Here is a 57671-nt window from a genome sequence, read left to right on the forward strand (position 1 = left end):
GCGCGACGCCATGTCGCAGGCGGGAAAGAGGCCCTGCGTGGCGAACTGCGCGACGGCCCGCGAGATGGCCTGCTGGGTCTGGGCGATAGCGCTCATGGTCCGGTAGCGCCCGCGGCGAGATAGGAGTCCGACCCCGGGGCGCGCCGCGCTCGAGGCCGTTGGGAGGCCATTCCAGTTCCTTTTTCTGGGCAGCGGGGGACCGCCACGCCCGCCACGAGACTGCGATGAAGCCGGAGGCCCCCAGCCGTAGCAACGAAATGCGGTTCCGACCCGCGGATATTAGAGTGCCGAACGTGCGTCGAGCAGACACGCCCTCAAGCGGCGCGTCCCCCGGGTGAAGATAGGTCGTCCCCGCCCCCCGCGGTAGCTCCCCGGGGGCGGGGACGTTTTGCCACTTGACAATGTTCAACTCATATTAAAAAGGCCCCGGGATGTGCCCCGAGGCCTTGGCAGATGCATATAAGGGAGGCTTTACTCCTCAAAGGAGAGCGTTTCCAAGCGCTTGAACACCACGTCGATGCGGGTGAGGAAATCCCAGGGATCGAAAATCTCATCCAGCTTCTCGGAAGAAACAGTGCATTCGGGGTCTGCTTCCAGGCGCTCGCGCAGGTTGGGGCCGTCGACCGCGGCGTGGACATCGTCCCAGACCGCCATGGAGTTGCGCTGGACGATCTTGTAGGCGTCCTCGCGGGTGATGCCGGTGTCGACCAGGGCCAGCAGGACCTTGGAAGAGAAGATGAGGCCGCGGGTGAGGTTGAGGTTCGCCTGCATGCGCGCGGGGTACAGGATGAGTCCGTCGACGATGCGGATAAGGCAGTTGAGCATGTGGTCAAGGGCGATAAAGCTGTCTGCCTGGGCCACGCGCTCGGCGGAGCTGTGCGAGATGTCGCGCTCGTGCCACAGGGCGACGTTGTCAAAGGCGACCTGGGCGTTCGCCTTCACCACGCGAGACAGGCCGCAGACCTTCTCCAGGGTGATGGGGTTGCGCTTGTGGGGCATGGCAGAGCTGCCCTTTTGACCCTTCTTGAATGGCTCTTCGGCCTCAAGGGTATCGGTCTTCTGCAGGTTGCGAATTTCCGTGGCGATACGGTCGCAGGTTGCAGCGGTGGTTGCCAGAACGCCGGCCAGATAGGCGTGGTGGTCGCGCGAGATGACCTGGGTGGACAGCGGGTCGTGGGCCAGGCCCAGGCGCTCGCAGACGTACTCCTCAACAAACGGGTCGATGGAGCTGTACGTGCCCACCGCACCGGAGATCGCACCGAAGGCGACGTTCTTGCGTGCATCGAGCAGGCGATCCAGGTCGCGCTTGAGCTCCCATGCCCAGCTGCCAAACTTCATGCCAAAGGTCATGGGCTCGGCGTGGATGCCGTGGGTGCGGCCAACGCACAGGGTCTCGCGCTCTTCAAAGGCGCGGCGGCGGCAGATCTCGCCCAGCTTGCGAACGTCTTCGATAATGATATCGGTAGCCTGGACCAGCTGATAGCACAGGGCGGTGTCGCCCAGATCGGAGCTGGTCATGCCGTAGTGCACCCAGCGGCTTGGCTTGGGCTCGCCCTCGGGCACCTCGGCGTCGATATACTCGCCCATATTGGTGAGGAATGCGATGACGTCATGGTTGGTGACGGCCTCGATGGCGTCAACCTCTTCTTTGCTGAACTTGGCGTGCTCGCGAATCCACGCGGCCTCTTCGCGCGTGATGCCAATCTTGCCCATCTCGGCGTGGGCCTCGCAGGCGAGCACTTCGATCTCCTGCCAGATGGCGTACTTGTTCTCAAGGGAGAAGATGTGTCCCATTTCGGGGCGAGTGTAGCGGTCGATCACCGGCGACTCCTTCTGTACAAGCGGCGCGCGCCGCGCAGGTCAGATACATCCATTGTAGCGTGACGGGGTGTTGGCAACCCTTGCGCTACTCGATTTCGCCCAGCTCGTGCATCTCTTGGTCAACGCGCTCGTCGCGCAGGGAGCAGTTTTCCGTGAGCAGGCAGTTGACGCACATATAATCGCAGGGAATCTCCTGGGTGAGCTGCGCCAGGGAGTAGCCCTTGATGCGCAGGCAGTAGTCGCCAATGAGCGCGCGAACCGCCTCGATGCCAAATACCAGCGTGTAGATGCGGCTCTTGGGAAGCCCTCCCAGCTCCTCATCAAGTTCTTCCTTGGTGATGGCGAGCGCTTGCTCAAAGGTTTTACCGGGCAGCTTGTTTGCCAGCAGGGCCGCGCAGCCAATGGCGGCTAGGCATCCGTGGCTGCGAAAGCCCACCTCTTCAAAAGTCTCGGTATCCGGATCAATGCGGGCGAAGAGCTGCATTTGAACCGTGCCGCGCTTCTCCTTGCCCACGCTGCAAAAGGCGTTGGCGCCATCGGGGATACCGCAGTTGGCAGCATCCGCAATAAGGTCAAGGGTGGCGTCGGCGTACTCGGTGATGGGGGCGTCGTTCTCAATTTGGTACATGTCCGGCGTGCGCAGGAACGGGGTGTCTTGGGTAAGGCGCTGTTTGGCCATGGTATTCCTTCCGGGTGGGTGGTGCGTAGGTGTTTCGGTACGCGAGACGTTACGGCAAGCTCGGGCGGTAAGAGCGGTGTGGATAAGGCGGGCTGGGCAAGTAATCGCCGCGCGCCCGGTCTTTAGGGGTTGCGGCCCTTCTCAACGCCATAGAATTCCGCCAGTGCCTTGCCTTGGGCGTCGCTGAGGAATCTGGTGGAGTAGAAGAAGGTCTCATCCAAGCTGGTCTTACAGGAATGGATGTCTGCAAAAGCCTCCTCGTCCCCAATGCTCTCAAAAAGGCTGCGGGTTTTCTCGATAGACCACAGGTAGGGTGGGTTCATGAAGTCGAGGATGGATACAGGGCGGGGGTACACGCGCGACTCGGTGCGCACTACGTCGATAAACGTCGAGAAGTCGTCGTTTTCCGTGGTGATGAACAGTGCGTGGGCAAAGCTGCTAGAGAGAAGCGGCTTGGAATAGAGGTAGACGGATTTCTTGCCGTAGAGCAGCACCACATCGGACACGTCCGGATTGGGCAGGGGCGTGTCCTCGTCCACATCCTGTCCTTCTAGCAGCACGTCCAAGGGCTTGGGAGCCTCCATGTGGCCGATAGCGGGGGAATCATCGGCATGGGGGTTGCTCTCGATGTAGTCCATAAGGCCCGCCTCGAACGCCGCGGCATCCATCTCCTGCGGGGCGATGGCAAGGCGCTTCCAGCGCGCGGGTGTGGTGAGCTTGCCCTCATAAGAGCGCTGTCGCATGTCGGTAAGGGCTTTATCCCATGCGCGAACAAGGGCGTTGTGCTGGTGAATTTCCGCCCGCTGCTCATCCGTGAGCTGGGGGGCGTCTTTTTCCGCATCCTCGGCGGGCGAGATATCGCTTTCCAGCGCGGCGGGTGGAATTGTTGGCTGCTGATCGGTAGTGTCGGTCATTGCGCGCCTTTCAATGTGTGGCTCATATGTTGTTAGGTCCATGCAAACCAGTGTAGTACAAGGTATACTAAACCATCGCCAGAGATGGTTTTGGAGCAAACGTTATGGCAGCGTAGAAGCGTAGTCGCGTCAACGGCTCCAAAGGAACAAAAAGGGGAGAGAGCGTGTCGCAGGAAAAAGCGGACCAGACGGTTATGCCGCCATTGGGCTTTGATGCCTACAAGGTGCTGCTGCCTTCGATATTCGGCCTTGCGCTGAGCTCGACCGTGGTCAATATCTGCATCCAGGTTGCGCACGCCACCACGGGCACCTCTACGTTCTCCGGCTTCACCATGTTTATCTCCGCTGTGATAATCTCGCTGCTCTTTTTGTCGACGTTGGTGGTCAAGCGCTTTGATAAGCGTTTTATCTCGTCCACCACGGCCGGTGCGGTGGTGCTCGCCGGTGCGTGCTCGCTGGCGTCTGCGGTGCTCGAGGTGCTTGGTGCGGCGCCTTTGCCCTGGATGGTTCTGCTGCTGGGCGTTGGTATCACTGTGGGCAGCACCTACCTTGAGTTTTACTGGTTGCGAAAGCTGCGCGGGGTTTCCGCCCAGGCCGCGGTGGTTGTAGTGTTTGCCGCTTTGGCCCTTTCCGAGACCGCCACGTTTATGCTGAGCTTCTCCAGCGAGCTTGTGTGGTATGCCGCGGGCGCCCTGTTTACGGCGGCCCAAATGATCGCCATCAAGATCTCGCGCACCATGGATGCGCCTAGCGACTCGTTTCCCGCTGTGTCCGAATCGTATTTTGGTACGGACGAGAATCGCTTTTCTAACCGCAGCTTTCTTGTGGTGGCCGCCGTGGGCATATGGTTCATCTCCATCCCCATTGGCATGGGACGAGGATTTCCCGCTGGCGACCCTATCTACATGAGCACGGTGCCGCGCTTTCTCATCATGATCTTTGTATGGGTGGTCGCCGCCCTGTGGGTGCGAAACGGCCTTAAGTCGCGCATGCGCGCGCTGACCACCAGCATTTGGGTTGTTATGGAGATCCTCATCGCGCTGGGCGCCATCTTTTTTGCGATCTGGCCCAAGACCATCAGCATCGGCGCCTCGTTTGTCATGGCCGCCTCGCTGGTGCTCAACGCGTTTATCTGGTACTTGACCATTGCGTTCATTAGCTTTGGCTGGCGAGATTCGTTCTATTACGCATCTGCGGCGTGGGTGGCGAGCAATATGCTGGCCGTCGCCGGTATGAAATTCGATACGGCTATCACTCGCGTGATGCCCAGCAACGCGCCGGTCATCATATCGATCATGAGCTTTTTTGTGCTGGTGGCCACGCAGGTGGTGTTTACCAAGTTGCTGGCAGCGCCGTCCGAGCAAACGGAGAGCAGCCGCGCCGAGGGGCCCATTACAGAGGCGGACGTGCGTCGCATCCCCCTGATGGGCGTGCTTGCCATCTCCCCGCAGGCTCAGGCTCCCATGGTGAACCAAAAGCCCAGCGTGCACATTGCGACGTCGGTCATGGAGATGGCACAGACCTTTGGGCTTACGGGCCGCGAGGTAGAGGTGCTCACGCTCTACGCCCTGGGTCACACCCAAGCGCGCGTAAGCGAGGAGCTTAAGTTGTCGCCCAACACGGTGCATACGCATATCAAGCGCATCTACGACAAGACGGACCTGCATTCTCGCCAAGAGATTCTGGACTATATTGCCGAATACGGCACGCACGGAGCGTAAAGAAACAAAAACGGAGGCAGACCGCGCTTGTCTGTCTCCGTTTTTTAGTCACCTAGAATGGGCTGCCCTGTAGGCTGACGGCCGCTTATTGGTCCGCGCCCGCCGCTTCGTCGGCAGCCTTCGCCGCCGCGATCTGCTTAGCGGCGGAGTCGGCGAACATCTTGCGCTCGCACTCGGGCAGCAAGGTGCGCAGGCGATCGCGTTCCGTATTCATGCCAATAAAGATCTGGCGCATCATAACCAAGACAAGGTAGCGGCCCTTGCGGGTAAGGGTCAGCTCGTCCGCATTATTCTTATCAAAGGCGCCGTTGGCGGCCAGGTAACCGTATTCGACGGGCATGTCGTACTGAATGTACTTGCCAAAGTCGCGCCTCCAAGCGCGGTTGTCCAGGCGCAAGCCAAACAGCTCGCGACCCATGCGATAGCGCTTGCCGTTGGCGTGGCCCATGGAGATATGGGAGGCAACGCTCATGGTTCCCTCTTCGATACGGCGGCAGTATCCATCCAGCGAGGAGTCGTTGGTGTAGATGTCATCGCCCAAAAAGGAGTAGCCGCCGCAGCCTGCCGCCACGTACTCGCCGTAATCGACCACGTACTCGTCGATCATGGCGTCGCGGTCCTTGGCGAAGGTGTAGACGTCCGTAGCGTAGAAGCCCACGCCGCCCTTCTCAACCGGTGCGGTCATCTTGTCAAACAGCGTGTTGTACAGATCCTTTTCCAGGTTGTAATCGACCTGTCCGTGGAAGCAAGTTTGCATGAGCTTCTCGGACCCCGGCGAGGCCATCAGCGGATAGTAGGTGATCTGGTTGGCGCCGGTGGTGCGGAACACGTCGATATCGCGCGAGACCATCTCGGGGGTTTGGCCCGGGAAGTTGAAGATCATGTCCACATTGAAGGTGTCGAACATGTCGTGCACGCTTTGGATACGCTCGACAATCTCCTCGGCGCTGCCGTACTTGTTGTAGCGGTCCATTCGCTTGAGCAAGGTGTTGTCAAAGCTCTGCACGCCAACGGAGAATCGCTGGACCATATTGCTCAGTCGCTTGAGGCGCTCGCGGTCAAGGTGCGGCGGATTGGTTTCGCTGGAAACCTCTTTAATGGTGGGGAACAGCTCGCGCATGTAATCGATGGTGCGCTCGAGCTCGTCCATCATAATGGTAGGCGTGCCGCCGCCAATGTAGGCGCTGGGCGGTTGATAGCCAAGGTCATGGATCATCTTGAGCTCGCGCCTCAGCGCTTCGAAGTAGCGGCGCGCCGCCTCCTCGCGGAAGGGGAAGCGTGTGAAGGAGCAATACGGGCACAGCACGTCGCAGAATGGGATGTGAACGTAGAGCAGGTACTCGTGCCCCGCCTCTGGCGCGGGCAGCGTGCGGGCACACTCGCCCTTAGAGCGGAAGAGCTGACGGGCTCCTATGCCAACGGTTTTGGAAAGTAGGCGTTCGGATAGCATGGACGACCTCCGTGGGTGTCGCGTTTCTTGAGTGACTGTTGAACCAGTCTATTGTGCATCGATTGGCGCCTCGCTGCCACAAGGTTTGTTTGCAACACAAGCAAAACGTTATGAAGAGCGCTCCCATATGAATATAGTGGACGAGAAAATCAACCTATAAATACAATGGGGAATATAGAAACTCTAGCAAAATAAAGCGTTTGCAGTGGTTCAACGCCACTGGTTATCAAATGTAAACCCGCAGGTACAGCGTGTACCCTATAACAGGTGACAAGGTTTTAGGCCAATCGCGGACTATTTTTCAAAGATACCCATAACAAGGTGAATCGAAGATCGCGCCTTGACCCACAATGCATACTAACGGCGGAGACTGTATCGCCAACGGTCCCGCCAAAGTAAAGGTGCGATGCGCCGTCCCTTGGGCGTATCGCGTAATGCAGTAAGGGGAGGGAACTATGAAAGAGAACACCGCTTTGGAGCAGGTTGGCTCCGGCGCGGATCGCCTCGACTCCTTCTTCACCCGTCGCGGGTTTGTGAAGGTATCTGGCGCGTTCGTCGCGAGCATGGTGGCCCTGGGTCTTCTGCCGGACACCGCCGCAGCGGCTCCCACGAGCTCGAAGGGTAAGGTCGACTACTATGCGACCCCGTCCCACGTGCTCAAGGTCAACCGCGCCCGTTGCACCGGTTGCCAGCGCTGCGAGATGAGCTGCACGCTTCAGAACGATGGCGTGTCCCAGCCCGCAGCCGCCCGCATCCACGTGCACGACGGCTACCAGTTTGGTAAGGAGCTTGGGTCCGGCGACGGTATCTACTACTCTTGCGAGTGGAATGTCCGCGCCTGCCACATGTGCAAGACGGCCCTGTGCCAGACCGCATGCCCGCAGGGCGCCATCCTCACTGACGACAACGGCATCCGCTACGTCGACGCCGAGAAGTGCGTTGGTTGCGGTACCTGCGTCGCCGCGTGCCCCTATCACATGCCCGTGGTGAACACCGTCACCGGCAAGTCCTCTAAGTGCATCGCGTGCGGCCGCTGCGCCGAGCAGTGCCCCAACGGCGCGATTGAGCTTATCGAGTGGGAGGACGTGAGCCACTCCTCCGGCCCAACCAAGCAGGAGAACCCCTGGCCGCTCGTCTCCGAGAAGCAGGACTTCGTCGCAGGCGGCAAGATCGGTTAAGGATAGGAGAAGTAAATGGCTGATACCTCTTACGGTTGGGCTGGCTGGATCGCCCGCGTCAACCTTACGAGCGGTGCTATCACCGAAGAGTCCGATGTCGAGATGCAGAAGGACTACATCGGCGGCATGGGTTTTGCTAACAAGATCATGTACGACGAGGTCCCCGCAGGTGTCGACTGGATGGACGAGGAGAACAAGGCCGTTCTCGCTGTTGGCCCCCTCACCGGTGCCGGCGTTCCCCTGGCCGGTCGTTCTACGTGGGCTACTCTGTCCACCTATACCCAGGACCACCTGGTTGTCGACTGCCACTGCGGCGGTCAGCTGGGCGCCATGCTCAAGTACTCCGGCCACGACGGCCTGATTATCGAGGGCAAGGCCGATACCCCGGTCTACATCTTCATTAACGATGACAAGATCAGCATCGAGGATGCTTCCGCTCTCTGGGGCAAGGGCACTCGCGAGACCACCGAGGCCCTGTGCAAGAAGCACGGCCTTGAGTGCTGTGTCGCCGCCATCGGTCCCGCAGGCGAGAACCTGCTCCCTTACGCGTGCGTCATGAACAGCCGCTCCCACTCCGCGGGCGCTGGCCTGGGCGCCGTTTTGGGCTCCAAGAAGGTCAAGGCAGTCGTCGTCAAGGGCACCAAGGCCGTTAACGTTGCCGACCCGCAGATGGTTGCCGACCTGTCCGACTACATGATCGCCCAGGTCCTTGGCTCCAACAACAACCATGTCGTCCCCTCCACCCAGCAGTCCTGGGCCGAGTACTACGACAAGGGTTCTCGTTGGACCGCCAAGAAGGGCCTCTACTGGGCAGCTGCCGAGGGCGGCCCCATCGAGACCGGCGAGCCCAAGCCCTTCGAGCCCAACACCATGGGTTATCGCTGCATGAAGTCCACCAAGGACCTTGGCCCCGCAGCTGAGAAGTACACCGTGAAGATGGCCGGCTGCCACGGCTGCCCCGTGCGTTGCTACGCCCAGGTGAAGGTCCCTCAGGTTCAGGAAGCCACCGGCTACGAGTCCTCGGGCAACACCTGCGTTCCCAACTTCCCGTTCTCCGCGTACATGCAGCCCATCATGCAGGTTCCGGGCATCCAGGAGGGCGAGAACAAGACGCTCACCGACCTGTCCGTCTTCTACAACCAGCTGATCTCCGTCACGGTCGACGACCTTGGCCTGTGGTGCAACTATGCTCAGCTCTATCGCGACCTTGCCTGGACCTACAAGGAGGGCATCCTCGCCGAGCACTGCACTCCCGAGCAGATGGCTGAGTACAACTTCGAGGGCATCATGTCCGGCGATCCCACGTCGTTCATCAAGATTCTCCTCGATATCGCATCCAACGACACCAAGAACAAGCCCATTTCCTGGCTTGGTCACGGTCCGTACGTTTGGGCCGACAAGGACCACTGGAACCGTCCCGACTGGTTCGAGAACAAGACCTCCGCGCTGATCAACTACCGCGGCTGGCCGGTTCACCACGCCATCGAGTGCTTTGCCCAGGTTGGCGGCCTGTACAACATGGTCTTCAACCGCGATGACATGATCCACTCCGCCGTTAACCTCCAGGGCTGCGGTCTTCCCATCGAGCTCAAGAAGGAAATGGCAAAGGAGATGTTCGGCGGCGAGGACGCCATGGATCCGGACAAGAACTACACCCCCATCAACGAGCACAAGGTCGAGTTCGCTTGGTGGAGCATCGTCACCGACGTCCTGCATGACTCCCTGACGCTGTGCAACTGGGTGTGGCCCATGGCCATGGCTCCCGCTAAGGAGCGCAGCTACCGCGGCGACCTGGACCTCGAGGCCCAGTTCTACACCGCCGTCACCGGCCAGGAGGTCACCATCGACGACCTGTACAAGGCCGGCGAGCGTATCATGACCCTCCAGCGCGTCAACACCGTCCGCGGCATGAAGGACAAGGACGGCAAGATGGGCTGCAACGACATGCGCAACATCCATGACGTCATCACCGAGTGGGTCTTCACCAAGGATCCCGACATCAAGCCCTTCACCGCTGGTACCGACAAGATGGATCGAGAGGACTGGAAGAAGTCCCTCACCATGTTCTACAAGCGCTTTGGTTGGGACGAGGAGCTGGGCTGCCCCACTAAGCAGTGCCTGGCAGACCTGGGTCTTGAGCAGGAGTCCAAGGATCTTGAGGAGCTTGGCTTGCTGGTCGACGGCGGAGTCGCCTATGACGAGCGTACGCGCAAGTACGACGGCCTGCTGAAGAAGTACTGCGGCGATAACCCCGCGAACGCCTAGTGGTCTCGAGAGGAGAAAACAATGGCTGACGAGATCAAGGAGAGCACCGAGGGTACGCCCGAGGCAACTCCTAAGAAGAAGTTTGATTGGAAGGGCAAGCGCCTCCCGATCATCATCGCCGCTGTGGTCGTTGTGACCGTCATCGGCGTTGCCGGTTGGGCCTGGCATGCAACGCCTGAGTGCTGCGACGTTATCTGCCACAGCACCATGGGCAAGTACTACCAGACCTACACCCAGGACACCACCACCCTGGCTTACAAGCACCGCGCTGCTACCAACAACCAGTGCCTGGGCTGCCATGAGGCAACCCTGCCCCAGATGGTGCACGAGGTCCAGATCCAGCTGTCCGGCGACTACACCCAGCCGTTCGACAAGGTCACCTTCTCGAACGACTTCTGCCTGCAGAGCGGTTGCCACCTGGGCGCTGGCGTGATGCCGGGCGCTACCGAGTCCTCCACCAAGGACTTCAGCTTTGACCCGCATAGCGATTACCATGGCGTGCAGCAGTGCAACTCCTGCCACCTCATGCATGATCAGTCCGTCTTCACCTGCGCTTCCTGCCACCAGGTTGGCGCTTGGGAAGGCGAGGGCGGCGTGCCCGAGGGCTGGGTTGTCCAGGATCTGGGCAACGGCAAGACCGGCGCTGTCCCCGAGGGTTGGGCAACCCCCTTCACCTTCGAGGCCAGCAGCTCCAAGTAGTTCGCGCTTGCGCGCATAGCAAACTTGCTTGCAAAGAGGTCTCCGGCGGCGCCGGGGGCCTCTTTTGCTATGGGTTGCGCATGGTTAGATGGTAAAGGCGTGGGCGATAACCTTGGCCGCATCCTCGTCCACAGCATTCGCTGCCAGGTCCATTTCTTATTTCTAACTCTTATATATATGTGTACTCTGCTTAAGAAGGTTCGCCTTTGGGCGCGCGAGCGGGGATAATAGGCAAAACAAATTGGAATACCTTTACAAGGAGACCATCATGATTTCCCATGACTTCACGCCGCGCGGCGTCTGCGCTCGCTCCATTCACGTTGATCTTTCCGATGACGGCAAGGTTGTTGAGAGCGTGTCTTTTGTTGGCGGTTGCAACGGCAACCTTAAGGCTATCGGCAAGCTTGTCGCCGGCATGCCGGTTAACAGGGTTGTCGAGCTGCTGCAGGGCAATACCTGCGGACCTCGTTCCACGTCCTGCGCGGACCAGCTGACCCTGGCGCTGCGCGAAGCCGCTGCGGAGGCGTAGGTCCATGGGCCTGCTCAACGGGGAGTATAAGGGGTTTAGTCGCAGGCGTTTTGCATTGGGTAGCGTAGCCGCCGCGGGCGCGGTCGCCGCCGCAACGGGCCTTTCTGCCTGCGGTGGCGATGAGGATAAGAAAAAGTCTACGGGCGAGCCCCAGGAGATCGATGACGAGTCGATCGTCTCTGTTTTGGATGATTACAAGGCGCAAGACTTTGGCCTTGCCGCTGCCCAAACATGGACCCTACCCTTGGGAACCGTGCTGTTCCACTGCGAGGGCTCTTGGGCCGCGGCCATGCTCACGCCGGAAAGCGCCCTGCATCCCAATACCCTGGGCGTTCTTTCGCTGGCATCCGGAGCGCTCACCACGGTCCGAGAGGGCGCAATCAACGGTAGGCTTTACACCTTTTTCGATGTGCGCTGCGGTAGCTCGGCGTTTGCATGGGTAGAGATCGACTACAACACGCGCGACTGGAAGCTGTACGGCCAGGGCTTCTCCGAGGGCACGATGACCGGGGAGCCTGCAGAGCTCGATTCCGGTAACGCGGACTGGGAGCCTCCCATGTTTACGGTTACGGGCGATTCCGTGATTTGGCAAAAGATGCCCTTGGCGTCCGGTTCAAAATCATCGTCCGCCTCCCATTGCCTGCGGTGGCACGTGGGGGATAAGGAGGGCTCGGAGATCTGGGAGTCCATTGGTAGGTTCGCCACGCACCCGCGCGTTTCCGACAACATGCTCACCATTGTTCCGCGCGTGCTCAATGAAGAGGGCACGTATTACGGAATGACGGCCATAGAGTTGGACGATGACAAGCACAAGCAGATGGACCAGCTGGTGCTGCCCGCCTCTATCAGGCCGTTTGACGCGGTGTACACGGGCGAGCAGTTTGTCTTCTCTATTGAGGCAAGCTACAACTACGGTGGCAGCCTGGGCAACATGGGCACCTATATTGGACGAGAAGGCGAGCCGTACGTTTACTTTAGCCGCGAGCCCGCCGCGTGGACGTCGTTTAACGGAAATCGCTTCTACATCAAGACACAGTCCGCGCACTACATTGTCGATACGGCTGAGAACACGTATGACGCGATCTCGAGTCCGGACCATTCCCTGAGCTTTGGCGATTACCCGGCGAGCGAGGGTCATACCACGCAGTTTTTGGTGTACTCAACGGTGCGCGACACCCAGGGCATACCCCAGAGCGTGACGGCGCGCCTGTTTGCTATCTAGATGGAATTAGCTCTTGCTCGCCAGGCGCGCGTTGACCGCGGCAAGGATGCGCTCGCAGTCTTGGGGTGTGGGCGCATGGGGCGGCTGGGGGTTTGCGGGATGCGGGGCCAGGTGCTTTTCGAGCCACTGTATGCCCAGCCATCGTCCAAATTTAGATGCGCAATCGGTAAATTCGGCGCAGGTTCGGTAGCCGTGGCGGCGGTGGAACTCAATTGACCCGGTGTTTTCGCTGCAAATGCAAGACTCGCTATTGGTGATGCCCGCGCTCGCCATAATCTTCTCGAGGGCGTCTAGCAAATGGGCGCCCAGTCCGTTTCCGGTGAGACCCTGCTTAAGGTAGATGGATATTTCTGCCGACCATTGGTATGCCACGCGGTGGCCAAAGGGTCCGTACGAGGCGAACCCAACAATGTCTGCGCCGGCTGGCGCCGCTTCGCCTGCGGTGCCCAGGCCCTCATCGTCCTCATTGTCCATGCGCTCCAATACCAAGAACGTGTAGCGATCAAGGGCGGACTGAATGAGATCGGCATATTCGTCCACGGAAGGGGGCTCGACCTCAAAGCTCACGGTGGTCGAGGTCACATAGGGCGCGTACAAATCAAGAACGGCTGCAGCGTCTTTACGGCTTGCCAATCGAATCCTATACAACGCAGAATGCCCCCTCATGTTATGCGCGACTGATACGCAACTGGTAAAGTTGGGCATAATAATACGCTAGAGACGCTTCATGGGTTTTGGAGCGCATATTGAAACAGTCGGCAGGGGCTTTGGCGCCGCAACGCGCAAAAGGCCGCTTGGCGATGCGATGTGCAACCGGGCAACCCGTGCGCCGCTCTCTACGATAAAATGTGTAGGGTTCGCATCTTATGAGATAAGGAGGCCTCAATATGGCTTCGGACGCAAGGAAAATTCTGCTCGTTGAAGACGAGAAGGCGATTCGCGATGCCGTTGCGGCCTACCTCGAGCGCGAGGGATATTGGGTTGTTGGCGTAGGTGACGGCCAATCTGCCGTTGAGGAATTTGAAAAGCATCAGTTTGACCTCATTGTTCTCGATCTCATGCTTCCCAAGCTTTCCGGCGAGCGCGTGTGCCGTGCCATTCGCGATACCTCGGACGTGCCCATCATCATGCTGACCGCCAAGGGCGAGGTCGAGGACCGCATTATCGGCCTGGAGCTTGGTGCGGACGATTACCTGATCAAGCCGTTCTCTCCCCGCGAGCTGGTTGCCCGCGTCCGCGCGCTGTTCCGCCGTACCCATTTGGCAGATGAGCCGCAGGTCGAGGTTCTGGACTTTGGAGATCTGGTTATCGACATCTCTGGCCACAAGATTTTGGTCGATGGCAAAGAGGTCGACCTCACCGCTTCCGAGTTTAAGCTGCTGACCACCCTGGCGCGCCATCCCGGGCGTGTGTACAACCGTATGGAGCTGGTCGAGAAGGTACTTGGTTACGATTTTGAGGGCTACGAGCGCACCATCGATAGCCACGTGAAGAACCTGCGCGCCAAGCTGGGTGATGACCCCAAGCACCCCAAGTGGCTCTACACGGTACACGGTGTGGGCTACCGCTTCGAGGCTCCGGCCAAGCCCGCGGACGATAAGCAAGACGGCGCGAAGTAATGCTGCCGGCTCGACTCGTCCTCGATCAAAAACATAAACAGTCCGACGAGGCGGGTTCCCGCGCAAGCTGGAACACGCCTCGTTCCGATTCTCGCACCGTGATGAGCTACGGTATGCGCATGGCCCTGTCTTTTGCGCTGACGTCGTTCATGACGGTGCTTGTGTTGGTATGCGTTGTCACCGTGGTGTGGGGTGGCGCGTTTTCGGACTACACGCGCGCTAACGTTGTTGAGATCGCTCAGATAACCGCGCAGAAAATCGCCGCTGTATACGAGGAGAGCGGCGGATGGTTTACCGGTGACTTGGCGTCGATCACCGAGTCCAATCTTGTTTCAGACGATATTGGCATGCAGGTGGTGGACGCTGCTGGAAACGTGGTGTATGACGACACCTGGCCTGCGGCTTCGCTGGCGGCCGAGATAAAGCGCGAGCAAGAGCGCGAGGCCGCAGAGCAGGCGCAGGCCGCCGCCCAGAACCAGGCCTCCGCTCAGGGCGACGCGAGCGCTGCCGACGCTTCCGCGGCGAATGCGCAACAGGTTTCCGCAAACGCGGGGTCATCGTCCGAAAAACCGCATAGTTTGGTTTCAACCGCTCCCACCGATCAAGAGGGCGCGGTGTCCGAACCCGTGGTTACCGGCGATGGCGTCAAGATCGGCACCGTGCGCCTATGGGTTCTGGGCAGTGACGCTTTGCTTACCAAGGCGGATACGGCGTTTAGGGAGAAGACGTTTAACGCTATGGGCTTGGCGTCGTTTATCGCTATCGCCATCGCCCTGCTTATTGGCTTCTTTGTATCCAGCATGCTCACCAACCCCATCCGCCGCATCACGTCGACGGCAAAGCAGATTCGCGACGGCGACTTGTCCGCCCGCACCAACATGCGCGGGGACGATGAGATCGACCAGTTGGGTGAGACGTTTGATGAGATGGCGACCTCGCTTGAGAAGGACCTTAAGCATGAGCGGCGCCTAGCCAGCGACGTTGCCCACGAGCTGCGCACGCCCTTGATGGCGATGCTCGCTACGGTCGAGGCCATGCAGGACGGCGTACTGCCCACCGATGACGAGCACCTTGAGACCGTGGCGTCCGAAACCCGCCGTCTGTCTCGCCTGGTGCAGCAGATGCTGGACCTGTCGCGTATGGAGAACCGTACGGCCCCCATGAACCTGCGGCCCGTGGATATCTCTAACCTGGTGCGCAACGTTGTGGACGCGCAGCATCCGCTGTTTCACGAGCGCGACCTGCACCTGCGCTTTGCGGATGAGACCGCTGGCAAGCAGGTGACCATAGAGGTGGATTCCGACATGATCACGCAGGCCGTCATCAACATCATGAGTAACGCCATGCGCTACACGCCGGAGGACGGTTGGGTAGTGGTGACGGTGCGCGCAGATCGCCGTCACGTGATGATCTCGGTTTCGGACACCGGCATCGGCATTGCAAAAGAGGACCTGTCGCGTATCTTCGGTCGCTTCTGGCGCGCAGACGCCAGCCGCGCGCGCGAAGCCGGGGGCCTGGGCGTAGGCTTGGCGGTCACCAAGCAGATTGTCGAGCGCCACCATGGATTCATCTCCGTGGAGTCTGAACTTGGAAAGGGTACAACTTTTACGATTCATCTGCCGCGCGAGCACACAGGTGATAGCGCATCAACTACAATGGTGGATTAGCTGCGAAGGGCCAGCCCGCACGGGCTGGGGCCGCGGCAGCGTTACGTGGCAACATATATAAAGGAGTTGATCTCTGTGTCGACAATGGAGCGTCGTCCCGATTCCCGCGGCAAGGTTCGCGATATCTACGATACCGGCGACAACCTGTTGATGGTTGCAACCGACCGCATCTCCGCGTTTGACTACATCCTTCCGGACGAGATTCCGTTCAAGGGCGAGATCCTGAACCGTATCTCCGAGTTCTGGTTCAAGAAGTTTGCGGACATTGTCCCCAATCACCTGGTTTCCATCGACACGGCAGATTTCCCCGCGGAGTATGCCGAGTACGCCGACTACCTGGCGGGCCGTTCCATGCTGGTCAAGAAGGCCGAGCCCATTATGGTCGAGTGCATCGTCCGCGGGTACCTGACCGGTTCTGGCAAGAAGACCTATGACGAGGACGGCACCGTGTGCGGCATCAAGCTGCCCGAGGGCCTGGTCGAGGCTTCCAAGCTGCCCGAGCCGCTGTTCACTCCTTCCACCAAGGCTGCTATTGGCGACCATGATGAGAATATCTCCTATGAGCGCTGCGTTGAGCTTGTGGGCGAGGACATCGCGAGCCAGCTGCGTGACCTGTCGCTGAAGATCTACACGGCTGCCGCCGAGTATGCCGCAACCCGTGGCATCATCATCGCGGACACCAAGTTTGAGTTTGGCATCATCGACGGTAAGGTGACCCTGATCGACGAGTGCCTCACCCCGGACTCCAGCCGCTTCTGGCCTGCCGACACCTATGAAGAGGGCAAGGTCCAGCCCAGCTATGATAAGCAGTATGTCCGCAATTGGCTGAAGGCCAACTGGGACATGACCGGCGATGCGCCGCATCTGCCCGCAGAGGTTATCGAGGGAACGTCCGCCCGTTACCGCGAGGCATATGAGATCATCACCGGCGAGAAGTTCGAATCCATGAAGGAGCAAGCGTAAGTGAGCACCCGTAGTCCCATGAACAAGCGTAACCAGGAGCACGCTGGCAGCGGTATGACCCGCAAGTCGGCAGGTTCCGCCAAGCCCGCCCGCGCCGCCGCGGCTTCCGTCCGCGTGGTTCCGGCGAGCGCCAAGGACAAGCGCAAGCAGCTTGAGCGCGGCGAGGACCTCTCCGGTTTGTCTCGCGAGGAGAAGAAGGCCCGCAAGGCAGAGCTCCGTCGCCAGGAAGATCTTATCTACAGCGCATCCAACGTGCTGATGAAAGAAGATCCCGAGTACAAGCCGCGTCGCACCAAGTTTTGGATCGTGATGGCCCTTGGTTTGGTGTTCATCCTTATTGGCTGGGCGCTTCTCATGGTATACGGCGAGGATAGCGGCGGTATATACCAGAAGATCGAGTTTGCTGCGATCGCGATGGCGTACGCGTGCATCATCGGTGGCTTTATCTATGACATGGTTCGTATCCGTCCTATTCGCAACCAGGCCCGTGCTACCGCTGAGGGCATGAGCGATGCCAAGCTCAACGATGTTATTGAGCGCGCCATGGCAAAAGACGCGGAGCGTAAGGCTCGCAAGGGCAAGTAATCGCACCATTACTGCGATGTAACGCGGCGGACAAAAGAGGGTATAACTCAAGTCCGCTGTTTGGTAGTGATGAAAAGACGGGCACGCCACCGGCTTGGGGCGTGCCCGTTTTTTTGACGTGCCGCGCGCTTTGCATGGATTGCGCGCGAAGGAAAGGAACCGTCTATGTCTCTGCTTGAGTACACCTGCGAAGACGCTCGTATGGGCATGCAGAAGCTCGCGCCAGCGATCGAGCGCTATGCAAACCTGGTTGTGCGCAAGGGCGTTAACGTAAAGCCCGGTCAAGAAGTGGTTGTGCAAAGTCCCGTTGAATGCGCGGAGTTTGCCCGCTTGCTGGTCAAGCGCGCGTATGCCGCGGGCGCCGGCCACGTGACGGTGATTTGGGGCGATGACGAGGTTTCTCGTCTGACATATGAGAACGTTGAGACCGCTTGGTTTGAGAATGTTCCCGAATGGCAGAAACTCCAGCTTAATTCGCTGGCAGAGGACGGCGCCTGCTTTATTTTTGTCGAAGGAGCCGATCCGGAGGCGCTCAAGGGTATCGACCCCGCTAAGCCCGCCGCTGCGAGCAAGGCGCGCAACACCCAGTGCAGCTCTTTTCGCCACGGCTTGGACTTCAATATCAATCCCTGGTGCATCGCCGGCGCGCCGGTGGCGGCATGGGCACGTACCGTGTTTCCCGGTGTTGCGGACGAGGTGGCAATCTATCGCTTGTGGTGCGCGATTCTCTCTGTTGCCTGTGCTGACGGAGAGGATCCCGAGAGCGATTGGGAGCTGCATGACGCTACCTTTGAGAAGAATCTTCGCCTGCTAAATGAGCGTCGGTTCAAGGCGCTTCATTACCGCTCTGACAATGGAACCGATCTTACCGTTGGATTGCCCGCCGGCCATTTGTGGGCGGGAGGAAAGTGCGAGACGCCCGAGGGCCATCCGTTCTTCCCCAACATCCCTACGGAGGAAGTCTTTACCTCTCCCCATTGCGACCAGGTGAACGGCGTGGTGTACTCCGCGCTGCCCCTGGTGCGTCACGGCAACAAGATCGACCGATTCTGGTTGCGTTTTGAGAACGGCCGCGTAGTCGACTTTGATGCCGCTATTGGCAAGGATACGCTGGCGAGCATTCTTGATACGGACGAGGGCGCCCGTCGCTTGGGCGAGGTGGCGCTTATTTCCAAGAACACGCCCATCCGCGAGAGCGAGATCTTGTTCTACGATACGCTGTACGATGAAAACGCAAGCTGCCACCTGGCGTTGGGCGTTGGTTTCCCCGAGTGCTACGAGGGCGGATATGAGATGTCTTCTGATGAGCTGCGCGAAGCCGGCGTCAACACCTCTGCCACCCACGTGGACTTCATGATCGGCACCGATGATATGGATATCACCGGCATCTGCGAAGACGGCACCGAGGTTCCCGTATTTGTTAACGGTCAGTGGGCTTGGGAGTAGCCGCTAGGCGGTGATGGATCACGTAAGGGCGCCTCACTTGCTAAATGGGGAATGTGTTGAGAAACCAAGTTGTCCCCAACCGTGTTACAATGCCTCTGCGGGCCGTTAGCTCAGTTGGCAGAGCAGGGGACTTTTAATCCCAAGGCCCAGGGTTCGAACCCCTGACGGCCCACCATCCATTGGAACGGAAAAGATATGGCTCCGCATTGCGCGGGGCCATTTCTGTTTACAGCGCGTTAACCCTGTGCAAGGGCTTCGCTGGTTCACCGCTCAAACGTGAACGCCTGCCAATATTTCCCTATCACCTACGGGCAATTGCCGTATGATGCAAAAAGGTAGGCGTTATTTTCGTCCAAAAGAATATTCGTCCACCTATCAACCGCCAATATGGCGGCGCGTCATATCAATTGGGAGTACAAGGGAAAGGCTGCAACCATGGTAGATGTGCACGAGCTTTTGAATACGTGGCTTGCAAACGTTACGGATGAAGAGCTTCTGGCGGAGCTCAAGGCAATGCAGGAGGCAGGGGACGAGGACGCCATTACCGATGCGTTCTTCCAAGACCTGGCTTTTGGTACCGCTGGCCTGCGCGGCACCATTGGCGCCGGCACCAACCGCATGAACATCTACACGGTCGGCCGCGCCACCCAGGGTTTTGCCGATTATCTAAACAAGGCGTTTGAGAATCCCACGGTCGCTATCGCGCGTGATAGCCGCAACAAGGGCGAGCTGTTTGTTAAGACTACCGCCGCGATTCTTGCTGCGAACGGCGTGACATCCTACGTTTATCCCAAGATCTCCCCGGTACCCACCCTGTCCTGGGCTACCCGCTATCTTAAGTGCTCCGGCGGCATCTGCATGACCGCGAGCCATAACCCGGCGCCCTACAACGGCTACAAAGCCTACGGCCCCGATGGCTGCCAGATCACCAGCGAGGCCGCCGACGCCATCTCTGCGGCTATGAATGCGTGCGATCCGTTTAAGGACATCAAGACCATGGACTTCGACGTCGCTGTTGAACAGGGTCTGGTCAAGTGGATCGACGACGAGGTGCTGGATGCTTACTACGACGCCGTCACCGATAAGTCCGTGAACAACCTTACCGATGAGCAGATCGCCAACGCCCCGTTGAAGCTGGTCTATACTCCGCTCAACGGTACCGGCTTGATTCCCGTTACCACCGTTCTGAACAAGGTGGGCATAACGGACATCACCGTTGTTCCCGAGCAGCGCGACCCCGACGGCGACTTCCCCACCTGCCCGTATCCCAACCCGGAGATTCGCGAAGCCATGCAGAAGGGCATCGACCTTTGCCAGGAGGTCAAGCCCGATCTGTTGCTGGCGACCGATCCGGACGCCGACCGCGTGGGCGTTGCCTGCGCCGACGGCGATGACTATACGCTGCTGACCGGCAACGAGATGGGCGTGCTGCTGCTTGACTACATCTGCAAGATGCGTGCCGAGCGCGGCGAGGACCTTTCCAGCAAGGTTGCCGTCACCACTATCGTCTCCTCCGCTATGGTCGACGCTTTGGCTGCCGAGTACGGCTTTGAGCTGCGCCGCTGCCTGACTGGCTTTAAGTACATTGGCGACATCATTACTGGCCTCTCCGACGCTGGCGAAGTGGACCGCTTCATCTTTGGCTTTGAGGAGAGCTACGGCTACCTGTCCGGTGATCACGTGCGCGACAAGGATGCCGTCAACGCTTCCATGTTGATTTGCCAGATGGCCCAGTACTACAAGCTGCAGGGAAAGAATCTGGTCGAGGCCATGCGCGACCTGTACGAGAAGCACGGCTACTATCACAACAAGACCGTTTCTCTGAGCTATCCCGGCGCCGATGGCGCCGCCAAGATGGCTGGCATCATGAAGTCCCTGCGCTCCGAGGCTCCTGCCGAGATCGCCGGTTCCAAGGTCGAGGCCGTTGTCGATTACGCTACGTGCGTAAACGGCTTGCCTGCGGCGGACGTCATCGAGTTTGACCTGGAGGGCGGTAACAAGGCGATTGTCCGCCCGTCCGGCACCGAGCCCAAGATCAAGCTGTATATCTTCGCCAAGGGCGAGGATGCCGCTGCTGCCGATGCGCTGATCGCCGCTATTGAGGAAGACGGCCGCAAACTGCTGTCCTAGCTTGCGTTGCCGCGCTGCGGTCGCAGGTGCCGCGCTTGCAGATGCTAGCTGGCGCGATGTAACGCGATGATCGAGAGGGGTCCATCAGCGATGGTGGACCCCTCTTTTGTGCGTAGTCTTGAGATGCTAGCGGGTAGATGCCTAATAGCATGCGCAGGCACCCGTGATGCCGCTCATGAGGCGCGCGCGTTCAATCGCTGCGGGAACACGGTCTTTAAGAAGGTCGAGGTCTTCGCGCGTGATGTCATCAGCAAGCGAAAGGCGCAGCGCACCCTTTGCTCGCAGGGGGTCGATGCCCATGGCGGTGAGGACATGCGAGGGGGCGGTCGATCCGGTTGAGCACGCGGACCCGGTTGCGGCGGCGACGCCTGCGCGGTCGAGAAGGACTACCAACAACTCGCCGTCAACGCCCTCGCAGGTGAATGATGCGATAGAGGGGAGCCTGCGGTCGGGGTCGCCGGTGGGATGAACGTCTGTGCAGGAGGCGCATATATGGTCGATGAGCTCGTCTCTCATAGAGGCGATGCGCTGCGAAGGACCATCGTCCACATGGTCGAGTGAGTCCACCTGCTGCTGCAGCGCGGCCACCATCCCCACGATTCCCGCTAGGTTCTCCGTACCCGCGCGCTCGCCGCGTTCTTGTGCCCCGCCGGCGATGAGCGGCGGGATGGAGAAGCCCTCTCGCAGGTAGAGGGCGCCAACGCCGCGGGGGCCGTGGAACTTGTGGGCAGAAAGGGAGAGCGCATCGACGGCGAGCTCCGCAACGTTAACGGGTACATGGCCCACTGCCTGGACCGCGTCGGTATGGAAGGGCACGCCATGCGCGTGGGCTATGCGGGCGAGGTCGGCGATGGGTTCGAGGGTGCCTACCTCGTTGTTGGCGAGCATGATGGAGACAAGCGCGGTCGCGCCGGAATCCATGCCCGCTGCGTTTTCATTGTGGGCGAGGGCTTGTTCAAGATCTGCGGGTTGAACTCGTCCGCATGCATCAACGGGTAGATAGGTAACGTCCACGCCCTCGCGCTCGAGCGCCTCGCAGCAATGAAGGATAGCGTGGTGTTCGATGGCGCCGGTGATCACGCGAGGCGTCACGTTCGAGCCGTTTATGTCGCGGAATCGCCGGACCGCTCCACGTAGGATCCAGTTGTCAGACTCCGAGCCGCCGCTGGTGAAGTACATCTCCTCTGGGTGCGCCGCGCCCAGCAGTGCCGCCATGTGCTCGCGTGCGTCCGCCAGTGCGCGAGCTGCTGTGCTCGCAACGCGATGAATGCCACTGGGATTGCCAAACTCGCTGGTAAGGTAGGGCATCATGGCATCGAGGGCGACGGGTGAGAGCGGTGTGGTCGCCGCGTTATCGGCATAGATGTAGGGGTGGGCGTCTTGCGCCATGATGGGGCCTCCTTGATGGCGGGCGTTATGGAGTTGTGGCTAGCATACGCGATTTAGCGCAGGAAAAAGAACCAGACAAGGCCGAGAATGGCTGCGAGGAGCAGCACGGCTAGCAAGACGGCTTTGGCATGGCGGTGCTGCTTCTCATAGCGAGACTTGAAGATGGTCTTGCCGGGCTTTGGGGTGGAGAGATAGCGCGCCGAATGCTGCAAGCTGCGGTGAGTTCCGGGCTGGATGGTCTGCATGGGGTGGGCGGGGCGAGGGGCGGCGTTGTGAGCATCGGGCTGCTGGCCTGCGTTTTGGGAGCGCTGGTGTTCGCGCGCCATGGCGCGTTCGCGAGCTTGCTCTTGGGGAGTGAGCGGGAGGTATTGCGGGTCGGAAGTGGCGACGCCCATATGACGGCGGCCGCCGCGCGCTGCCTCTGCGCGGAATGTGTTGGGGGAGGGGGCGGCATCGCGCCTCATGGGCTCGTTGGTTGCCGTGGCCATGCCGGTTTTTTCTGCGCCCCGGCTCATCTGCGCTCTATCCTGTTCGACCATGTGTTCCTTCAGTCGATTACGAATAGATAGATTGTACGCTGTTCGGTCATCCCGTGGCGCCGCGGCAGCGAGCGGACAACGCTCTCCACAGCAGCCCCGCATCGTTTGATGGAGGCGCCAAATCGGTAGTAGCTTAAACCTTAGTCATACACACTTAGATTTGATGACTATGTGACGCTTAAAAAATCTTTCTTGATGAGTTTAAGCTTTGCTGGCGCGGGAATAACAACAGCGTCAACGAAGTCCAGCGTCCCCACAGGTGGGACGTGGCATTACTAAGGAGTGACCAGGTATGGCTAGCATGGTTCCGTATCGTTCTGTTTTTGGTGTTCGTCCCGTTGTCCCCGCTTCGCTCTTCGACGCGTTCGATGACATGATGGATATCGCGAGCTCGCCGCTGGCGTCCAAGGCGTTTCCCATCGACGTCGAGGACAAGGGCGATGCTTATGAGGTGAAGGCGTACCTCACTGGCGTCAGCAAAGATGACATTGATGTCGAGCTCAACGAGGGCCGTCTCTCCATTTCCGTCAACGTCGAGGAGAAGGAAGAGGACAAGGATAAGAACTTCCTGCAGAAGGAGTTTGTGTCCTATTCCGCCACGCGCGGCGTGTATCTGAAGGATGCCGCCTGCGAGGGCTTGACTGCTCGCTACGCTGATGGCGTGCTGACGGTTGGCGTGCCCAAGTTTGTAGAAAAGAAGAACGTCACCAAGGTGGCGATCGATTAGCGAATTGCCGCGCGTGCGGTATTCGCGGTTGCGAGATATGCCTAATGGGGAGGCGGCCCGGGTGGGTTGCCTCTCCATTTTTATGGCGAGAGGCGTTATACATTTTATTTTCTAGAAAGCTGGGCTTTCTCTATTGGTGTATTCACGAGAATAGCGCCCGAAAAAACCGTCCCGAGTCGGCGTGGTCAATGAGTGCCACGAGGTGGGTAAAGAGGCTTCCGGAAGCGGGCGTTTGGAGGGGAATTGATAGCCGAGAGGCCGTCTGCATGCCCGAGGAGGGACTTTGGGGGTCAATTGGCGCGCATTCAACGGGACGATAAATGCGAATATGTAATCTATCTAACGATTGTTTCCCGCTAGACTGAGCGCGCGAGCACGATGTGCGGAGCATTTTGGCCAATAGCGCTTGATATGGAAATGTATAAAGAAATTGATCCCCGCCTGAAGCGTTTCAATTGCCATCCCAAATAGGTACGACCTTATATGGCCTTCCGGCGAGCTTCGTTATCGCTCCTACAACAGGGAAAAGGGCCGGTTTTGCCCGGCCGCGCGGACGTGTAGGCACTCGCCGCGGTCTCGCTCAAGGGTGGCGGAAGAACCAAGCTCGTTATCAAGCTGTGCCCCGACCGCATGGGCTAGAGCGCGGACGGCCAGGCTGGGGCGGTTGTTCTCCTGGGAAATATGCATGGCTACCAGCGACTGCGTGTTTTCATTAATCAGCTTTGTCGCGACATCGGCGGCCTGCTCGTTTGAGAGGTGGCCGTAGTCAGAGAGGATGCGGTCCTGCAGCTGGCGCGGGTAGGGACCGCATCGCAGCATGGATACGTCGTGGTTGCTTTCAAGCGCAAGGATGCGAGATCCGTGCAGCAGTGAGATGGCGTCCTGGCCTAACACGCCGGTGTCGGTAACAAAGCCAATGGAATCGGCCGCGGTGATTCCAGCGCTGTTTACTGCGGAGCGGGTGCCGACGCTATCCAGGGAAAACGTCATGCCACATGGGTTGGTAACATCGTGCGAGGTCGAAAAGGTCTGCACGCGAACGCCCGCGATGACAAGCTCGTCTCCGGGATCGAATTCTTCCGCGTCGATATCCTTAAGGCTGGCCCGTGCCGCCATGGTGCCGCGCCCGGCGAAGACTGGAGTGGAAAAGGCGCGAGTCCACACGCCCACGCCCTTAACATGGTCGCTGTGCTCATGCGTGATGATGAGGGCACGGACGTTGCGCTCGCTAAGTCCCAGTTGGTGCATGCGGCCCAGCGCTTCACGGCGGGAAAATCCGTTATCGATCATGATGAGGCCCTGCGGCCCCTCGATAAGGGCGCAGTTGCCTTTGGAGCCGCTTCCCAGGATGTGCAGGTGCAGCCGTGCGGGCGCCGGCGCGCCGGCGCTACAGCCATTGGCGTTTTGCTTAAGGGTGCTAGCACCTGCGTTGATTGTTTCGAGCGGTTCCATATGGCTCCCAATGGATACAATGACAACTGGATTCAAGGAGGAGGATGTATGCCCACGGTCGCACAACATTATCTGTCGCATCGCCCGCAGGGGGCGCCGCTTGCCTCTGTTGGCGCCGAGGAGCTCAATGCTCCCGTGGTGCTCATGGTATCAGGCGGTGCGGACTCAACTGCGCTGTTGCTTATGGCCTGCACATCGAAACTGGATGTGGCAGATGGCCGCGGCCGAGCTCGCATCGCGCGGGAGCGCCTGCATGTGCTGCACGTCAACCATCATCTGCGCGGCGACGCGTCGGATGGGGACGAGGCTTTTGTGCGTGACCTTTGCGCGCGCTACGGCCTTCCCCTTTGCGTGGAGCATGCAACATTCACCCAGCTCGATGGGCAAAACTTAGAGGCTGCCGCCCGCGAGGTGCGCTACGCCGCCGCCCTCCGCTACGTACGCGATCTGTCCCGAGAGGCCGGGACGCCTCGCTCGGCTGCAAGGATTCTGACAGCGCATACAGCGAGCGACCGCACGGAGACCTTCTTTATGAACGCGATCAAGGGGTCGGGGCCGGCGGGCCTCTCCAGCATTCCGCGCCGTCGCAACATCATCGTCCGCCCCCTTATCGATATGACGCATGCGGATTTGGTCCATTACCTCCAGGTGGTCGGTCAGCCATGGCGCGAGGACGAGTCGAACAGCGATACGTCGTATCTGCGAAATTTCATTCGCCATAAGGTGGTTCCGGTGGCGGCCCAGCGCAACGGGAATCTTGAAAAGACGGTGGGCGCCGCGTGCGACATTTTAGGGGACGAGGATGCGTTCATGTCCCAGTTGGCGTCCCAGGCGTTTAGGTCTTGCGTGCGTAGGCAGCAAGACGGGCTGGTGGTGCTGGATGCGCGCAGGGTTGCCGCCAGCGAGATCGCGATCGCCCGCCGCATGGTGCGACTTGCCGTCAAGATGGTCGATCCAGAGGTGCGGTTGGAGATGCGTCACGTCGAGAGCGTTCTTGCTCGCGTGGGCGCGGGCGAGGGGTCGCTCACGTTGCCGGGCGGCATCGATGCTCGCATGGAATTTGGCGCGCTCTCGTTTAGGACCGCATCTGCGCGCGAGGAGCTGGTCGCCACGTGGCTGCACGTGCCCGGCATGATTCCCACTGCGAACGAGAGCATTCTGGAGGCGTCTTTGGTGCGCGTTCTCTCCGGCGAGGACCCGCTCGCTATGGCGCGCGATGTGGATGGCGGGTCACACCGGCGCGCGGTGCTGCTTGATGCCGAGTCTTTGGGTTATGCGGCGCGCGATTTGGAGATGGCGTGTTGCGACAAGGCATCGTCCAGAAATGCGGCGGACGGACGAGGTCCCAGGCTTTGGGTTGATTCCGCTGCTCCGGGCGACATCATGTGTCCGCTGGGAATGCATGGACGCACCAAAAAGGTATCGGATATCTTGGGCGCGGCGCGCATTCCAGTGGCTGAGCGCTCCTTGGTACCCGTGGTCCGCACGGCCCCGGCGGGCACGATCGTGTGGGTGGCGGGCGTTCGTTTGGACGAGCGTTTTAAGTGCACGCCTGCAACGCGCTTCGCGATCAAGCTCGAGATGCGCCGGGTGGTGTAGCGCGGGGCTTGTGTTGCATGGTTTCAAAAGACGCCATTGCGCCACACTGAGGGGTGCAAAAGAGGACTATGCTGGTAAAATGAACTATTCGCGTAACCTTGGCGGCGCCATGTGCGGCCGTTCGCCAAAGTGGGTACGCGGTAAGCACGCGCAGCTACCAAAGAAAGGGTTGTCATGGAAGCAATGCATCCGGATGTCGATAGGGTCCTGTTCAGCAAAGAGGACATCGCTGATATGGTCAAGCGCATGGGCGCTCAGATCAGCAAGGATTACGAGGGCAAGGACCTGGTTCTCATCGCGGTTCTGCGCGGCGCTGTGGTTTTCATGGGCGATTTGATGCGCGCCATCGACTGCCCGCTCGCCATCGACTTCATGGCCGTTTCCAGCTATGGCGACGGCGCCAAGTCTTCGGGCATCGTGCGCATCGTCAAGGATCTGGATATCGACATCAAGGGACGCGACGTCCTGATCGTCGAGGATATCCTGGACTCCGGCCTCACGCTCAAGTACCTCATGAAGAACCTTTCCAGTCGCCACCCCGCCTCCCTTGAGGTCGCTACCTTCCTGTGGAAGGACGTCGAGGGCCGCACCACGGCGATTGATCCCAAGTATGTAGGAACGCACTGCCCCGACGAGTTTGTTGTGGGTTACGGTCTCGACTTTGCCGAGCGCTATCGCAACCTTCCCTATGTGGGCGTGCTCAAGCCGGAGGTTTACGCCTAGGATGTCGTTCAAACACAACTACATCGCCGCTCCTTCCGTTGCCCTCCTTGCCGAGGGCAACGGCTCAAAGAGGGACGAGAACAACAAGACTAACCCCGCGCCGCAGCGGGGCAACCAGCGGGAAAAGGCTCCCAACCAGGGCCTTTCCAAGGACGATGATTTGATGGGTCGCTTTGACTGCATGTTCCTTGGCGAGAAGCCCGGTGGCGCGGGTTCGGGCGGACCCAAGCGCCCGGGGCGCGGCCCGTCGCGTACCAATTGGCTCTATATGCTGCTTATGTGCGCCCTGCTTGCCTACGTGTTCTTCAACATGGGCAACGCTATGGGTGGAGGAGGTAAGCCGAGCGAGCTCGCTACCAGCGACTTTGTAAGCGCCGTCAAGGACGACCGCGTGGCGAGCGCCACGTATACGGTGGTTGACGGCACGGTGAACGGCACCTATTGGACCTCTGAAAAAGAGGTTGGCGATAAGGATAAGCTCAAGGAGTTCTCGTCCACATACGTTGGATCGGATTCCCTGGCCGAGCTTATGGCCAAGCACCCGGAGACCACGTATGTGGTGGACACGCACGACCCGGATGCGCTTATGAACACGCTGCTGGGCCTGCTTCCCACGGTGGTCCTGGTCTTCCTTATGTTCTATTTCATGAGGCAGATGATGGGTGCCAACAACAAGGCCATGCAGTTTGGCAAGACCAACGCCAAGACCAACGAGGCGACTCGACCCAAGGTGAAGTTCAAGGACGTTGCCGGCATCGATGAGGCGGTCGAGGAGCTTGAGGAGATCCGCGACTTCCTGAGCGAGCCGGAGCGATTCCGCAAGTTGGGCGCCAAGATTCCGCGCGGCGTGCTGCTGGTTGGCCCTCCGGGTACCGGTAAGACGCTGCTTGCCAAAGCGGTTGCCGGCGAGGCGGGCGTACCGTTCTTTAGCATTTCCGGCTCGGACTTTGTCGAAATGTTTGTGGGCGTGGGCGCAAGCCGTGTGCGCGACCTGTTTGCCGAGGCCAAGGCGCAGTCGCCCTCGATTATCTTTATCGATGAGATCGACGCCGTTGGTCGCCAGCGCGGCGCTGGTTTGGGCGGAGGTCATGACGAGCGCGAGCAGACCCTGAACCAGCTGCTGGTCGAGATGGACGGCTTTGAGGAGACCGAGTCGGTCATCTTGATCGCCGCCACCAACCGCCCCGACATCCTGGACCCCGCCCTGCTGCGTCCCGGACGCTTCGATCGCCAGATCACCGTGGACCGTCCCGACGTTAAGGGCCGCGAGCAGATCCTGCGCGTCCATGCGGAGAACAAGCCGTTGGACGAGGACGTGCGCTTTGATAAGCTCGCCCAGCTTACCGTGGGCTTTACCGGCGCCGACTTGGCAAACCTGCTGAACGAGGCCGCGCTGCTTGCGGCACGCCGCCGCCGTTCGCTGGTTTCTATGGACGAGATTGAAGAGTCGATGGAGCGCGTCATCGCCGGTCCGGAGCGCAAGGCGCGCGTGATGAGCCAGAAGGAGCGCACCACCATCGCCTATCACGAGAGCGGTCACGCCCTTGTTGGTCATGTGCTGGACAACGCCGACCCCGTGCACAAGATCTCGATCATCAGCCGCGGTCAGGCGCTTGGCTACACGCTGCAGCTTCCTAGCGAGGACCACTTCTTGAAGACCAAGAACGAGATGCTTGACGAGCTTGCGGTCTTCTTGGGCGGTCGCGTGGCCGAGGAACTGATGTGCGACGACATCACGTCCGGCGCGAGCAACGATCTTGAGCGCGCCACCAAGATGGCCCGCGAAATGGTTACCCGCTTGGGCATGAGCACGGAGCTTGGCACCATGGTCTTTGGCGAGGCCCAGCATCAGGTGTTCCTGGGTCGCGACTACGCCGACCACCAGGACTACTCCGAGGAGACGGCCCGTCGCATCGACGTCGAGGTCCAGCGCATCATGCGAGAAGCCCATGAGCGAGCGGAGAAGATCCTCGCCGCCCGCCGCGACCAGCTGGACCTGATGGCCCAGGTGCTGCTTGAGCGCGAGACGGTCGAGGGCGATGCCGTGACTGCCCTGCTTGATAACGAGTGGGATGCCTACCTTGAGCGCGAGGGAGACATCAAAGCCGCCAAGGAGGAGCGTAACGCCCGTGCCGCCGGTAAGCCCGCACCCCGTCGCCGCCCCCGTCAGAGCGACGAGGAGATCGCGGCGGACGCTGCGGCTTTCGCGGAGGCGGCTGTTGCGGCCGAGCTTGAGCACGAGGCCGAGGAGGCTCGCGACCAGAGCGAGCGCGCCGTAGAGAATATGGCCGCCGTCGATGCGACCGATGACGTTGAGAAGACGGATCGCGCGTAGCGGCGAAAAATAATACTTCCCCCCATGCGGGGCAATCAGAGCGGGTTCGCAGATGTGGACCCGCTTTTGCTATATTGAGGGAGTCTCTATGGTGGGGCGCTTGTACTGAAGGGAAGGGGCCGCATGGCTGGATTTATCTCTCGCGCTAAGGAGACCATGCGCAGCAAGCGCGCGGAGCAGCCTGTGGTCTTTGTGCTGTACTTTGTGTTGCGCGCGCTGGTGCTTGTCACGCTTGTTCGCTCGGCGTTTTTGGGTCACTACGAGCACATGATGCTGTGCGTGCTTACCCTGGTGCTATTGTTGGTGCCATCGCTGATCGAGCACACGCTGGACATCGAGCTGCCGGACTTGCTTGAGTCGATCATCTTGCTGTTCATCTTTGCGGCGGAGATTTTGGGCGAGATCGACGCTTTCTACATTCGCATTCCGTTTTGGGATACCATCCTGCACACCACGTGGGGGTTCCTGTGCGCGGGTATTGGCTTTGCGTTGTTTGATATTCTCAATCGCAGCGACTCGTCCAAAATCAAATTGACACCTCTATATATGGCCGTATCCGCAGTGGCGTTCTCTATGTGCATTGGCGCGTGCTGGGAGATCTTTGAGTACCTGGCTGACTCCTTCATTGGCGTGGACATGCAGAAGGACACGCTGGTGCAGACCATCAACACGGTGTGGCTCGACCCTACCAACTCCAACGTCACCATACCGGTGCGCGATATCGTCTCAACTCAGATTACGCTGGCGTCCGGCGAGGTTATCCAGATTCCCGGCGGCTACCTGGACATTGGCATCCACGATTCCATGGCGGATCTTATTGTCAACCTTATTGGCGCGCTGGTGTTTGCCGTCATTGGATTCGCCTACGTTAAGACGCGCGACAGCAACTCGTTAGCAGCGCGTTTCATTCCGCGGGTTCGCGAATCGCGCGACCGCAAACAGGTATGATTTTTCCCGTATGCGAAAGGGGGAATCATGATCAACCAGACCATGTACCAGCGCGGCGCCGAAAGCTCGGTGATCCGCGAGATCTTTACCTATGCTTGCGAGCGCAAAGAGCAGATTGGTGCCCAGAACGTATTTGACTTTAGCCTGGGCAACCCGTCTGTGCCGGCGCCCGCCGCCGTGCGCGATTCCATTGAGCACTCTTTGGCTCAACTTACCAGCGAGCAGCTTCACGGCTACACGCCTGCCCCCGGCCTGCCCGCCACGCGCGCGGCCGTCGCGGCATCGCTCAACCGCCGTTTTGGCACCACGTATGCGGCTAAGGACGTCTTTATGACCGTGGGTGCTGCGGCGTCTGTTTCCTGCTCGCTTCACGCTCTGGTGAATCCGGGCGAGGAGGTCATTGTGATCGCCCCGTTCTTTCCCGAGTACCGCGTGTGGATTGAAAACGCCGGCGCCGTCTGCCGCGAGGTCCTGGCGGATCAGGAGACCTTCCAGATCGACGTAGCGGCCGTGCGCGACGCGATTACCCCCAATACCGCGGCGGTCATTATCGACTCGCCCAACAACCCCACCGGCGCCGTCTACACCCGTGAGAACCTGGAGGCGCTCGCCATGGTGCTGTCCCAGGCTAACGGCGCGCGCGAGCAGCCTATCTTTTTGATTTCGGACGAGCCGTACCGCGAGGTGGTGTACGGCGCGGAGGTTCCCTGGGTTCCGTCCATCTACGAGCATACGGTGGTGTGCTATTCCTACTCAAAGTCGCTCTCGTTGCCGGGCGAGCGCGTTGGCTGGATCTTGGTGCCAAACACTATGCCGCTGGCGGATCAGATTATGCCCGCTGTCGCCGGCGCCGCCCGCTGCCTTGGCTTTGTTTGCGCACCGGCCCTGTTCCAGCGCGTTGTGACGGACTGCGTGGACGAGCCGGCAGACGTTGAGGCCTACGCGCGCAACCGCGAGACCCTCACCCGCGCGCTTACCGAGTACGGCTACACCTACGTTGAGCCGGACGGCGCGTTCTACTTGTGGGTTCGCGCGCTCGAGGACGATGCGGAGGCCTTCTGCGAGCGTGCGCGCACGTTTGAGCTGCTGCCCGTTCCGTCTAATAGCTTTGGCGTTCCGGGCTGGATTCGCATTGGCTACTGCGTGAGCCATGAGACCATCGAGCGCTCCCTGCCCGCGTGGAAGGCCCTGGCGGATACATACAAATAGACCGCATGTCTGCGGTAGCGCAGTGAAGCGCGGGAGATCTTGAATCAAGGTTCCCGCGCTTTTTTGATGCTTGGCCGCCGCTTGGCTTTGGGGCTGCATCTGCTTTGAGCATGTGTCGACTATGAGATAAGGTATCAAGGGTGAAGAAGGAGGAAGAATGCCCTACCAGATAACGTGCGACATTCATACCCATACGTTATTTTCGCGCCATGCGTACTCGACCATTATGGAAAACCTGGTAGCCGCGCGCGATGCGGGCCTGCAGGTGCTGGGGTCTGCCGATCACTTTAGCGACATGCTTTTTACCCAGCAGGACATCCGCAACTTCCAGTATTTTCTCAACGTGGACGTCTGGCCGCGTAAAAAAGATGGTGTGGTGCTGCTCCGCGGCGCAGAGGCTGACATCGTGTCGCTTGACGGACATCTGTTTGGAATGGATATCCCGTGCCACCACAGTATCGCCGATACCAAGGGCGAACCTACGGCCAACCTCTTTAAACGCGTGACGGGTGGGTTGGATTACATTGTCGCCAGCGTGCACAGCCGCGCGTTTGCCAAAGGCGCAACCATAGAGCAGGCCACGCAGATGTATCTCAACGTGTTGGCGCAGCCCAAGGTGTTCGTGTTGGGGCATGTGGGCCGGGCGGGCGTGCCGTTTGACTTGGATGCCGTGCTTACCGCCGCGCGCGATTCCCATAAGCTGATCGAGATCAACGAGCACAGCTTAGAGGTTGATCGGTCCGGCAAGATCACCCGGGCCTGCCGCGATATCGCCCAGCGCTGCGCGGAGCTGGGCGTTGGCATCACGGTTTCGACCGACGCGCACATCTCTTCCGATATCGGTCGCTTCTCACAAGCACCCGCCATGTTGGAGGAGATAGGTTTTCCGCAGGGGCTCATTGTGAACCGCAGTGCCGAATCCCTGCTCGAGCACATGGCCCTCGCAGGTGTCTGCGACCTGCGCGCCCTGCTCAATTAATGTTTGGACGAGAATAAAGAGGGTTTCGCCCCCAGCGGCGCTCGCGTATTATCAAGGGGTTTAACAAGTGTTTTAACAGTAGGTGGTCAGCGGCGCTTGGCGGTTGCAACCGATTGACTGCAACCATCACCGACGCCGCCCCTGCTGCCGTTTGCGAAAGGACTCGTCCAAATGCTCAAGCGAACCCTGCAAGAAGACCTCGACCGCGCCGTAGCCTTTCACGGTCATCTGTGCGGAGGCCAGATGATTGGCACCCGCATGGCCCGCCTTGCGCTGGAGTACTTCCACATTGAGGATGCGGACACGTATCGCGACCTTATCGCATTTGTGGAGTGCGATCGCTGCCTGGCAGACGCCGTGGTGTCCGTCGCTCACTGCCATCTGGGCAAGCGCCGCCTCAAGTGGTATGACTACGGCATCATGTCGGCGAGCTTCTACGATATCGCCAGCGGCAAGGCCATTCGCATCTCCCAGCGCCAAGACGTTCCCCGCTGCCCTAAGGGCGAGGACGTGGTTGCGTTTTTCAACCAGTTCAGCGATGCCGAGCTGTTTCACGTGCACGAGGTCGAGCTGCCCGACTTCATGGAGTACGACCTGCCGGGCAAGCCCCGCAAAACCCAGATCTGCGAGACATGTGGCGAGCGCGTGCATGACGGCCGCGGCGTCGAGAAGGATGGCCATGTGTACTGCAAGCGCTGCGCCGGCGAGCACGTCTACTACGTAGAGGGCGCCGAGCTTACCGCCGAGCAGATCGCCGCGGGCGTGTAGCCGCACTATTTCCAAACTAGCCATACGGTTTGCAAGCGAGCGGTCGCGGTGTGGCGCGGTCCCTCTTCGAACCGCACTAACGCATTATTTGACCAAACCTCCGCACTAACTCATTTTTTGACACGCCCGTCCTCCGGGCCGCCTTCCCATCTGCCATCCCGTACTGCCCTCCGCCCTGCCTTCTCGCACGCCGCTCACGCACGCCGCCCGCACGCCTCGCCCCCGCAAGCCGCCTTGCACTGCGAAACCTTATGAAAATGTAAGCGTCTGCCCACGCTCGCTCCATGACCGCTTGATATCCTCAGCGCTAACGGTAGGACAAGAAGCCTGCAGGTAAGATTGCGCTGATGCGGCGCCGGCGTTGTTGCGCCTGCGCATGTGCGCGAGGGGAGGCGAACATGGCAGAACACCACACGGCGCTCGCGGCGGTGCGAGCCGGTTTGCGCCGGCTTACGTTGGTGGCGTTGCTCATGCTCGCCGTGGGCGTATCGGCTTTCGCGTTCATGCTCATGTATCGCCATGTGCAAGAGACCCGGGGCGAGGGTGCGATCGATTCTCCGTCAGCGCTTGAGACCGTCTATGCAGACAACGTTCCGGCGTCCGGGCGCTTCACCAAGCAGATCGCGTTAACGTGCTTTGGCGCAACGGGCACTACGGATCGCGACACAGAAGTGACCAGCGACCTGCTGTGGGACGATTCCTGGTTCTTTAACGATCCCGCCCAATACAACCATGAGCTGGCGCGCGCGGCGTTGACGCTCTCGACGCTGGCGTACTCGGAATCCGCCTACTACCAAGACGCGGACAACAATCTGCCCTACATGGAAAATGCCCTCCATGAGCTTGGGTTCTTTGAAGTGTCAACCGAGTCGTACAGATATCGTAGCCAGGTGGTGGACGAGCTGCTCGACGTGGTGACCCAGCAGTCGGACGGCATCGCCTACACGCTTGCTCGCAAGCAGGTCATGGACGGCGACGATAACGAGCGCGAGCTAATCGCCGTGGCGATACGCGGTAGTTATGGTTCTGAGTGGCTCAGCAACTTCAACCTCACGGACGCCCAGGCTTCAAGCGCGGCAGCATCGCTCGCGGCAGAGCGCGAAGACGACCATAGCGGCTACCTTGCCGCTGCGATGGAGATTGCGGACGAACTCGAGTTGTGGCGCCGCGAGGCGTATGCGCGCGGCCATAAGGTATCGATCCTTCTGTGCGGTCACAGTCGCGGCGGCGCGGCGGCAGGCGTGCTCGCCGCCATGCTCGATGACCAGCAGGAGTCCGCAAGCGGCGCGGCAGCTGCCGGATTCTCGGCGGGCGAGGGGGACAATATCTATGCCTATACCTTCGCGTCACCTAGAACCACGGTTAGCGCCAGCAATTCGGCTCTGCGCTACGCCAACATCTTCAACATCTTGAACCCCGCCGATCCCGTCACCAAGTTGCCCTTGGAGACCTGGGGCTACCAGCGCTACGGCGTCGACATCTGGCTTCCATCTGTGGACGAGGAAGGGTTTGAGGAGCGCCACACCGCCATGCGGAGTGCGTTCACAAAGCTGACGGGCGACAAGAGCACATATGATCCGCAGGTAGAGACCGTTATGGATGATCTTGTTGAAGAGCTGGGACGCTCCATCCCCACGGCGGATGCGCTTATGACGCCGGTGGGCGTCGCCACGCTGGCGGGAACCTGCGCGCTCTGGCTCGATCCAACGACGCTTCTGCTGGGACACTATCCCAGCGTCTACATGGCATGGATGCAAACGGTTGACTGGTAAAGTTGCCTGCTCAAACAGATGATAACAATCCGGTTCCCGCGTAGCGAGACAATGCTTCTCGGTCTCCCCGCCAGGACTCCTCATCGAGCCGGTCTTTGTGTACGACAGCGCATACACCCCACAGGCGGGGCGGCCGTTCTTTCGAATCGACCGGCTATTTCCAGTTGCCTCAGCGAGGTCGGTAGCCGATAGATCGTCGCTGACTACATAATCGAATAGCTTTACCGCAGACGGCCGGCGGGCTTTATTGCTCGCGCCTCAGCACCGCCACCGTTTCCACGTGCGTCGTATGCGGGAACATGTCGACGAGAGCCAGGCGCTCCAAGTGATAGCCACCCTGCATAAGGTGCTGCAGGTCGCGGCATTGCGTCTGGGGGTTGCAGCTTATGTACGTGATGCGCCGGGGGGCGAGGCTTATGGCCGCGTCGAGGAACTCCGGCGTCGAGCCGGCTCTGGGCGGGTCGATGGAGAGCACATCGATGCGGCGCTCCTCCCGCGCGGCCTCCAGCATGAACTCCGTGGCGTCTTTGGCGACGAACTCGCACGAGTTGGCCAGACCGTTGAGCTCGGCGTTCGCCTTCGCATCGATGATGCCGGCGGCGTTGCGCTCAACGCCCAACAGGGAGATGGACGCGCCGCGCTCGCGAGCGTCTGCAGCGGCGCACAATCCTATGGTTCCGCTGCCGCAATAGGCGTCCATGAGGACATCGCCCTCTGTTAGCGCCATGCCATCGATGGCCAATTGGTAGAGCAGCTCTGTCTGCTGCGGGTTTGTCTGGTAGAACGCGGTGGGGGAGATCTCGAAGGTGCATCCCAGCAGCTTGTCCCGCATGCTGGGGGAGCCCGCTATCACGCGCGTCTCACCGCCCAGGATGGCGTTGGTGACGCGCGGGTTTATGTTTTGCGCTACGCAGGTGATGCGCGGATCGAGCTGCATAGCGCGAAGCGCCAACTCGTCCAAATGCGGCACATCGCGGCGGCTGGTGACCAGCGTGAGTACGCCCTGGTCTGTCTTCCAGCCCAGCCGCAGCACCGCGTAGCGCAAGATGCCCTGGTGACTGTCCTCGTCATATGCCGGAATATCAAGCTCTTGGGCTATACGGGCAACGCCGTTGAGGATCTCTCTGGCGCCCGGCGCCTCGACTATGCAGTTGGGAACTTCGATGATGCGATGCGTTCCGCGGGCGAAGAAACCGCATCGCACCTCGCCGTGCTCGCCGGGCGCGAAGGGCGTTGCCGCTTTGTGCCGGAACGCGCGCGGTGACGCGATCTTGCCGTCCCCCGCTCGTCCGCCCATGCCAAAGATGGGTTCCAGCTCGCGAACATCGCTGCGGCTGGAATCGAGGACGGGCTGGAACAGCTCCTGCATAGCGGTCTGCTTGCGGGCGAGTTGCTTGCGGTAGGGAAGGCCCAGCCATTCGCAGCCTCCGCACGCGCGCATGAGCGGGCAGGGGCCATCGGATTGTGGACAGGGCGTGGAGTTCTTTTGCGCGGCATGATTGCCGGGGCGATGCTTGGGGTTGCCGCCTCGCCCGCGTGCGCGACCATCCGCGGGCTTGCGTGATGCGTGGCGCGCACCGGATCCGTTGTGCGGGTGCTTAGTGGATGGCATGGGTGCCCTCGGCTTTCATGTGTTTGCAAGGGGAATATGCCCCCGGTACTGGTGTGACGTGCGTTTATTAAGCATAGCAAAGCGCGCGCTGCCGCGCGCGGCGTCGCTCCATGCTCTTGCCGCATGCCGGTGCAGGATTTGGGCGAGCTTCAGCAAGGGCTTTGGTGCGCGGCGCCCCGCCCAAACAGCCCGGCGTCACACGGCTTGACCGTGGGCCGGGTGGACATCAAAGAGCTTGCGGGCGAGAGGGCGACGAAAAAAAGATTCTTGACACTGGTGGCGAGCAAGTGCATCATACCAAACCAATAGTTCAAATATTTTAGATAAAAATTCTTAACTAAAAAGTTTGAACGAAGACCCGTGACGCCGGCGACACCGCGCCGGAGCAAGAGAGAGGACCAACCATGGCATTCGAGTTCGACAAGCTGGCTTCTATCATTTCCGAGACCCTGGGCTGCGCTCCCGACAAGGTGGTGCGCGAGGCCAAGCTGGACGAGGACCTGGGCGCCGACTCCCTGGCGGCTATGGAGCTGGTCATGGCCGTTGAGGAGGCTTTTGACATCGAGATCACCGATACCCAGCTTGACCAGTTCAAGACCGTGGCCGACCTTGCCGACTACGTAGAGGCCCAGCTTTAAGTCGCGCACGTGCGCAGCGGGCGTGGCTCAGGGGGCGAGAAATGAACAACAAAGAGGTAATCGAGCTGATCGAGCGCTTTGCCGCAAGTGGTCTTGCGCATATGAGGGTTCAGACGGGCGGCACCACGGTTGAGCTGGATCGCTGTGTCGCCGCGGCTGCAGCGCCGGGCGCGACGGTCGCGGTCGCGGCGCCGGGCGGTCCCGTGCCTGCCGAGCCCGCGCCCGTCATTGCAGAGGCCGCGCAGCCCTCGCCGGAACCCCAGGGCCCGTGCATCACCGCGCCGCTGGTGGGCACGTTTTACGCCGCCCCCGCCCCGGACAAGGCTCCGTATGTTGCCGTGGGCGATCGCGTGGCCGCCGGGCAAACCGTCTGCCTGCTTGAGGCCATGAAGATGATGAGCGAGGTCACGGCTCCCTGCGACTGCGTAATAGAAGAGATCCTGGTTGCGGATGGCGAGCTGGTCTCATATGAAGCGCCGCTCATCCGCTACCGCACGGTATAGGGGAGCCCATGTTCAAGCGAATGTTGATCGCCAACCGCGGAGAGATCGCCGTGCGCATCCTGCGCGCCTGCCGAGAGCTTGATATCGACCCTGTAGTGGTCTATTCCCAAGCGGATAAGGATTCGCTGGCCGTGCAGCTGGCCGAGCATTCTTGGTGCATTGGACCCGCCCGTGCGCAGGATAGTTACCTTAACCAAGATGCACTGCTCACGGTCGCCAAGGCGACGGGCTGCGAGGCGGTGCACCCGGGGTATGGCTTTTTGTCCGAGAACGCCGACTTTGCAGATGCCTGCGCGCGCGAGGACCTGGTGTTTGTGGGGCCTTCCGGCGACGTGATGCGCGCCATGGGCAACAAGGCCGCGGCTCGCGAGCTCATGCAGCAAGCGGGCGTGCCCGTGGTGCCGGGCTCTGAGGGCGGCGTTGCCACGGCGGCGGAGGCGGCGCGCGTCGCGGACGCCATCGGATACCCCGTGCTCATCAAGGCGGCGGCGGGCGGAGGCGGACGCGGCATGCGTCGCGTGTTCGATCCCGCCCAGCTCGAGCAGCTCTTTGAAGAGGCGCGCGCGGAGGCCCGGGCGTGTTTTGGGGACGATGAGATGTACCTGGAGAAGCTGGTGCTCAACCCACGGCATATCGAGTTCCAGATCATTGCGGACACGCAGGGCAACATCGTCCACTTGGGCGAGCGCGATTGCAGCGTGCAGCGCAGAAGCCAAAAGATGGTAGAGGAGTCGCCCTCGCACGCGCTGGATCAAGACCTGCGCCAGCGCATGGCGGTCTCTGCGGTGGCGGCCGCGCGGGCTGCGGGCTATGTCAACGCGGGCACCATCGAGTTTGTGCTCGATCCTTCCGGTGCGTACTACTTCATCGAGATGAATACGCGCATCCAGGTGGAGCATCCCGTGACCGAGATGGTGAGCGGCATCGATTTGGTGCGCGAGCAGATCCGCATCGCCCAGGGCCTGCCGCTCAGCGTGACGCAGGAGCAGGTTGAGCTGCGCGGCCACGCCATCGAGTGCCGCATCAACGCGGAGGATCCGGCGCGCGGGTTCGCGCCCAGCCCCGGGCATGTGGGCCTGGTGCACATGCCGTCGGGCTGCGGGGTGCGCACGGATTCGCTGCTGTACAGCGGCTGCGAGCTGTCGCCCTATTACGACTCGCTGGCGGCTAAGGTGATTGTCCACGCGCCAACGCGCCTTCAGGCGATCCGCCGCATGCGCCGCGCGCTCGAGGAGTTCACGGTGCAGGGCCCCGCGACGACGGTGGACGTGCTGCATCAGATCATGTACCACCCCCAGTTTGTGCGCGGTAGCTACAACACATCGTTTTTGGACCAAAACTTGGACGAGTTGCTTGCGTGGAGTTCGTATGGCAAGGAGGCGTAAAGGCGCATGGCTGGCTTTTTGGAGGAGCGCCGTCGCAGGATGGTGGCCTTAAAGGGGCTCCGTCGGGGCATTCCGGCGCGCGGTATGGCCGAGCTCGCCGCGGGGCCGTCGGGCGCTGTTGCGGGCGGGGCGCCGTCCTTGTCATCGTCCACCGCCTGCCCTGCATGCTCGCGCGATATAGCGGCGGCGGATCTTGCGCAGAACCGGCTGGTGTGCCCTTATTGCGGCCACCACTTTGCCCTGGCCGCTCGCGAGCGCATCGCGCTGGTGGTGGATACGGGCTCGTTTAAAGAGACAGACCGAGCCCTGGCGACTACGGATCCGCTGGAGTTTCCCGGGTACGTGGACAAGGTTCGCGGGCTTTCGCGAAAGACGCACCTGGCAGATGCGCTGGTAGCGGGCACGGCGCGCATTGGTGGATGCAAGGTCGCCATAGCGGCGATGGATACGCGCTTTTTGATGGCCAGCATGGGTGCTGCGGTGGGCGAGAAGCTTGTCCGGCTGGTTGAGCGCGCCGCCAAGGGGCGCCTGCCGCTGGTGGTCTTTTGCGCAAGCGGTGGGGCGCGCATGCAAGAGGGCGCCGTCTCGCTGATGCAGATGGCCAAGACCACGGTTGCGCTGCGCGAGTTTTCCCAGCGCGGCGGGCTGTTCATCTCTGTTATGACCAATCCCACCACGGGTGGCGTCACGGCGAGCTTTGCAAGTTTGGGCGATGTGACGCTGGCGGAGCCCGGCGCGCTCATTGGTTTTGCCGGGCCGCGCGTGATCGAGCAGACCATTGGCGAGAAGTTGCCCGATGGCTTTCAAACGGCGGAGTACCTGCTAGAGCACGGCTTTATTGACCAGGTGGTGCCCCGCGCCCGCATGAGGGCGACGCTGGCGCGTCTGCTGGCACTGTACGGAAGGGAGGTTGAACGCGTTGGATAGCGAGAATGTCGAGCCCGCGATGCAGCCGGGCGCGCCCCTCACGGCCGCACAGCGCGTGGCGCTTGCCCGAGAACCACAGCGCCCGGGGGTGGCCGAAGTGGTCGATGCCCTATTCGAGGACTTTTTCGAGCAGCGCGGCGACCGCCTGTGCGCGGACGACCCCAGCATCATGGGAGGCATCGCCCTGTTCCACGGCCGTCCCGTCACGGTCTTGGGCAACCGCAAGGGGTCCACGGTGGAGGACCGCGTGCGCTTCAATTTTGGCATGGCGACGCCGGAGGGCTATCGCAAGGCCAAGCGAGTCATGCTCGATGCAGAGAAGTTCGCCCGCCCGGTGCTGACGTTTGTCGATACCCCGGGCGCCTACCCCGGTCTAGAGGCGGAGGCGCGCGGCCAGGGCGAGGCCATCGCCCGCACCATCAGCGTGATGAGCGGTCTGCGCGTGCCCGTGATCAGCGTGGTCATGGGCGAGGGCGGCAGCGGCGGCGCTCTGGCGCTGGCGGTGGGCAATCGCGTGCTCATGCTGGAAAACGCGGTGTATTCCGTGCTGTCACCGGAGGGGTTCGCGAGCATTCTGTGGAAGGACGCCTCGCGCGCGGATGAGGCGTGCGAGGTCATGAAGCTTACCGCCGCCGATCTGCTTGAGCTGGGCGTAGTCGATGGCGTGATACCCGAGCCCGCCGGTGGCGCGCATCTCAACCCCCAGGCGCTTATGCAGACGCTGGACGCGGTGTTGACGCGCGAGCTGGCGGCGTTTGAGAAGAAGGGCGCTGCGGCTGTGGCTCGCGAGCGCGCGGAGCGGTTTCGCGCCATGGGCTCGTCCGCGGTGAGAAGGGGGCGCGTATGAGCGGCGTCAAGCTGGTGGGCACGGGGTCGGCGCTGCCCGCGCGCAGGGTCACCAACGATGACATGGCGCGCATGGTCGACACTTCTGATGAGTGGATTTCTGAGCGCACAGGTATTCGCGAGCGCCGGTTTTTGGACGAGGATTCGCTCGACGGTCATTTTGATCTGGCGGCGACCGCGGCCCGTCGCGCGCTGGACGCTGCGGGGATCGATCCGCAGCAGGCGGGCGTGTGCCTGGTGGCCACGTTTACCGCGCAGACGGCAACGCCGTCCGTAGCGTGTCGCCTGCAGGCGGATCTGGGCCTGCCGCAAGACGCGTTTTGCCTAGATATCAATGCGGCGTGCGCGGGCTTTGTTTACGGCATGCACGTTGCCCAGTGCCTGCTGCCCACGGCGCGCTCTCCCTATGCGCTGGTTGTTGGTGCGGAGGCCTTGAGCCGCGTGCTTGATTTTACCGACCGTACCACCTGCGTGCTCTTTGGCGACGGCGCCGGTGCGGCGGTGCTGCGCTATCAGGAAGATGCTCCCTCGCTCGGCTGCGTGTGGGGGTCGCGCGGCGACGCGGAGTCGCTGTGGGTACCGGGCGTGTCCTCGTCCGCGCCTTCTTACCTGCATATGGATGGACGAGCGGTCTTTCGCTTCGCCACCAGCGTTCTGCCGGCGTGCGCGCAAGAGGTGCTTGACCGCGCGGGCCTGGCCGTCGACCAGGTGGACCGCTATGTGTTCCACCAGGCAAACCAGCGTATCATCGACGTTGTTGTCAAAAAGCTGGGAGCGGATCCCGCCAGGTGCCGGGGCAACATCGCGGACGTGGGCAACACGTCTGCCGCCAGCGTGCCTCTGCTGCTTGATCAGCTGGTGCGTTCCGGCGAGCTGGCGGGTGGCCAGCGCGCGATGTGCCTGGGGTTTGGCGCTGGCCTTACATGGGCGGGCGCCTTGATAGAGCTTGCTTAGACGAATGGAGATAGCAATGAAGCTCAACGAGCTGCTGGGAACCGAGTTCCCCATCATCCAAGGCGGCATGGCCAACGTCGCCACCGGTGCGTTCGCCGCGGCTATGTCCAACGCGGGAGCGCTGGGTCTGGTGGCAGCCGGCGGCATGGACGCCCCCGCGCTGCGCCGGCAGATTCGCCAGGCCCGCGCGCTCACTACGCGGCCCGTTGGCGTGAACCTCATGCTCATGAACCCGCACGTCGACGAGCTCGCCCGCGTGGCGGTGGAAGAGGGCGTAAGCGTGGTGACCACCGGCGCCGGCAACCCCGGCAAGTACATGGACGCCTGGAAAGAGGCGGGCATCAAGGTGTTTCCCGTGGTGGCGGCGCCTGTTCTGGCCCGTCGCCTGGCGCGTTATAGCATCGACGGCGTGATCGCGGAGGGAACGGAGAGCGGCGGACACGTGGGCGAGACCACCACCATGGCGCTGGTGCCGCAGGTGGTCGACGCGGTCGACGTGCCCGTGATCGCGGCGGGCGGCATCGCAGACGGTCGCCAGATGGCGGCGGCCCTTGCCCTGGGCGCGTGCGGCGTGCAGGTGGGCACCTGCCTGCTGGCTAGCGAGGAGTGCCCGGTGCATGACAACTACAAGCAGCTGGTCATCAAGGCGGGCTCAAACGACACCGTGGTGATGGGCCGCTCGTCTGGCGCGCCGGTGCGCGTGCTCAAGAACAAGATGGCCCGCGAGTACCTGGCGCTGGAGCAGGCCAATCCTTCGCGTGACGAGCTCGAGGCGATGACGTTGGGGTCGTTGCGCCGCGCGGTGGCAGATGGCGACTTAGATAGCGGCAGTTTTATGGCGGGCCAGGTGGCGGCCATGGTACACGGCGTTCGTCCCGCCCGCGAGATCTTTCAGCAGATGGTGGACGAGTGCTGCCGCGTGTGCGCATCGCTTGGGCAGCTTGCGGGCGCGGGCGTCGCCGCTGCCTGCGGGCCTGCTGCCGGTGTCGCGCCAGCCGCCGGTGCCGCGGCCGCCGCGCATGTGGACGAGGAGGGGGAGTAGGTGAGCCTCGCGTTTCTCTTTGCCGGCCAGGGCTCGCAGCATGCGGGCATGGGTCGCGACCTGTACCAGGCCTACCCGGAGTTTCGCGCCGCGCTGGATGAGCCGCGGCTGTCCTTTGACCTGAAGGCGCTCATGTTTGATGGGGACGAGGCGACGCTCGCCCAAACCGAGTTCACCCAGCCCTGCATGGTGGCGTTTGCCGTGGGCCTTGCGCGCGTGCTCAACGGCCTGGGCGTGCGACCGGATTATGTGGCGGGTCTCAGCCTGGGCGAGTATTCCGCGCTGGCTTGCGCCGGCGTGTTCGATGGGGCGCAGGCGGTGGAGCTCGCGGCGTTTCGCGGGGCGGCCATGGAGCGCGCCGCCGCCGGGCGCGATACGGCGATGGTCTCCGTTCTTGGGCTCGACCGCACGGAGGTGGAGCGCTGCGTGGCCGCGGCTGGGGAGCAGGCGGCGCCGGCGGTGGTAGAGGTCTCCAACTACAACTGCCCCGGCCAGACCGTGATCGCTGGCGATGCCTCGGCGGTCGCGTGCGCGGTGGAGCTGCTGTGTGCCGCTGGCGCCCGCCGTTGCGTGCCGCTTAAGGTGAGCGGCCCCTTCCATACCTCGCTTCTGGCACCTGTGGGCGACGAGCTCCGTGAACGGTTGGCGGGCATGGAGCTTGGACCCATGCGTATTCCCGTGCTGTTCAACTGCCTTGGTCGCGAGATGGGCCCGCGCGACACGGTACCGGAGCTGCTCGAGCGTCAGGTGCAAACCGCGGTGCGCATGCAAGAGACCATCGAGCGCCTGGCGCATCTGGGCGTGGACACGGTGGTTGAGATTGGTCCGGGTCGCGTGCTGAGCGGCCTGGTGCGCCGGGTCGCGCCGCAGATGCGCGCGATAGCGGTTGAGACGTGCGAGGACGTGGAGGGTCTCCTCGTCCAGTTGAAGGGAGCCAACAATGGCTGATGAGATGAAGGCGACCGGCGCTAGGACAGCCGTGGTAACCGGTGGCAGCCGCGGCATTGGACGAGCGATCTGCGTTGAGCTGGCGTCGCGCGGCATGAACGTGGTGTTCTCCTTTGCGGGCAACAAGCAGGCGGCGCAGCAGACCGTGGAGCTGGTCCAGGCGGCAGGCGCCGGCGCCGTGGCCGTGCAGGCGGATGTGGCGAGCGCCCAAGCGGCGTCGCGGCTGATCGCATCCGCGCGCGAGGCGTTTGGCGGGGTGGACGTGCTGGTGAACAACGCCGGCATCACCCGCGACAAATTGGCGGCGCGTATGGGGGCGGACGAGTTTGAACAGGTGGTGGCGACCAATCTCACGGGCGCGTTTCTGTGCGCGCACGAGGCACTTCGCCCCATGATGCGCGCTCGCTGGGGCCGCATCATCAACCTGAGCAGCGTAGTTGCCCTGCGCGGCAACGCCGGCCAGGTGAACTACGCGGCGAGCAAGGCGGGCCTCATCGGTATGACCAAGTCGCTGGCGCGCGAGGTGGCGTCTCGCGGCATCACGGTCAACGCCGTGGCGCCGGGCTTTATCGAGACGGATATGACCGCGGCCATGCCGCAGGCGGCAAGGGACTTCATGTGCTCAGGCATTCCGGCGGGGCGCGCGGGGACGCCGCAGGACGTGGCGCGCGCCGTGGCGTTTTTGGCATCGGACGAAGCATCGTACATCACCGGCCAGGTGCTTTGTGTCGACGGCGGCATGGCGATGTAGGCGATCTGGGCAGAAGGGAACAACCATGAAACGCAGGGTAGTCATCACCGGCATGGGCGCCATCACGCCCTTGGGCAACTCCGCCGAGGACACGTGGGCCGCGGCGCTGCGGGGAACGTGCGGCATCGGCCCCATCACCCGCTACGATGCGAGCGCGCAGAGGGTGCACCTGGCCGCAGAGGTGAAAGACTGGAGCGCGGCCGACGCCCTGGGCGCGCAGGAGTCCAAGCACCTGGCGCGCTTTACCCAGCTTGCCCTGGCCGCCGCGCGCGAGGCGGTGGAGGCGAGCGGCCTTGATCTGGATGCCATGGACCGCACGCGCGCCGGCGTCTCTGTATCCAGCGGCATCGGCGGCGTGGAAGAGACCGAGAACCAGCAGACGCGCTGCTTGACCCGCGGCTTCGACCGCTGCTCGCCCTTCTACATCCCCATGGGCATCTCCAATATGGCCGCCGGCAACATCGCCATCGCCTTTGGCTTGCAAGGCATGTGCACCTGTCCCGTGGCTGCGTGCGCCGGCGGCTCCAACGCGGTGGGCGATGCGTTTCGCCATATTCGCGACGGCTACGCCGAGGTTATGGTCGCCGGAGGCACGGAGGCAGCGATCACGCCGTTGAGCGTGGGCGGCTTCACCACCATGCGCGCGCTGCACGCGGGCGACGACCCCTCCTGCGCCTCCATTCCCTTTGACGCCCGACGCAGCGGGTTTGTTATGGGCGAGGGTGCCGGCATGCTGGTGCTGGAGGAGCTGGAGCACGCCCGGGCGCGCGGCGTCGGAATCATCGCGGAGGTTGCGGGCTACGGCGTGACATGCGACGCCCATCACATCACCTCGCCCGCTCCACAGGGCGAGGGCGGTGCGCGCGCCATGGCGCAGGCTTTGGACGATGCTGGCGTGACCCCCGATCAAGTTGATTACATCAACGCGCACGGCACCTCCACCTCGCTCAACGATAGCTGCGAGACCGCTGCCATCAAGACGGTTTTTGGTCCGCGCGCCTACGAGATAGCAGTGAGCTCCACCAAATCCATGACCGGGCATCTGCTGGGAGCCGCGGGCGCGGTGGAGGCCGTGCTGTGCGCCCAGGTCCTGCGCGACGGCATGGTGCCGCCTACCATCAACTACCGCGAGACGGATCCCGCCTGCGACCTTGATTACGTGACGGAGGGCGCGCGCCGCATGCCTGTGCGCTACGCGTTGTCCAACTCGCTGGGGTTTGGCGGCCACAACGCCTGCCTGCTGTTTAAGAAATGGGAGGGCTAAGATGCTCAAACTCGACTCCAACCAGATCGCCAGCGTTTTGCCGCATCGGTTTCCGCTTGCCATGGTCGACCGCATCGTGGACGGGGAGGCGGGCGAGTGGGCGCGCGGCATCAAGTGCGTCAGCGTGGCCGACCCCGCGTTCATGGGGCATTTTCCGCAGTGCCACGTAATGCCGGGCGTGCTTATAATTGAGGCGCTTGCACAGGTTGCGGCCGTGGCGATGCTCTCGCTTCCGCAGAACAGCGGTCGCATTGGTTTTCTGGGCTCGGTAAACAAGGCGCGCTTCCGCCGCCAGGTCACCCCCGGCGACGTGCTTACACTTGAGAGCCGCATCACGCGCGTACGCGGTGACTTCGCCTTTGTGGAGGGTGTCGCCCGCGTGGACGATGAGGTGGCTGCCACCGTTGAGCTTGCGCTGGCGCTTGGCCCCGTGCCGGAGTAGCGCGCGAAACCTTGCAAGCGATGGGAGTTGTTGAAGCGGAAACGAGGTTGCGCATCATGGCAGAAAACGAGTTGGAGAAGCGGTTCGCCGTGGTGTACTCAAAGTTTAAGCTGCACTTTTACCAAGAGACGTTCGCGCGGTTTCAAAATCGCGAGGCGAGCCTTACCACGGTGGAGGCGTTCGCCATGGAGGCGATCTATGCGCTGGGGTCGCCCACGGTGAAGGAGTTCGCCGACTTCATGCGCGTGTCCTCGTCCAACGCGGCGTACAAGATCGCAAGCTTGGTGCGCAAAGGGTATGTGGAAAAGGTCCAGTCCGAGGAGGACGGCCGCGAGTACCACCTTATGCCCACCCAGAAATACCTGGACTACTACAACATCAGCAGCGACTACATGCGCACGGTCATGGGCCGCCTTCGCGAGCGGCTCACGCCCGACCAGCTAGACGGCCTAAGCGACCTGCTCAAGATGATGAGCGATCTTATGACCGAGGTGGCGTTGCCCGGAGAGGGCGAGGGCGCTGAGGGCGATGAGTAGGGTGGATGCCGGCTCGCCGGCGCGCTGCGTGGGCGACGAGAACGGGATGCCCGCAGCGCCCGCGGTACGCGAGGCGCTTGAACGGCTGGCCGCGTGGACGGACCCGCGCGAGGTGGTGTCCATGACGGAGTCGCTGCGGCTTGGCCGTGCGCGCGTGGACCATGTGTCCGCGGACGGCGTGTTGCTCTACCTGCCCTCGTCCCAAAACTATCTGCACGTCGCGGCGGATGATGCCGCCGCACGGCGCGTGCTTGCTGGCGCGGCCCGTGAGCTGGGCGATTCTGTGGTGATGTTTGCGGACGCCGACCACGCGGTCGCGTGCGGCTATGCGGAGGAATCGATCACGCGCTACCGGGTGTGCGTGTACGAGGGCGCGGAGCCTCCTTCCGTGCAGGGGTCGCTTCGCATCGAGCGCTTGGGCGTGGACTGGCTGGATGCGGTCGCCACCCAGTACGATGGCCTGCCAAGAGAGGATATTCTGCGGCACCTGGCGGACGGCTGGGTGTACGGAGGCTTCGATGCCGCTGGCGACCTGGTGGGATTTATTGGCGAGCATGATGAGGGGACCATAGGCATGCTCGAGGTTCTCGCACGGTATCGCCGGCGCGGCTACGCCCGTGAGCTGGAGGGTGCGGCGATCGCGCGCATGCTCGCCGCGGGCCGCGTGCCCCAGGGGCAGGTGGTGCTGGGGAACGAGCCCTCGTTTGCCTTGCAGCGCTCGCTGGGGATGACGGTGCTGCCCGGCGTGCAGTGCTGGGTGTGCTGACCGGGGCGAGTTATACGCCTCATGACCAAGGTGCGAGCTACTTTAAAGCGGTGCGAGAGGAGAGGTGCCAAATAACGTCTTAGTGCGGAAGGGGAGGGATGTCAAAAAGTGCGTTAGTGCGGATTGAAGGCGGTCTGACGGACCTGCCTTATACATCGAGCAGCATCGCCCGATCCTTCTAGCTAGGGCGATGCGGACGCCCTATTCATAAGGTACCCTTTCTATCTCTCGCCCGGACCGCACTAACGCATTATTTGACACGATTTGAACCGCACTAAGCGATTATTTGGCACACCCCCTATTTCGCACTAACGCATTATTTGGTCCAGCATGCGGCGCGCGCGGGCGATCCTTGGAGCGCGCGACATGCTATGGGCAAGCAGGCTGTTGAGCCTGGTCTGCGAGCTGGGGGATTGCGACCAAGGGCACTCCCGCTCTCTTCATTGATGAAAAGAGTGCCTACTTTTCTCATCAAAATGAGCTTGGCTGAAGGTTGCCCAGCATGATGCATGTCTAGCGAAAGGCGCTTAGGGCTTTCCGTCAGAGCCCGTCCTGCGCACCGCTTGGCGAAAGTACGGGTTGCGCTCGCCCTCATAAGGGTAGGCTGGGGCACATAGGACAAAAGGACGGTGCGCTCGCGGCGTTAAGCGGCGCACGTTCGAGGCCTTGGCTTTTGGGCTTTTTGGCAGCGCGGTGCCTTTACGTCCGCGTTTACCCGCTCCGCGCGGTACGGCAGGGCGACCCGCCCACGCGCCGTCCGTGCGCGGAGAGCTTGGGGACGGCGACCCGGTGCCCCTAAAGACCCAATCGACCCCGGCCTCGCGCATGAGCCGCCCATCACCCGCGTCCACGCACGTTCGCGACCAGCTCTGGCGCGGGCACTTGTGCGGCCGCGCGGGGCGAAAGGGAGGTTATTATGGGCGCGCCCAAGACCGACAACGTGAGGAACGTGGTGCTCGTAGGCCAAGGCGGGGTGGGCAAGACCTCGCTCGCGGAGGCCATGCTTCACCTTTCTGGCAAGACCGCCCGTCTGGGCGGCCACGCAGGCACCAAGCCTACCCTCGATTACGACGCTGAAGAGGTCAAGCGCGAGTTCTCAATCTCGACCGCTATCGCGCCGATCGACTGGAAAGACGTCCGCATCAACGTTTTGGACGCCCCCTGCTACCCCGACTTCATCGGCGACGCCTATGCGGCCATGAGCGTTTCTGAAAGCGCCCTGTTTGTGGTCGACGCCGCCGCCGGCCCGCAGCCCACTACCGTCAAGCTTTGGTACGCGGCAGAGGACCTTCGCCTGGCGCGCGCCGTCTTTGTGAATCGCGTCGACAAGGAAAACGCCGATTACGAGGCGTGCATGGAGCTCCTGCGCGAGCGCTTTGGCATGCGTCTTGGCGCCGTCACCCTGCCTTGGGGCGTGGGCGATGACTTTCGCGGCATTATCGACCTGGTCCGCATGAAGGCCCGCCAGTGCGAGGGCACCAAGCAGACCGAGTCCGAGATTCCGGAGGAGTACCGCGCCCAGGCCGAGGCCGCGCACGAGACCCTGTGCGAGCTGGTCGCCGAGGCCGATGACGAGCTGATGGAGAAGTACCTTGAGGGCGAGGCCCTGACCCAGGACGAGGTCGAGGGATTGCTCTCCAAGGCGATCGCCGAGCGCATCTTCGTCCCGGTCTTTGCCGGCAGCTGCATCAAGGAGCAGGGCGTCAACTCCCTTATGGATGACATCGCGTCGTACTTCCCCGCGCCCACCGACTACGGCGAGATGCCCCTTATCGACGGCGACAAGCTCAAGATCTCCTCTGAGGACGAGCGCCCCGTCGTCTTTGTCTTCAAGACCTTGAACGACCCCGGCCAGGGTCGACTGTCCTTTATCAAGGTCCTCACCGGCACCATCGAGCCCGGCATGGAGCTGGTCAACGCCCGCACCCGCAAGGGCGACCGCATGTCGCACCTCTACGTTATGTGCGGACGCGAGATGACCGAGGTCGGTCACGCCTACGCGGGCGATATTGTTGTCGTTCCCAAGATGAACGCGGAGACCGGCGATACCCTGTCCGTCTCCGGCAAGGTGGAGGCCGCCGCCTTCAAGTTCCCTAACTCCCAGTACCGCATCGCCATCGAGGCGGAGAACCGCGGGGACGAGGAGAAGCTCTTCACGTTTATCGAGAAGGCGTGCGACGCCGATCCCACCATGAGCATCGACCGCGACGAGGAGACCGGCCAGACCATCATCTCCGCCGTGGGCGAGGCCCAGGTTTCCGTCCTGCTCAATCGCTTGGAGGAGCGCACCAAGGTCGAGGCCCACATAGTCCCCATCCGCATCCCGTATCGCGAGACCATCCGCCGCGTCGCCAGCGCCCAGGGTCGCCACAAGAAGCAGACCGGCGGCGCCGGCCAGTTTGGCGATTGCTACCTGCGCGTCGAGCCGCTCGTCGACGGTACCGACTATGAGTTTGTGGACGAGGTTGTGGGCGGACGCATTCCCCGCTCGCTGATCCCCGCAGTCGATCGCGGCGTCCAGGAGACCATGAAGGACGGCATCATCGCCGGCTACCCGCTTACGGGCATTCGCGTCGCCTGCTACGACGGTTCCTATCACCCCGTCGACTCCAACGAGATGGCGTTCCGTACCGCCGCGCGCATCGGTCTTAAGAAGGCCTGCGCGGACGCCGATCCCGTGATCCTTGAGCCCATGATGGACATCACGGTCACCATTCCGGAGAGCTACGCCGGCGCAGTGATGGGCGACGTATCCGCCTCCCGCGGCCGCGTGACCGGCATGGACACCAACAAGCAGGGCGACACCGTGGTCAACGCCACCGTGCCCTATGCCGAGCTGGTCGACTACGCAACCCGCCTGCGCTCGCTCACCCGCGGCACCGGCGACTTCACTATGGAGCCCGCCGGCTACGAGCAGGTGCCCTATGACGTGCAGAAGCGCCTGGTCGAGTTCTACGAGCACTCCCGCGCGCAGGGTCGCTAGGTTTCAGGGCGGACGGTCCGGTCGCGCTCCGCTTGGATGGCGTTGCCGTCCCGTTAGATGTTTTCGCAACGCGATGGGGTGGGCCCTGGTGGGTCCGCCCCTTTCTCGTCCGCATTCATGGTAAATGGATATGGCGTAAGTAGCATATGGAGGAGCCATCAGCGCGTCCATATCAACGTGCTATTATGTGTGCAGTTCAAACGGCTTGGGCCGCCCGTGCGCGCCCTTTGCCCCAAGGCATGAGTTTAGGCTTGAGTTTAGGCATGAGAGAGGAAACGACATGCTGAATGCGATCGAGATTTCGCCCAAGGTCTGGTGGGTTGGCGGCATCGACTGGAACGAGCGCCTGTTCCACGGCTACACCACGGAAGCCGGCATCACCTACAACGCGTATCTGATCATGGACGAGAAGATCACGCTGATCGACACCTGCAAGGCGACCTTCTCCAACGAGCTGGTCCAGCGCATCTCCCAGGTTGTCGACCCCGCCAAGATCGACGTGGTCATCACCAACCATGTCGAGATGGACCACTCCGGCTCCCTGCCCGTGATCCACAAGATCGCTCCCAACGCGCAGATTTACGCTAGCGCTGGCGCCGGCGTCAACGAGGTCAAGGCCCACTTTGGCATCGAGGCAACGCCCGTCAAGAGCGGCGATACCCTGAACATCGGCGAGCGCACCCTCACCTTTGTGACCACCCCCATGGTCCACTGGCCGGACAACATGGTCACCTATTCCGACGTCGACCAGATTCTGTTCTCCAACGACGCCTTTGGTCAGCACTACGCCACCACCAAGCGCTTTGATGACGAGAACGACCTGTGCGAGATCATGAAGCAGGCCAAGAAGTACTACGCCAACATCGTGTGGCCGTACGGCATGCAGGCGCACAAGGCGCTCGAGGCGGTCAAGGGCCTCGAGCTCAAGATGATCGCCCCCAGCCACGGCTGCATCTGGCGCTCCCACATCGACAAGATTCTGGAGAAGTACGAGGCTTGGACCACGTACCAGACCGAGGAGAAGGCTGTGGTGGTCTTTGACTCCATGTGGCACTCCACCGAGATGATGGCTCGCGAGATCTGCGATTCCTTCATCGCCGAGGGCATCTCCGCTAAGCTGATCGACGTCAAGGCCTCCCATATCTCCGATATCATGACCGATCTGTGCGATGCTCGCTACGTTGCCGTTGGCTCGCCTACCCTCAATTCCAACATGCTGCCCACCGTCGCCAGCTTCCTCACCTACATGCGCGGCCTGTCGCCCAAGAACGACCAGCGCATCGGTCTGGCATTTGGCTCCTATGGTTGGGCCCCGCTTGGTCCCAAGCAGGTGTACGAGGAGCTTGAGAAGGCTAAGTTCAACCTGCCCGTGCCGGTTATCACCCAGCAGTGGATCCCCAGCGAGGAGAACCTTGCCGAGCTGCAGGCCACTGTCAAGAAGATCATCGAGGATGCCCGCGCCTAGCGTGCGTCGTCCCTGATGGCAGGCTAAAGGCCCTTATCCAAAGTCTTGTCGCTACGCGTCGGTTCGAGTACGGACCGGCGCGTTTTTTTATGCTTCTGTTACGTTACCCCTTCCGCTGCTGTGCACTTCCAGTCCGCCTAGACCGCGCTTTAAAGGGCGACCTCTCAGTTGCTTCCAAATCACAAAAAAGGGTCTTTCGTTGCTTGAAAGAATAAAGACAATCCATCTACCTGCGAATTTATAAAACACCGCCTAGCGTTAAGCATTCATTTCAGTTATCGCTCAGTTATCAAAACAGTTAGGTATAACTAACTAAAAACGCCTCCAGAGACCTTGTTAAATTCTGCCGCCCCTTTTAGCCCTGCGGCTCGCCATGGCGCTTTGCCGATTTCTAGCCACTTAATGGCTAGCGTGCTAGCAGGATGTCCCCATCTGCCGAAAATCCGTGCCAACGCCGTTGACCCGGCCTTCACACTCTGCGAATAATCAATCGAGACTCGTTATCCTTCAGCGCGTTTTGCCGTATCCGTGTGCTGTTTCCTGGCGAGACGGTAGTGCGAGGCGGCCTGATAGTCATGCCACTCCACGCGCGCGGTTATTGTCCGTGGGCGTGGACGATAAAGAATATGAGGTCACATATGGGCGCACCAACAAAATTCGATTTCGCTTTCGGCAGGTCGCTGAGGCGCGGTGCCGGCAAGATCGGTTGCCTCATCGATGTTGCGTTCGGCGTCATAGGTTTCGCCTCGTGCTGGTCCTTTTGCATGGAGCCCCGCGTCGACGATTGGGGCAACGTGACCCCGTCGGTTATCGAGGCGGACGGCTTGCTCGCGGCGATCGGCCTATCGCTCTTTAGCGGCTGGGCGATGTTCATCCTTGCGTTTCTCTGGCACTCCGGCGTCATCTATCTGCGCCATATGTGGACCAGCCCTGCAGGTCGCGCCGCGATTGTCATTTTCACCCTGCCCATGGTCTTTGTCTTGCTGAGCGGCAACATCCTTGTTTTCCTGCTGCTGGCGGCAGCCTATCCAATGCTCGCCAGATGGATTATGCCGCTCGTGGGGTTGTTTACCGGCTGGTTGTTCAGCGAGGGGGATCCATCGGATACCGCCGCCGATTCCCTGGACAAAAGTTCAACGCATAAGTAGAGCTTCGACCTGATCGTCTCAGCCCCCCTTGCCGGCCCGTCTTGGGCGGTCTCCATTTGATGAGAACGCCATTTGGACGCTTTTTTTAAGATCTGCCCCTGAAAAAACGTCCAAATGGCGTTCTCAAGAAAATGAACCCCTTCCGCGCCGCCTCCCCGGCTGCGGCGTCGCACCCTGCCGCCCCACATGCCCGCCGTTGCACCATCGTCGCCCCCGGCCCCGCCCCCCGCCGTGCTCCGCGAAGCGCACGCGGGGGCATGCCCGGGGACGCGCGCTACCGCTTGGCGAAAAACTGCTACCCAAGCGGAAAGATAGGCAAATGATATCCCTCCACAGGTGTATCATAAATCGATATGGCTCAAAGACTGGGTGATTGAGGGGTCCCTATGGCTTTGCTTGGCGTATTGATCGCGGTCCCGCTGGTGGTCGCGGCACTCATGCTGTTCCTCAAGCAGGACAGCCAACGCGATCCGGTTGCGATCGCGGGCGCGGGCGCGACGGCGCTTGCGGCTATCGCAACGGGCGTGCTCTATATGAACAACCCGCAGTTTTTCGTGATGTCGCCGGGCTTGTCGCTCGCGGGCAACTACGTGGCGGTCGCCATCGACCTGTTGCTTTGCGCGGTGGTGCTGGTGTACGCGGTGCGGTGGCGCAACCCGTTCGCCATGGCGATCGGCGCGGTGCAGATGGTCGCTTCCATCTGGTGCGGGTCTTTGGCCATGGCGCCGGAGGACGCATTCGTGGCCCCCATGTACATCGACAACCTGTCGGTCATCATGGTGCTCATCGTCGGCATCGTGGGCAGCGTCATCTGCGTGTACGCCCTGGGCTACATGAAGGATTTCCAACATCATGAGGACGCGGCCGCAGCGCGCGAGGGCCGCGAGCCGCAGGATCGCCGCAACAAGTTCCTGGCGCTCATGTTCCTCTTCCTATCCGCGATGTTCGTCATCGTCCTCTCCGACAACATGGACTGGATTCTCGCCGGCTGGGAGATCACCACGGTCTGCTCGTTCCTTATGATCGGCTACACGCAAACGCCCGAGGCCAAGAAGAACGCCCTGCTGCAGATCAACCTCAACATGGTGGGCGGCCTGGCGTTCCACATCGCCGTGATCTACTTGCACACCATCCACGTGCCGCTGTCCATCAACGCTATGCCCGCCATCGCTCAGAGCGTGGATTCGTGGACGATGATCATCCCGCTGATGCTCCTCTCCGTCGCCGGCCTCACCAAGGCGGCGCAGATGCCGTTCCACAAGTGGCTGCTGGGCGCCATGGTCGCGCCAACTCCCACCAGCGCGCTTCTGCACTCGTCCACCATGGTCAAGGCGGGCGTGTTCCTGCTGGTCAAGCTGGCTCCGCTGTACCTTATCTATCCCGTGGCGTCCTTTATGGTGGTGGGCGTGGGCGGCATCACCTTTGTGCTATGCAGCTTCATGGCCATCTCGCAGAGCAACGCTAAGCGCGTGCTGGCGTACTCCACCATCGCCAACCTGGGCCTTATCTCCGCGTGCGCGGGCGTGGGCACCTCCGAGGCCGTGTGGGCGGCCATCTTCCTCATCATCTTCCATACCGTGTCCAAGTCGCTGCTGTTCCTGTGCGTGGGTACGGTCGAGCATCGCATCGGCAGCCGCAACATCGAGGACATGGACGGGCTCTTCGCCCGCTTGCCGCGTCTTACCCGCCTGATGATGTTGGGCATCATGGGCATGTTCGTCGCGCCGTTTGGCATGCTCATCTCCAAGTGGGCGACGCTGGTTTCCTTTGCGGAGACCGGTAACGTCATCTTCTTGATCTTTCTGGCGTTTGGCTCTGCCGCCACGTTCTTCTTCTGGGCTAAGTGGCTGGGCAAGCTGGCCGGCGTGCCCCAGAAGGCGCAAAACGCGGAAGGCGGCGTGCACCGCACCGAGTGGTTTGCCGTGGGAACCATCTCCGCTTTGCTCATTGGCTGCTGTTTGTTGCTGCCGGTGATCTCCCAATACGTGATTGGGCCCTACCTGCAAGAGGTCTTCCAGATGGTGCCGCGCCTGATCGACGTGGACAACCTGGTCATTATGGTCGCCATCGTCCTGTTTATCGCCATCGTCCTGCTCACCCCGTGGGGCCGCGACAGCAAGAAGAAGCGCATCGCCGTATACCTGGGCGGCACGTGCACGGATCCGGACGGTCGCCAGTACCACGGCTCCATGGGCCGCACTATGACCTCGTCCAAGCGTAACTGGTACATGACGGATATCTTTGGCGAGGACAAGTTGTCGCCCGCCGGCACCGTGATCACCGCGGCCTTGATGCTCATGAGCTTTGCCGCATGCTTTATCTTCGATGTCTCCTTCCTGGCTGGCGGAGCGTTCTTTGTGGAGCGCACCGTGCAGTTGGTGGGGCCGGGACTGCCTGGCATTCTGCTGGGCATTGTGGTCTTCGCCGTGGCGGCGCCCGTTGCCGGCTGCCTGCTGGACGGCCTTGACCGCAAGGTATCGGCGCGCATGCAGGGCCGCGTGGGCCCGCGTCTGCTGCAGCCCTACTACGATGTTCGCAAGCTGCTGCAAAAGGAGCAGGCCAGCGTCAACGCCATCGATGAGGCGTACATCACCTGCGCGCTCATCTTCTGCGCCATCGCCGGCGGCATGTTCATCAGCGGCTCCAACCTGCTTATGTGCGTGTTCCTGGTAACGCTCGCCACGCTCTTTGTCATCATCGCCGCGTACTCCGCGCGTTCCCCCTATGCGGACACCGGCGCCGACCGCGAGTGCCTGCAGGTCATGAGCTACGAGCCCATGCTGCTCATCATGACGGTGGGCTTCTTTACCGCCACGCAGTCGTTCGATACCGCGCAGCTTACGCGCCTGGACGCGCCCATCATCCTCTCGCTGGTGCCCATCTTTATAGGCCTGCTGTTCATCCTTACCATCAAGCTCCGCAAGTCGCCGTTCGACCTGTCCTATAGCCACCATGCTCACCAGGAGCTGGTCAAGGGTATTACCACGGAGATGAGCGGCCGCACCCTGGCCAAGATCGAGGTCCTGCACTGGTGCGAGAGTATCCTGTTCCTCATGTGGGTGGGCATGTTCTTCATCTGGAACTCTCCGGTCTCCATCGCCGTCGCGGTTGCCGTGGTGGCGCTCACCTGGTTCTTCGAGGTGTGGATTGACAACAACTTCGCTCGCGTCAAGTGGCAGGCGTGCCTTAAGTCCGCTTGGCTGGTGGCGCTTGTTATGGGCGTGGTCAACCTGTTCTACGTCCTTATCACCCCGTTTATCTAAGAAGACATCTAAAAGGAGGTGCCAACTATGGGCTACTCATCCAAATCGCCATGGCTGATCCATTACGACGGGTCGAGCTGCAACGGCTGCGACATCGAGGTGCTCGATTCGCTGACGCCGCTCTATGACATCGAGCGCTTTGGCATCATCAACACCGGTAATCCCAAGCACGCGGACATCTTCTTGGTGACCGGGTCTGTGAACCATCAGAATATCAACGTGGTCAAGCACATCTACGAGCAGATGCTCGAGCCCAAGGTGGTTGTGGCGTGCGGTGCCTGCGCCTGCACCGGCGGCGTGTTCCGCGAGTGCTACAACGTGCTGGGCGGCGTGGACAAGGCGATTCCCGTGGACGTGTACGCCCCGGGTTGCGCCGCGCGCCCGGAGACCATCATCGACGCGGTGCTGCAGGGCGTGAAGATTCTGGACGAGAAGGCCGAGCGCATGCGCCAGGGGCTTCCCGCCAACGGGGTCGACGCCGCGGCCGATGCGTGCACAGACGCCGCCGCGTCCGGTGCAAAAGAGTAGGGGAGTGTAGATGTATACCACTACGTTTGTGGAGACGCCGCTGTCTGACCTGCTGACGCGCGTGCAGACGCTCAAGCACGACGGCATTCGCTTTGTGCAGATGTGCGCCGAGAAGGATTCGCAGGATAACATCGACCTGCTCTACACCTTCTACGATGAGACCATGGAGAACGCGCTTAACCTGGTGGTGCCGTTGAAGCCGGGTGACAAGGTGCCGTCGATCCAGGAGATGTACTTCGCCGCCTTCTCGTACGAGAATGAGACGCATGACCTGTACGGCGTGCGCTTCATCAACATGAAGCTGGACTTTGGCGGGCACTTCTTCAACTTGGCCGCGGAGTC

At 61.4% G+C, this 57671-nt stretch carries 49 protein-coding genes and 1 tRNA gene (1 of these 50 only partly in view); 41 read left to right on the plus strand and 9 right to left on the minus strand.

Annotated elements, in window-relative coordinates:
* Window positions 1-471: 471 nt before the first annotated feature.
* From purB to HMPREF9452_RS10075, 3 genes are all read right to left on the minus strand, one after another.
* Window positions 472-1821, minus strand: a complete 1350-nt coding sequence (gene purB, locus HMPREF9452_RS10065) for an adenylosuccinate lyase (protein WP_009142028.1) — start codon at window positions 1819-1821, stop codon at window positions 472-474.
* 85 nt (window positions 1822-1906) lie between these two features.
* The gene (locus tag HMPREF9452_RS10070) at window positions 1907-2500 is read right to left on the minus strand and encodes an iron-sulfur cluster scaffold-like protein (protein WP_009142029.1); all 594 of its coding nucleotides are present in this window, start codon (window positions 2498-2500) and stop codon (window positions 1907-1909) included.
* Between the two features lie 122 nt (window positions 2501-2622).
* Window positions 2623-3414 carry a hypothetical protein gene (locus HMPREF9452_RS10075; RefSeq protein ID WP_009142030.1) on the minus strand — a complete coding sequence of 264 codons (792 nt, stop codon included), beginning with the start codon at window positions 3412-3414 and terminating at the stop codon, window positions 2623-2625.
* Between the two features lie 164 nt (window positions 3415-3578).
* Between HMPREF9452_RS10075 and HMPREF9452_RS10080 the strand changes: the two genes are divergently transcribed.
* Entirely contained in the window at window positions 3579-5135 is a 1557-nt protein-coding gene (locus HMPREF9452_RS10080) for a helix-turn-helix transcriptional regulator (RefSeq protein WP_009142031.1), read from the plus strand.
* 85 nt (window positions 5136-5220) lie between these two features.
* On the opposite strand, the gene HMPREF9452_RS10085 is transcribed toward HMPREF9452_RS10080, so the two are convergent.
* Window positions 5221-6585: a coproporphyrinogen III oxidase family protein gene (locus HMPREF9452_RS10085; protein WP_009142032.1), complete on the minus strand. Its 1365-nt coding sequence runs from the start codon at window positions 6583-6585 to the stop codon at window positions 5221-5223.
* A 455-nt stretch (window positions 6586-7040) separates the two neighbouring features.
* On the opposite strand from HMPREF9452_RS10085, the gene HMPREF9452_RS10090 reads away from it, so the two are divergent.
* From HMPREF9452_RS10090 to HMPREF9452_RS10110, 5 genes are all read left to right on the plus strand, one after another.
* Window positions 7041-7763 (plus strand): 4Fe-4S binding protein, encoded by a 723-nt coding sequence (locus HMPREF9452_RS10090; protein WP_009142033.1) that lies wholly within the window; start codon window positions 7041-7043, stop codon window positions 7761-7763.
* Window positions 7764-7778: 15 nt separating this feature from the next.
* Window positions 7779-10028, plus strand: coding sequence for an aldehyde ferredoxin oxidoreductase (locus tag HMPREF9452_RS10095; protein WP_009142034.1), 2250 nt, complete (start codon window positions 7779-7781; stop codon window positions 10026-10028).
* Window positions 10029-10049: 21 nt separating this feature from the next.
* Window positions 10050-10727: a cytochrome c3 family protein gene (locus HMPREF9452_RS10100; RefSeq protein ID WP_009142035.1), complete on the plus strand. Its 678-nt coding sequence runs from the start codon at window positions 10050-10052 to the stop codon at window positions 10725-10727.
* A 268-nt stretch (window positions 10728-10995) separates the two neighbouring features.
* Window positions 10996-11256, plus strand: coding sequence for a TIGR03905 family TSCPD domain-containing protein (locus HMPREF9452_RS10105; RefSeq protein WP_009142036.1), 261 nt, complete (start codon window positions 10996-10998; stop codon window positions 11254-11256).
* Between the two features lie 4 nt (window positions 11257-11260).
* Complete coding sequence (locus HMPREF9452_RS10110) at window positions 11261-12478, plus strand: hypothetical protein (RefSeq protein WP_009142037.1); 1218 nt, start codon at window positions 11261-11263, stop codon at window positions 12476-12478.
* Between the two features lie 6 nt (window positions 12479-12484).
* Here HMPREF9452_RS10110 and HMPREF9452_RS10115 read toward each other — a convergent pair whose 3' ends face one another.
* Entirely contained in the window at window positions 12485-13111 is a 627-nt protein-coding gene (locus HMPREF9452_RS10115) for a GNAT family N-acetyltransferase (protein ID WP_009142038.1), read from the minus strand.
* A gap of 254 nt (window positions 13112-13365) precedes the next feature.
* Here HMPREF9452_RS10115 and HMPREF9452_RS10120 point away from each other — a divergent pair, with 254 nt between their 5' ends.
* From HMPREF9452_RS10120 to HMPREF9452_RS10150, 7 genes are all read left to right on the plus strand, one after another.
* A complete protein-coding gene (locus HMPREF9452_RS10120) occupies window positions 13366-14097 on the plus strand; it encodes a response regulator transcription factor (RefSeq protein WP_009142039.1) in 732 nt (243 codons plus the stop codon).
* Window positions 14097-15764, plus strand: coding sequence for a sensor histidine kinase (locus HMPREF9452_RS10125; RefSeq protein ID WP_009142040.1), 1668 nt, complete (start codon window positions 14097-14099; stop codon window positions 15762-15764). The genes HMPREF9452_RS10120 and HMPREF9452_RS10125 overlap by 1 nt, the downstream gene beginning before the upstream one ends.
* A gap of 75 nt (window positions 15765-15839) precedes the next feature.
* Window positions 15840-16727, plus strand: a complete 888-nt coding sequence (locus HMPREF9452_RS10130) for a phosphoribosylaminoimidazolesuccinocarboxamide synthase (protein ID WP_009142041.1) — start codon at window positions 15840-15842, stop codon at window positions 16725-16727.
* Complete coding sequence (locus tag HMPREF9452_RS10135) at window positions 16728-17312, plus strand: hypothetical protein (protein ID WP_009142042.1); 585 nt, start codon at window positions 16728-16730, stop codon at window positions 17310-17312.
* 165 nt (window positions 17313-17477) lie between these two features.
* Window positions 17478-18758, plus strand: coding sequence for an aminopeptidase (locus tag HMPREF9452_RS10140; protein ID WP_009142043.1), 1281 nt, complete (start codon window positions 17478-17480; stop codon window positions 18756-18758).
* Between the two features lie 99 nt (window positions 18759-18857).
* Window positions 18858-18933: transfer RNA gene (locus tag HMPREF9452_RS10145), tRNA-Lys, on the plus strand.
* Between the two features lie 260 nt (window positions 18934-19193).
* A complete protein-coding gene (locus HMPREF9452_RS10150) occupies window positions 19194-20888 on the plus strand; it encodes a phospho-sugar mutase (RefSeq protein ID WP_009142044.1) in 1695 nt (564 codons plus the stop codon).
* Between the two features lie 141 nt (window positions 20889-21029).
* Here the strand turns inward: HMPREF9452_RS10150 and HMPREF9452_RS10155 are convergent, their stop codons facing one another.
* Window positions 21030-22277, minus strand: coding sequence for a cysteine desulfurase family protein (locus HMPREF9452_RS10155; RefSeq protein WP_009142045.1), 1248 nt, complete (start codon window positions 22275-22277; stop codon window positions 21030-21032).
* A gap of 53 nt (window positions 22278-22330) precedes the next feature.
* A complete protein-coding gene (locus HMPREF9452_RS10160; protein ID WP_040363009.1) occupies window positions 22331-22816 on the minus strand; it encodes a hypothetical protein in 486 nt (161 codons plus the stop codon).
* Window positions 22817-23108: 292 nt separating this feature from the next.
* Here HMPREF9452_RS10160 and HMPREF9452_RS10165 point away from each other — a divergent pair, with 292 nt between their 5' ends.
* Window positions 23109-23543 (plus strand): Hsp20 family protein, encoded by a 435-nt coding sequence (locus HMPREF9452_RS10165; RefSeq protein ID WP_009142047.1) that lies wholly within the window; start codon window positions 23109-23111, stop codon window positions 23541-23543.
* 513 nt (window positions 23544-24056) lie between these two features.
* Here the strand turns inward: HMPREF9452_RS10165 and HMPREF9452_RS10170 are convergent.
* Window positions 24057-24995 (minus strand): MBL fold metallo-hydrolase, encoded by a 939-nt coding sequence (locus HMPREF9452_RS10170; protein ID WP_009142048.1) that lies wholly within the window; start codon window positions 24993-24995, stop codon window positions 24057-24059.
* 48 nt (window positions 24996-25043) lie between these two features.
* On the opposite strand from HMPREF9452_RS10170, the gene tilS reads away from it, so the two are divergent.
* From tilS to HMPREF9452_RS10210, 8 genes are all read left to right on the plus strand, one after another.
* Entirely contained in the window at window positions 25044-26594 is a 1551-nt protein-coding gene (gene tilS / locus HMPREF9452_RS10175; protein ID WP_009142049.1) for a tRNA lysidine(34) synthetase TilS, read from the plus strand.
* Window positions 26595-26768: 174 nt separating this feature from the next.
* On the plus strand, window positions 26769-27317 hold the full coding sequence (gene hpt / locus HMPREF9452_RS10180) for a hypoxanthine phosphoribosyltransferase (protein ID WP_009142050.1): 549 nt from the start codon (window positions 26769-26771) through the stop codon (window positions 27315-27317).
* Between the two features lies 1 nt (window position 27318).
* On the plus strand, window positions 27319-29652 hold the full coding sequence (ftsH, locus tag HMPREF9452_RS10185) for an ATP-dependent zinc metalloprotease FtsH (RefSeq protein ID WP_009142051.1): 2334 nt from the start codon (window positions 27319-27321) through the stop codon (window positions 29650-29652).
* A gap of 123 nt (window positions 29653-29775) precedes the next feature.
* Window positions 29776-30600, plus strand: coding sequence for a hypothetical protein (locus HMPREF9452_RS10190; RefSeq protein WP_009142052.1), 825 nt, complete (start codon window positions 29776-29778; stop codon window positions 30598-30600).
* A gap of 27 nt (window positions 30601-30627) precedes the next feature.
* On the plus strand, window positions 30628-31809 hold the full coding sequence (locus HMPREF9452_RS10195; protein WP_009142053.1) for a pyridoxal phosphate-dependent aminotransferase: 1182 nt from the start codon (window positions 30628-30630) through the stop codon (window positions 31807-31809).
* A 157-nt stretch (window positions 31810-31966) separates the two neighbouring features.
* The gene (locus HMPREF9452_RS10200; RefSeq protein WP_009142054.1) at window positions 31967-32788 is read left to right on the plus strand and encodes a phosphatase; all 822 of its coding nucleotides are present in this window, start codon (window positions 31967-31969) and stop codon (window positions 32786-32788) included.
* A 171-nt stretch (window positions 32789-32959) separates the two neighbouring features.
* Window positions 32960-33556: an FmdE family protein gene (locus tag HMPREF9452_RS10205; RefSeq protein ID WP_009142055.1), complete on the plus strand. Its 597-nt coding sequence runs from the start codon at window positions 32960-32962 to the stop codon at window positions 33554-33556.
* A gap of 398 nt (window positions 33557-33954) precedes the next feature.
* On the plus strand, window positions 33955-35328 hold the full coding sequence (locus HMPREF9452_RS10210) for a lipase family protein (RefSeq protein ID WP_009142056.1): 1374 nt from the start codon (window positions 33955-33957) through the stop codon (window positions 35326-35328).
* Between the two features lie 244 nt (window positions 35329-35572).
* Here HMPREF9452_RS10210 and rlmD read toward each other — a convergent pair whose 3' ends face one another.
* Complete coding sequence (gene rlmD, locus HMPREF9452_RS10215) at window positions 35573-36940, minus strand: 23S rRNA (uracil(1939)-C(5))-methyltransferase RlmD (protein WP_009142057.1); 1368 nt, start codon at window positions 36938-36940, stop codon at window positions 35573-35575.
* 404 nt (window positions 36941-37344) lie between these two features.
* On the opposite strand from rlmD, the gene acpP reads away from it, so the two are divergent.
* The 19 genes from acpP to HMPREF9452_RS10310 form a co-directional block, all read left to right on the plus strand.
* Window positions 37345-37578: an acyl carrier protein gene (acpP, locus tag HMPREF9452_RS10220; RefSeq protein ID WP_009142058.1), complete on the plus strand. Its 234-nt coding sequence runs from the start codon at window positions 37345-37347 to the stop codon at window positions 37576-37578.
* A 41-nt stretch (window positions 37579-37619) separates the two neighbouring features.
* On the plus strand, window positions 37620-38081 hold the full coding sequence (gene accB / locus HMPREF9452_RS10225) for an acetyl-CoA carboxylase biotin carboxyl carrier protein (protein ID WP_009142059.1): 462 nt from the start codon (window positions 37620-37622) through the stop codon (window positions 38079-38081).
* 8 nt (window positions 38082-38089) lie between these two features.
* Window positions 38090-39466 carry an acetyl-CoA carboxylase biotin carboxylase subunit gene (gene accC / locus HMPREF9452_RS10230; RefSeq protein ID WP_009142060.1) on the plus strand — a complete coding sequence of 459 codons (1377 nt, stop codon included), beginning with the start codon at window positions 38090-38092 and terminating at the stop codon, window positions 39464-39466.
* A 6-nt stretch (window positions 39467-39472) separates the two neighbouring features.
* Window positions 39473-40393 (plus strand): acetyl-CoA carboxylase, carboxyltransferase subunit beta, encoded by a 921-nt coding sequence (accD, locus tag HMPREF9452_RS10235; protein WP_009142061.1) that lies wholly within the window; start codon window positions 39473-39475, stop codon window positions 40391-40393.
* Window positions 40386-41240 (plus strand): acetyl-CoA carboxylase carboxyltransferase subunit alpha, encoded by an 855-nt coding sequence (locus tag HMPREF9452_RS10240; RefSeq protein ID WP_009142062.1) that lies wholly within the window; start codon window positions 40386-40388, stop codon window positions 41238-41240. The genes accD and HMPREF9452_RS10240 overlap by 8 nt, the downstream gene beginning before the upstream one ends.
* Window positions 41237-42193, plus strand: coding sequence for a beta-ketoacyl-ACP synthase III (locus HMPREF9452_RS10245; protein WP_009142063.1), 957 nt, complete (start codon window positions 41237-41239; stop codon window positions 42191-42193). The genes HMPREF9452_RS10240 and HMPREF9452_RS10245 overlap by 4 nt, the downstream gene beginning before the upstream one ends.
* Before the next feature lie 16 nt (window positions 42194-42209).
* Complete coding sequence (locus HMPREF9452_RS10250) at window positions 42210-43235, plus strand: nitronate monooxygenase (RefSeq protein ID WP_009142064.1); 1026 nt, start codon at window positions 42210-42212, stop codon at window positions 43233-43235.
* Window positions 43236-44183, plus strand: a complete 948-nt coding sequence (locus HMPREF9452_RS10255; RefSeq protein WP_009142065.1) for an ACP S-malonyltransferase — start codon at window positions 43236-43238, stop codon at window positions 44181-44183.
* Entirely contained in the window at window positions 44176-44934 is a 759-nt protein-coding gene (fabG, locus tag HMPREF9452_RS10260) for a 3-oxoacyl-[acyl-carrier-protein] reductase (protein WP_009142066.1), read from the plus strand. The genes HMPREF9452_RS10255 and fabG overlap by 8 nt, the downstream gene beginning before the upstream one ends.
* Before the next feature lie 25 nt (window positions 44935-44959).
* Window positions 44960-46198, plus strand: coding sequence for a beta-ketoacyl-ACP synthase II (fabF, locus tag HMPREF9452_RS10265; RefSeq protein ID WP_009142067.1), 1239 nt, complete (start codon window positions 44960-44962; stop codon window positions 46196-46198).
* Between the two features lies 1 nt (window position 46199).
* On the plus strand, window positions 46200-46640 hold the full coding sequence (gene fabZ / locus HMPREF9452_RS10270; RefSeq protein ID WP_009142068.1) for a 3-hydroxyacyl-ACP dehydratase FabZ: 441 nt from the start codon (window positions 46200-46202) through the stop codon (window positions 46638-46640).
* Window positions 46641-46696: 56 nt separating this feature from the next.
* Window positions 46697-47176: a MarR family winged helix-turn-helix transcriptional regulator gene (locus tag HMPREF9452_RS10275; RefSeq protein ID WP_009142069.1), complete on the plus strand. Its 480-nt coding sequence runs from the start codon at window positions 46697-46699 to the stop codon at window positions 47174-47176.
* Window positions 47169-47942, plus strand: a complete 774-nt coding sequence (locus HMPREF9452_RS11450; RefSeq protein WP_009142070.1) for a GNAT family N-acetyltransferase — start codon at window positions 47169-47171, stop codon at window positions 47940-47942. The genes HMPREF9452_RS10275 and HMPREF9452_RS11450 overlap by 8 nt, the downstream gene beginning before the upstream one ends.
* A gap of 916 nt (window positions 47943-48858) precedes the next feature.
* Window positions 48859-50925, plus strand: coding sequence for an elongation factor G (locus tag HMPREF9452_RS10285; protein ID WP_009142071.1), 2067 nt, complete (start codon window positions 48859-48861; stop codon window positions 50923-50925).
* Between the two features lie 280 nt (window positions 50926-51205).
* A complete protein-coding gene (locus tag HMPREF9452_RS10290) occupies window positions 51206-52390 on the plus strand; it encodes an FprA family A-type flavoprotein (RefSeq protein ID WP_009142072.1) in 1185 nt (394 codons plus the stop codon).
* A 638-nt stretch (window positions 52391-53028) separates the two neighbouring features.
* Window positions 53029-53538 carry a hypothetical protein gene (locus HMPREF9452_RS10295; RefSeq protein ID WP_009142073.1) on the plus strand — a complete coding sequence of 170 codons (510 nt, stop codon included), beginning with the start codon at window positions 53029-53031 and terminating at the stop codon, window positions 53536-53538.
* Window positions 53539-53924: 386 nt separating this feature from the next.
* Window positions 53925-56801: a proton-conducting transporter transmembrane domain-containing protein gene (locus tag HMPREF9452_RS10300; RefSeq protein ID WP_009142074.1), complete on the plus strand. Its 2877-nt coding sequence runs from the start codon at window positions 53925-53927 to the stop codon at window positions 56799-56801.
* A 27-nt stretch (window positions 56802-56828) separates the two neighbouring features.
* Window positions 56829-57329: an NADH-quinone oxidoreductase subunit B family protein gene (locus HMPREF9452_RS10305; RefSeq protein ID WP_009142075.1), complete on the plus strand. Its 501-nt coding sequence runs from the start codon at window positions 56829-56831 to the stop codon at window positions 57327-57329.
* A gap of 10 nt (window positions 57330-57339) precedes the next feature.
* On the plus strand, window positions 57340-57671 hold part of the coding region annotated (locus tag HMPREF9452_RS10310; protein ID WP_009142076.1) for an NADH-quinone oxidoreductase subunit C (this coding region is incomplete at its 3' end). Its footprint extends 181 nt past the window's final position; 332 of 513 annotated nt are visible.

This window comes from Collinsella tanakaei YIT 12063 (assembly GCF_000225705.1).
Lineage (GTDB): Bacteria > Actinomycetota > Coriobacteriia > Coriobacteriales > Coriobacteriaceae > Collinsella > Collinsella tanakaei.

What these genes read in the sequence shown, in the direction of transcription:
- HMPREF9452_RS10070 (WP_009142029.1), bottom strand. Translation starts at nt 2,500, where the DNA reads ATGGCCAAACAGCGCCTTACCCAAGACACCCCGTTCCTGCGCACGCCG.
- HMPREF9452_RS10075 (WP_009142030.1), bottom strand. Translation starts at nt 3,414, where the DNA reads ATGACCGACACTACCGATCAGCAGCCAACAATTCCACCCGCCGCGCTG.
- HMPREF9452_RS10085 (WP_009142032.1), bottom strand. Translation starts at nt 6,585, where the DNA reads ATGCTATCCGAACGCCTACTTTCCAAAACCGTTGGCATAGGAGCCCGT.
- HMPREF9452_RS10090 (WP_009142033.1), top strand. Translation starts at nt 7,041, where the DNA reads ATGAAAGAGAACACCGCTTTGGAGCAGGTTGGCTCCGGCGCGGATCGC.
- HMPREF9452_RS10095 (WP_009142034.1), top strand. Translation starts at nt 7,779, where the DNA reads ATGGCTGATACCTCTTACGGTTGGGCTGGCTGGATCGCCCGCGTCAAC.
- HMPREF9452_RS10100 (WP_009142035.1), top strand. Translation starts at nt 10,050, where the DNA reads ATGGCTGACGAGATCAAGGAGAGCACCGAGGGTACGCCCGAGGCAACT.
- HMPREF9452_RS10105 (WP_009142036.1), top strand. Translation starts at nt 10,996, where the DNA reads ATGATTTCCCATGACTTCACGCCGCGCGGCGTCTGCGCTCGCTCCATT.
- HMPREF9452_RS10110 (WP_009142037.1), top strand. Translation starts at nt 11,261, where the DNA reads ATGGGCCTGCTCAACGGGGAGTATAAGGGGTTTAGTCGCAGGCGTTTT.
- HMPREF9452_RS10120 (WP_009142039.1), top strand. Translation starts at nt 13,366, where the DNA reads ATGGCTTCGGACGCAAGGAAAATTCTGCTCGTTGAAGACGAGAAGGCG.
- HMPREF9452_RS10125 (WP_009142040.1), top strand. Translation starts at nt 14,097, where the DNA reads ATGCTGCCGGCTCGACTCGTCCTCGATCAAAAACATAAACAGTCCGAC.
- HMPREF9452_RS10140 (WP_009142043.1), top strand. Translation starts at nt 17,478, where the DNA reads ATGTCTCTGCTTGAGTACACCTGCGAAGACGCTCGTATGGGCATGCAG.
- HMPREF9452_RS10150 (WP_009142044.1), top strand. Translation starts at nt 19,194, where the DNA reads ATGGTAGATGTGCACGAGCTTTTGAATACGTGGCTTGCAAACGTTACG.
- HMPREF9452_RS10155 (WP_009142045.1), bottom strand. Translation starts at nt 22,277, where the DNA reads ATGGCGCAAGACGCCCACCCCTACATCTATGCCGATAACGCGGCGACC.
- HMPREF9452_RS10160 (WP_040363009.1), bottom strand. Translation starts at nt 22,816, where the DNA reads ATGGTCGAACAGGATAGAGCGCAGATGAGCCGGGGCGCAGAAAAAACC.
- HMPREF9452_RS10165 (WP_009142047.1), top strand. Translation starts at nt 23,109, where the DNA reads ATGGCTAGCATGGTTCCGTATCGTTCTGTTTTTGGTGTTCGTCCCGTT.
- HMPREF9452_RS10170 (WP_009142048.1), bottom strand. Translation starts at nt 24,995, where the DNA reads ATGGAACCGCTCGAAACAATCAACGCAGGTGCTAGCACCCTTAAGCAA.
- tilS (WP_009142049.1), top strand. Translation starts at nt 25,044, where the DNA reads ATGCCCACGGTCGCACAACATTATCTGTCGCATCGCCCGCAGGGGGCG.
- hpt (WP_009142050.1), top strand. Translation starts at nt 26,769, where the DNA reads ATGGAAGCAATGCATCCGGATGTCGATAGGGTCCTGTTCAGCAAAGAG.
- ftsH (WP_009142051.1), top strand. Translation starts at nt 27,319, where the DNA reads ATGTCGTTCAAACACAACTACATCGCCGCTCCTTCCGTTGCCCTCCTT.
- HMPREF9452_RS10190 (WP_009142052.1), top strand. Translation starts at nt 29,776, where the DNA reads ATGGCTGGATTTATCTCTCGCGCTAAGGAGACCATGCGCAGCAAGCGC.
- HMPREF9452_RS10195 (WP_009142053.1), top strand. Translation starts at nt 30,628, where the DNA reads ATGATCAACCAGACCATGTACCAGCGCGGCGCCGAAAGCTCGGTGATC.
- HMPREF9452_RS10200 (WP_009142054.1), top strand. Translation starts at nt 31,967, where the DNA reads ATGCCCTACCAGATAACGTGCGACATTCATACCCATACGTTATTTTCG.
- HMPREF9452_RS10205 (WP_009142055.1), top strand. Translation starts at nt 32,960, where the DNA reads ATGCTCAAGCGAACCCTGCAAGAAGACCTCGACCGCGCCGTAGCCTTT.
- HMPREF9452_RS10210 (WP_009142056.1), top strand. Translation starts at nt 33,955, where the DNA reads ATGGCAGAACACCACACGGCGCTCGCGGCGGTGCGAGCCGGTTTGCGC.
- rlmD (WP_009142057.1), bottom strand. Translation starts at nt 36,940, where the DNA reads ATGCCATCCACTAAGCACCCGCACAACGGATCCGGTGCGCGCCACGCA.
- acpP (WP_009142058.1), top strand. Translation starts at nt 37,345, where the DNA reads ATGGCATTCGAGTTCGACAAGCTGGCTTCTATCATTTCCGAGACCCTG.
- accB (WP_009142059.1), top strand. Translation starts at nt 37,620, where the DNA reads ATGAACAACAAAGAGGTAATCGAGCTGATCGAGCGCTTTGCCGCAAGT.
- accC (WP_009142060.1), top strand. Translation starts at nt 38,090, where the DNA reads ATGTTCAAGCGAATGTTGATCGCCAACCGCGGAGAGATCGCCGTGCGC.
- accD (WP_009142061.1), top strand. Translation starts at nt 39,473, where the DNA reads ATGGCTGGCTTTTTGGAGGAGCGCCGTCGCAGGATGGTGGCCTTAAAG.
- HMPREF9452_RS10245 (WP_009142063.1), top strand. Translation starts at nt 41,237, where the DNA reads ATGAGCGGCGTCAAGCTGGTGGGCACGGGGTCGGCGCTGCCCGCGCGC.
- HMPREF9452_RS10250 (WP_009142064.1), top strand. Translation starts at nt 42,210, where the DNA reads ATGAAGCTCAACGAGCTGCTGGGAACCGAGTTCCCCATCATCCAAGGC.
- fabG (WP_009142066.1), top strand. Translation starts at nt 44,176, where the DNA reads ATGGCTGATGAGATGAAGGCGACCGGCGCTAGGACAGCCGTGGTAACC.
- fabF (WP_009142067.1), top strand. Translation starts at nt 44,960, where the DNA reads ATGAAACGCAGGGTAGTCATCACCGGCATGGGCGCCATCACGCCCTTG.
- fabZ (WP_009142068.1), top strand. Translation starts at nt 46,200, where the DNA reads ATGCTCAAACTCGACTCCAACCAGATCGCCAGCGTTTTGCCGCATCGG.
- HMPREF9452_RS10275 (WP_009142069.1), top strand. Translation starts at nt 46,697, where the DNA reads ATGGCAGAAAACGAGTTGGAGAAGCGGTTCGCCGTGGTGTACTCAAAG.
- HMPREF9452_RS11450 (WP_009142070.1), top strand. Translation starts at nt 47,169, where the DNA reads ATGAGTAGGGTGGATGCCGGCTCGCCGGCGCGCTGCGTGGGCGACGAG.
- HMPREF9452_RS10285 (WP_009142071.1), top strand. Translation starts at nt 48,859, where the DNA reads ATGGGCGCGCCCAAGACCGACAACGTGAGGAACGTGGTGCTCGTAGGC.
- HMPREF9452_RS10290 (WP_009142072.1), top strand. Translation starts at nt 51,206, where the DNA reads ATGCTGAATGCGATCGAGATTTCGCCCAAGGTCTGGTGGGTTGGCGGC.
- HMPREF9452_RS10295 (WP_009142073.1), top strand. Translation starts at nt 53,029, where the DNA reads ATGGGCGCACCAACAAAATTCGATTTCGCTTTCGGCAGGTCGCTGAGG.
- HMPREF9452_RS10300 (WP_009142074.1), top strand. Translation starts at nt 53,925, where the DNA reads ATGGCTTTGCTTGGCGTATTGATCGCGGTCCCGCTGGTGGTCGCGGCA.
- HMPREF9452_RS10305 (WP_009142075.1), top strand. Translation starts at nt 56,829, where the DNA reads ATGGGCTACTCATCCAAATCGCCATGGCTGATCCATTACGACGGGTCG.